The following is a 57671-nucleotide window of genomic DNA, read 5'->3' as shown; positions in this document are numbered from 1 at the left end:
TGCAGCAGATACGATTTCTAGTGCTCGTCCTGGTGCAAGAAGCGAGAGTTTGGAAAATTATATTAGACGTTTGACCGAATTGGAAAAGATTGCTAAGAGCTACCAAGGCGTTAAGCAGGCTTATGCAATTCAAGCGGGACGTGAAGTTCGTGTGATGGTTGAACCTGACGAAATTTCAGATGATCGGACAGTTATTTTGGCACGTGATATTCGTAATCAGGTTGAAAAAGAACTTGATTATCCAGGTAATATTAAGATTACCGTTATCCGTGAAAAAAGAGTTGTGGCGATCGCTAAATAAATTAAAAAGTTTGGAAGATAATTTTTCCAAACTTTTTTTGCTATTTGTGCAAAATACTGACTACTTGTATAATTAGAACAAGTAAATAAGGAAAGTAGCCAAATATGTTTAAAATTATTGTTGAATTATTCTTATTAGTAATTATTTCAGCGGCAATTACACCGTTTATTCGACGGCTTGCCTTTGTCTTAGGAGCTGTTGATAATCCTAATGCCCGGCGAGTTAATAAGAAACCAATGCCAACGATTGGTGGACTGGGGATTTTTGTTACTTTTAATATCGGTACTTTTGTTCTGTTGCGTGAGCAATTTCCGACTCATGAAATTTTTTCGATTTTACTCGCTTCAAGCGTAATTGTTTTGACGGGATTGATCGACGATATTTTGGAGTTAAAACCTAGACAAAAAATGTTTGGGATTTTTATCGCTTCATTGATTATCTACTTTTTAGCTGGAATCAGAATGAATGTGTTAAAGGTGCCATTCATTGCACATGAAGTAAATCTAGGTTGGTGGAGTTTCCCAATTACTATTTTTTGGATCTTAGCTTTAACTAATGCAGTTAACTTGATTGATGGACTTGATGGTCTAGCTGATGGGGTTTCAATGATCTCTCTGACTACCATGGGGATCGTAGGTTATTTCTTCTTGCACACTCATCAGCTATATGTCCCAATTGCTTGTTTTATGTTAGCTGCCTGTTTATTGGGCTTTTTACCATATAATTTCCATCCAGCAAAAATTTTCTTGGGTGATACGGGTGCACTTTATATTGGTTTTATGATCGCCGTTTTATCTCTGAAGGGGTTAAAGAATGTAACTTTTATTTCATTGTTGGTCCCAATTATCATTTTGGGAGTGCCTATTACTGACACCGTTTATGCAATGATTCGGAGAAAGCTAAACAAAAAGCCAATTTCAGAAGCAGACAAGCATCATTTACATCACCAGCTGATGCGAATGGGGTTAACGCACCGACAGACGGTATTGACTATTTATGCATTATCATTGGTTTTCTCATTTATTTCTTTATTATTCCTGCTTTCGCCAACTTGGGGCACTTGGCTTCTGATCTTAGGCTTGCTGATTGCCTTAGAGTATTTTGTGGAATCAATTGGTTTATTGGGTGAAAAATACCATCCTTTGATGCATGTAATTCAGAAAATTATTAATCAAAAGAGTAAGACTGATCCAACAATTGAAGTTTGGCACTTAGGAGACGAAAAACCAGATCAATTGAAGAGTAAAAAAAATAATAAGTAGCAAAAAAGCATTTGGAAATATCCAAATGCTCTTTTTATTGTTCATGATAATTATTAGCTTCAACAGGAATTTCATTATAGCGTTTTTCACCATTAGTAAAGGTAACCTGTCCGGCCAATAAATTAGTTAGGTCTTCCTTAGGTTTAGCTTGTTGGTCATCGTTAACAAAAATATGAATTTTAACATCTACACCGTATTCGGTGTTGGCAATAAAAATTTTTTGCTGTTTTAGGTAATGATCAACTTCATCGAAGCGGTTATAGGGTACGCTAAAAATTAATTCTTGTTGTAAAACGCGTTTAATGACGCCGACTTTTTCAACAACATTGGTGACACTATTGGAATAGGCACGAATTAAACCGCCTGCTCCTAATTTGATTCCACCAAAATAACGGGTTACTACGACTGTAACGTTTTTTAAATTCATTAATTGCAATGCTTTTAATTCAGGAACACCAGCCGTACCTGATGGCTCACCATTATCGCTTTCTTTGACCTGGTCGTCATTTAAGCCGATCGTGTAGGCAAAGGTATTGTGCGAAGCATCGCGATATTTTTTAGAGATTTTTTGAATAAAATCATTTGCCGCATCAGTAGTAGTGGTGCGGGCAATATTGGCAATGAATCTGCTCTTTTTGATAATTAATTCACCGGTGCCGTTTTCTTTAATAGTTAAAAAATTTTCCTTTTCTGACAAAATAATCGCCTCTTTTTGCGTAATAGATAATAGGGAGGTAAAAATATGGAAGATTTGACTCTATTATCAGGTCGTCAATGGATTGTTAGTCAAGAGGATTCTAGCACATTTGAGGGATGCCGCAAAATTCCAGTAATTGAAAAAGGTAAATGCAATCGCTGTGGCAGCCAAGTTAATAGTCGACTGCCTAATGGTAAATATTATTGTCGTGGTTGTATTGGCTTGGGACGTGCAAATGAGGGCGATTGGCTTATTAGAAAAGACAGTAATAATACTTTTTCTCATGTTAAAAACGGGGGATTAAGCTGGCAAGGTAAACTAACCCCATTGCAGCAGAATATTTCGGATAAATTAGTACAAAATTTTGAACAAAGAAAAAATACATTGGTTCATGCTGTAACTGGGGCGGGTAAAACTGAGATGTTGTTTCAGTTGATTGCTCGATGTATGAAAAAAGGAAAGCGCGCTTGTATTGCTACACCAAGAATTGATGTGGTAAATGAGCTGTTTCCAAGATTTTCGGCAGCATTTGCCCAAGTTGAGATCGGTAAGTATCATGGCCGTGAATTTAAGGAAATAGGGCTAGAGCAGTTGACAATTTGTACTACACACCAATTGATGAAGTTTTATCGTGCCTTTGATTTATTGGTAATTGATGAGGTAGACTCTTTTCCTTATGTAGGTAATCCGCAACTACATTTTGCGGCCAAAAATGCGGTTAAAACAACTGGGACTCGAATGTATTTAACCGCAACGCCAACGAACGATTTGCTTTTGGAAGCTAAAACAGGGAAGTTAGAAATTTTGCGCTTAAATCGGCGTTTTCATGGTGGATTATTGCCTGTACCAAGAGAAAGGTTTTTTATCAGGCCGTTTTTGCGGAAGGGACAAATTCATCCTAAATTAATGCAGGAGATTAAAAAAGTCATTCAAAGTGGTCATCCTTTGCTTTTGTTTGTACCACGGATTGAAGAAATTCCGCTTTATCAAGAAGCTTTGCGGAAAAAGTTGCAAAACAAAATTAAATTGGCCGGTGTTCATGCACAAGATCCGCAACGATTAGAAAAAGTACAGGCTTTTCGTGATCATAAATATGACTTATTGTTGACAACCACAATTTTAGAGCGTGGTGTAACTTTTAAAAATGTTTGGGTAATTATTATTGCAGCAGATGATGCAATTTATACTGCTGCTAGTTTGGTGCAAATTGCAGGTCGAGTTGGTCGGGCTCACGATGACCAAACGGGCTTAGTTTTGTATTGTTATCATCGTTATACCAAGAATATTCGACAGAGTATTAAGCAGATCAAGGGGATGAATAGATGAGAACTTGTTTATTATGTGAGCAGGAGTTTACTCCACCAGTACAATTTGCACAGCTTTTTTCTTTTAAACCAGCGCGAGAAAATAAGATTTGTTTACAGTGTTTAAAACAATTTGAAAAGCTAGCAGACAATCGCTGCTCTGGCTGTGATAAAGAACTAAGTCAAGGCTTTATGTGTAGCGATTGTCGAAACTGGCAAGCCATTTATGGCAAAAATATTCTGCATAATCATGCTTTATATCGTTATAATTCTGCTTTTCATGACTTGATGGTTGCTTATAAGCGGCGCGGAGATTATGTTTTGCGGGAAGTATTGCAAGATTTGTGTTATGACTATTTGTGTAAAACTAACTATGACTTTTATGTGCCCGTGCCCACTTCACCTGAACATCAATCAAGACGACAGTTTGATACAATTTTTGCTATTTATGCTGATATTTTGCCGCTGACACCGCTTCTGATTAAACAATCGGGTAGTCATGCCCAAGGTGAGAAAAACAAAGAGGAGCGGCTTAAAACGCCTCAAAGCTTTTTGATTGATAAAAATATTAAAATCAAGGAAAATATAGTTTCAGGAAAAGTATTAATTTTGGATGATATTTACACGACCGGGCGCACGCTATATCACGCGCGAGACTGTTTACAGCAGGGTTTTCCCGAAATGAAAATTGAAAGCTTTTCAATTTGTCATTAGATTTGTTATGAAACGCTTACATTTTTTGGTATAATAAATTTGTAAAGAAAAACCGCATAGCGGTGAAAGGAGAATCTTATATGTTAAAGTACAATGTTCGTGGAGAAAATATTGAAGTAACTGATGCTTTGAGAAGTTATGTAGAAAAGCGGTTAAACAAGTTAGAGAAGTACTTCGAATTGAATCAAGATGTGATTGCACACGTAAACTTGAGAGTATACCGTGACCGCTCTGCTAAAGTTGAAGTTACTATTCCTTTACCATACTTAGTTTTGAGAGCCGAAGAAACCACGGATGACATGTATCGTAGCATTGACTTCGTTTCTGAAAAACTCGAACGTCAAATTAGAAAGTACAAGACTCGTGTAAATAGAAAGAGTCGTGAAAAGGGATTACAAGATTTCTTTGTAGAACAACCTGAAGAAGAAAAGAAGCCTAGCGAATTTGATATTGTTCGTAACAAGCGTGTAAGCTTAAAGCCAATGGATCCAGAAGAAGCTATTTTACAAATGGACATGTTGGAACATGACTTCTTCGTTTTTGAAGATGCAGAAACTAACGGCACTAGCGTTGTTTACCGTAGAAACGATGGTCGTTACGGTTTGATTGAAACTAACGAATAATTGAGTTAAAATACTTTTACACATTGGAACCTCGCGTGAGTTTTGCGTGGGGTTTTTTGTGTGAGATATTTTTCTTTTGATAGCAATCATGTTAAAATTAATCTGTATTTTTAGACTTTACGACATATAAGGACCGATTTAATGGCAAATATTTTAAAGAAACTATATAACGATGATAAACGAGAACTTAAAAAGTTTGAAAAAATAGCAGATAAGGTGGAAGCTCATGCAGATGAGATGAGCAAATTATCTGATGAGCAATTGCAAGCAAAGACACCAGAATTTCGTGATCGTTTAAAGAAAGGTGAAAGTTTAGACGATATTTTACCAGAAGCTTTTGCGGTTGCCCGTGAAGGTGCTAAGCGTGTATTAGGACTTTACCCATTCCACGTACAAATTTTGGGTGGTATTGCACTTCACTACGGTAACATCGCCGAAATGATGACTGGTGAAGGTAAGACTTTGACAGCAACCATGCCAGTATACTTGAACGCACTTGAAGGCAAGGGTGTACACGTTGTTACTGTTAACGAATACCTTTCAAGTCGTGACGAAGAAGAAATGGGTCAACTTTACAAGTGGCTTGGCTTAACTGTTGGTTTGAACTTGAACTCAATGTCACCAGACGAAAAGCGTGCAGCTTACAACTGTGATGTTACTTACTCAACTAACTCAGAACTTGGCTTTGACTATTTGCGTGACAACATGGTTGTTTACAAGGAACAAATGGTACAACGTCCATTGAACTACGCTATCATCGACGAAGTTGACTCTATCTTAATCGATGAAGCTAGAACTCCTTTGATTATTTCTGGTGAAGCTGAACAAGCAAACAGTGATTACATCCGTGCTGACCGCTTTGTTAAGACTTTGACTGAAGACAAGAGCGATGATGATGCCGACGATGATGAAGATCACGGCGATTACAAGATTGACTGGCCAACTAAGACTATTTCACTTACCAGAACTGGTATTGAAAAGGCTTGTCAACACTTTGGCCTAAAGAACTTGTACGATGTTGAAAACCAAAAGTTGGTTCACCACATTGACCAAGCTCTTCGTGCCAACTACATCATGCTTAAGGATATCGACTACGTTGTTCAAGATGGCGAAGTTTTGATCGTTGACTCATTCACTGGTCGTGTAATGGAAGGCCGTCGTTACTCAGATGGCTTGCACCAAGCTATTGAAGCTAAGGAAGGCGTTAAGATTCAAGAAGAATCAAGAACGCAAGCTACTATTACCTACCAGAACTTCTTCAGAATGTACAAGAAGTTGTCAGGTATGACTGGTACTGCTAAGACTGAAGAGGAAGAATTCCGTGAAATTTACAACATGCAGGTAATCACGATTCCTACTAACCGTCCAATTGCCAGAAAAGACATGCCAGACATTTTGTATCCAACTTTGGACTCTAAGTTCCACGCTGTAGTTGAAGAAATTAAGAAGCGTCACGCTAATGGTCAACCTGTTTTGGTTGGTACTGTTGCCATTGAAAGTTCAGAAAGACTTAGTCATTTGCTTGATGAAGCTGGTATTCCGCACGCAGTTTTGAACGCGAAAAACCACGCTAAAGAAGCTCAAATTATTATGAATGCGGGTCAACGTGGTGCGGTAACTATCGCTACTAACATGGCTGGTCGTGGTACTGATATTAAGTTGGGGCCTGGTGTTAAGGAACTTGGTGGACTGGCAGTTATTGGTACTGAACGTCACGAATCACGTCGTATTGATAACCAGCTTCGTGGTCGTTCTGGTCGTCAGGGTGACCCAGGTTACACCAGATTCTACTTGTCGCTTGAAGATGATTTGATGAAGCGTTTTGGTGGTGATCGAGTTAAGGACTTCTTGGATCGTTTATCAGATAATGATGATGATAAGGTTATCGAAAGTCGCTTGATTACTCGCCAAGTTGAATCTGCTCAAAAACGTGTTGAAGGTAATAACTATGATACTCGTAAGCAAACTTTGCAATACGATGATGTTATGCGTATTCAACGTGAAATTATCTACGGCGAAAGAATGCAGGTCATTGAAGCTGATAAGTCATTGAAGAATGTTTTAATTCCAATGATTCACAGAACAATTGATCACCAAGTAGCAATGTTTACTCAAGGTGAACGCAAGGAATGGCGTCTTGACTCATTACGCGATTTCATTTCCTCAAGTTTGACTTCAGACAAGGTAACTGACTCAATTGACTTCAAGACTATTAGTGTTGAAGATTTGAAGAAGAAGCTTTATGACATTGTTGAGCAAAACTTCGAAGATAAGGAAAAGGCCTTAGGCGATCCTAGCCAAATGCTTGAATTTGAAAAGGTAGTTATCTTGCGTGTGGTTGATGATCGTTGGACTGATCATATTGATGCAATGGATCAGTTGCGTCAATCAATTGGTCTTCGTGGATACGGTCAATTGAACCCATTAGTTGAATATCAAGATTCTGGTTACAGAATGTTTGAAGAAATGATTTCAAATATTGAATTTGATGTAACTCGTTTGTTCATGAAGGCTGAAATTAGACAAAATCTTAGTCGTTAATAAAGAAAAAGGGGAGTTAAGAGCTTCCCTTTTTTTGCAATAAAATAAAAGATGGTAGGTAAAAATGGAAATTAGTGAAATTCAAAGTGTGTTAGATGAACTAAAAAAACGTCTAAATCACTTTAGGGGGTCTCTTTGACTTAGATGCGATTGATGAAAGCATCGAAATTAATGAAAACAAGATGGCGCAGCCTGATTTTTGGAATAACCAGGAAAAAGCGCAAAAATTAATTAGTGAAACCAACCGATTAAAGGAAAAACGTGATTCATTTTTAAAATTGCAAACTAGCTACGAAGACGAAACTACTGCGGTTGAACTTTTGCGTGAAGAACCAGATCCTGACTTGCAAAAAGAAGTTGAAGCGGATCTAGCTACGCTGCAAGAAGATTTTCATAATTATGAGTTAGACCTGCTCTTGTCGGGTAAGTATGATAGCCATAATGCTTTGATGGAAATTCACCCTGGTGCTGGCGGTACAGAAGCGATGGACTGGGGACAGATGCTTCTAAGAATGTATCAACGTTATTGTGATACAGCTGGTTTTAAATTTGAAATCAACGATTATGAGCCTGGTGAAGAAGCTGGGCTGAAGAGCGTTAGTGCGCGAATTGTAGGTAAAAATGCTTACGGAATGCTTAAATCAGAAAATGGTGTCCATCGTTTGGTTAGAATTTCGCCATTTGATGCGGCTAAAAGACGGCATACATCATTTGCTTCTGTAGAAGTGATTCCAGAAGTTGATGACAGTATTCAAATTGATATTGATCCTAAGGATTTACGGATTGATGTTTACCGCTCTAGTGGTGCTGGTGGGCAGCATATTAATAAAACTTCTAGTGCCGTTAGAATTACGCACTTACCAACAGGAATTGTGACTACGTCTCAGGCACAGCGTTCGCAATTGCAAAACCGTGAAACTGCGATGAATGAATTAAGAGCAAAGCTTTTTCACTTAGAAGAAGAAAAAAAGCGTAAGCAAAAGCAGGCTCTGAAAGGCGATCAAAAGGAGATTGGCTGGGGATCACAAATTAGGTCATATGTTTTCCATCCTTACAACCTAGTGAAAGATTTACGGACAGGTCATGAAACAGCTGACGCTCAAGGAGTAATGGACGGAAAATTGCAACCGTTTATTTATTCCTATTTACAGTGGTTGCTTAGTCAAGAGAATCCAGATTAGGTTAAAAAAATGAGTTTAATGGGAATTGTAACGCTTGTTTTAGTAGCGCTAATTATTTTAAGTTTATTGTTTGTTCTATTTAAGGCATTTATTTTACTTTTACCAGTAGCTGTAATTGCGATTTTAATCATTTGGCTTATTTATAGGTTTACTGGAAGGAAAAATCAAGATAATATGCCAAGTAGTGGAAGTTATCGTGAGTGGTTTAAGGCTACTAGTACTTCTGGTCCTAGACCAAGAAAAAAAGCTAGAAATGTCACCACTAAAGATATTGATAAATAGTTAGGAGGCCTAATATGGCTGATGAAGTTAGATTAAGCAAATTGATCCAGGACAATCAGAGTATCCTTGAAGTTTACCAAGGACAGGAATATATCAAAGATGAAGAAATTTATGTTTCTGATATTTATCGCCCTGGATTGGAGTTAACCGGTTATTTTGATTTTTATCCTGCACAGCGAATTCAGTTGCTGGGTCGCACAGAAATTTCATATGCGGCACGCTTAGACCATGATATTAGGATGCATGTCTTTAATAAGATGTGTACTGAAGCGACACCATGCTTTTTAATTTCACGCTCTTTACCAGTGCCGGAAGAATTGTCTGCAGCTGCAGAAGAACACAAAATTCCGATTTTACGTACAAGAGAATCTACCACGTATATTTCCAGTATTTTAACTGAATACTTACGTGCACGCTTAGCTAAAAGAACTAGCATTCATGGAGTTTTAGTTGAAATTAAAGGGATGGGTGTCTTGCTAACCGGTGCATCTGGTGTTGGTAAGTCTGAAACTGCTTTGGGTTTGGTTCAAAGAGGCCATCGCTTGATTGCAGATGATCGAGTAGATGCCTTCCAAAAAGACCATAATACAGTTGTAGGTGAAGCGCCTAAGATTTTAAAGCATCTAATGGAAATCAGAGGAATCGGCATTATCGATGTGATGAACTTATTTGGTGCTGGTGCTGTTAAAAATAGAACCGAGATTCAACTGGTAATTAATTTAGTTAATTGGGATCCTAAGGCTAACTATGATCGCTTAGGTTTTCAAGAAAATACACGTGAAATCTGTAATGTGCCAATTCCACAAGTAAATATTCCGGTTAAGGTTGGACGTAATATTGAAATTATTATTGAAGTAGCAGCGATGAACTTCAGAGCTAAGAAGATGGGCTATGATGCAACTCAAACTTTTGATAATAATTTGACTAGTCTGATTTCAGAGCACTCAAAAGAAGATACGAATAAGGTGCCGCATAATGACTAATTTAGTAATTAATCCGGTGGCCTTTCATTTAGGAAATTTAAGTGTCAAATGGTATGGCATCATTATGGCAGTAGCCATTGTGTTAGCTTGCTGGATGGCGATTAACGAAGGAAAAAAACGTCAAATTATTCCAGATGATTTTGTCGATTTGCTATTGTGGGCAGTACCGTTAGGGTATGTTGGCGCACGTATTTATTATGTGATTTTTGAATGGGGTTATTATTCACAGCATCCCGAGCAAATTATTGCGATTTGGAATGGTGGGATTGCGATTTATGGTGGTTTAATTGCCGGCTTAATTGTACTGTTGATTTTCTGTTATAAACGAATGCTACCTCCATTTTTAATGCTGGATATCATTGTGCCTGGAGTCATGGCAGCTCAGATTTTGGGGCGCTGGGGTAATTTTGTTAATCAAGAGGCGCACGGCGCACCAACTACTCTTCATTTTTTACAAAGCTTACACTTACCACAATTTATTATTGAGCAAATGAAAATAGGTGGGACGTATTATCAACCAACTTTTTTGTACGAATCATTTTTTAATTTGATTGGCTTAATCTTAATTCTATCCTTGCGTCATAAAAAACATCTCTTCAAGCAGGGAGAAGTTTTCATGACCTATCTTCTTTGGTATAGTGTAGTAAGGTTCTTCGTTGAAGGAATGAGGACAGATAGTCTGTATATTTTTGGTATAATACGAGTATCACAGGCATTAAGTTTAATCCTCTTTATTGCTACAATTATTTTATGGATTTATCGGCGGAAAGTCGTTAAGCCAAAATGGTATTTGGATGGTAGTGGATTAAAATACCCGTATTCAAGAGATTAGAATTAATAAAAGATTTTAATTAGAAAGTTTGAGAGAAAAAATGATAAAGATTGCAGTTTTAGGTAATGGTTCATGGGGTTCAGTATTGGGTTCAATGTTAGCCGATAATGGTAACGATGTAACTCTTTACGGTAACATTGATAGTGTTAATGAAGAAATTAACGCTCACCACACCAATAGCCATTATATGAAGGATTGGAAATTAAATGAGAATACCAAGGCTACTGGTGATTTGGAAGCAGCTCTTGATGGGGCAGAACTTGTTTTATTTGTTTTGCCAACTAAGGCAGTTAGAATCGTTGCTAAAAACGTACGCAAGGTTTTAGATAAGACGGGTGCTAAGCCACTGTTAGTTACTGCAACTAAAGGGATTGAACCAGGCAGTAAGAAGCTTATTTCTGAAATTTTAACTGAAGAAATTTATCCAGATGATGAAGATAAGATTGTTGCAATTTCAGGTCCTAGTCACGCAGAAAATGTTGCTCAAAAAGATTTAACCGCGATTGCATGTGCATCAACTAATGAAGAAAATGCTAAGCGGGTACAAGAATTGTTCTCCAATGACTACGTTCGTTTCTACACTAACGATGATTTAGTAGGTGTAGAAGTTGGTGGTGCCGTTAAGAACGTAATTGCGATTGCTGCAGGTATTTTAGTAGGCCAAGGATATGGTGATGACGCCAAAGCTGCCTTGATGACTAGAGGTTTAGCAGAAATCACTCGTTTGGGTGTGCAATACTTTGGTGCTAAGCCAATGACCTTCTCAGGCTTGTCAGGTATTGGTGACTTAATTGTAACTTGTACTTCAGTAAACTCACGTAATTGGCGTGCTGGTAAACAAATCGGCGAAGGCAAGACTTTAGATTACGTTTTGAAAAATATGGGACAAGTTGTCGAAGGCGCTACTACTGTTAAAGCTGTTCACGAATTATGTGAAGAAAAGGGCATTGATATGCCAATTTCAGAGGCAATCTACCGTGTTCTTTATGAAGATGCTGATGTTGATACAGAAATTAAGAAAATGATGGGTAGAGAACCAAAGCCTGAAATTCGTTTATAAAAGATAAGCAAAATAGTTGGCAAGAAGGTAAATCTATTGTATTATTTACTTATCAAAAGTAAGTAGAAAGAAGGATAGATTATGGCTGATAAATACGACGTAATTATTATTGGTGCAGGTCCTGGTGGAATGACTGCTGGCTTATATGCTGCGCGTGCTAACTTAAAGATTCTTGTTCTTGATCGCGGTCCCTATGGCGGTCAAATGAACAATACTGATGCTATCGACAATTATCCTGGTTTTTCTGAAATCAAAGGTCCAGAACTTAGTCAAAAGATGTACGACACAATGATGAAGTTTGAACCAGATTATAAGTATGGCAACGTACAAAGTGTTGAACTCGATGGCGAGGATAAGTTAGTTAAAACTGATGATGGCAATGAGTATCGTGCACCGATCGTAATTATTGCTACAGGTTCAGATCATAAGCATTTGAATGTGCCTGGAGAAGAAGAATATTCAGGCAAAGGTGTTTCATATTGTGCCGTCTGCGATGCCGCTTTCTTTAAAGATGAAGATGTAGCTGTCATCGGTGGTGGTGATTCAGCAATTGAAGAAGGAATTTATCTTTCACAATTAGCTAAGAGCGTTACAGTTATTCACCGCCGTGATCAATTGCGAGCACAACCAACTTTGCAAAAGCGTGCATTTGCCAACAAGAAGATGCATTTCATTTGGAATGCACAAACTGAAGAAATCTTAGGCGATGACATGAAAGTCACAGGGGTTAAGTACCGCGATAAGGAAACTGGTGCCGAAAAAGAAATTCCAGTTGCTGGTGTCTTTATTTACGTGGGTGTTTTACCACAAACTGAACCTTTTAAGGATCTTGGTATCTTGGATGACCATGGTTGGATTGTAACTGATGATCATATGGAAACTAAGGTGCCTGGTATCTTTGCTTTAGGTGATGTTCGTCAAAAAGATTTACGCCAAATTGCTAATGCAGTTGGTGAAGGTAGTGTAGCTGGTCAAGCTGCATATAATTACTACCAAGACTTGCAAGACAAGAAAAATTAAATTTATTCGTTTTTTCATTAAGACATGTTCGTATTGGACATGTCTTTTTTTGTCTAAAGCTTAAATTAATGACTAATAAGTTTTATAATTAATAGCAGATAATAGAAAATTGTTAACAGTTTGAAAGCGCTTTAGAAATCCAATTTTTAATGAATAGAGGACATTGATGGACGCTAAAGAAATTTATACAGAATGGCAAAAAGCTACTAATTTACCAGATTATTTAAAAGATCAATTAAATACTTTGGGCAAGGATGAAAAATGGATCGAAGATGCCTTTGGACAGGATATTAATTTTGGTACTGCGGGGATGCGTGGTCGTCTTGAACCCGGTACCAACCGGATTAACTTGTTTACTGTAGGTCGAGTAACTGAAGGCTTAGCTCGTTTAATTGAAGAAAATGGTGCTGATGCTAAAAAGCGTGGGGTAGCTATTTCCTTTGATTCAAGATATCACTCAAGAGAGTTTGCAGAACATGCTGCCAGAGTTTTAGGTGCACACGGAATTCATGTTTACTTATTTGATGATTTAAGACCGACACCAGAACTTTCATATGCAGTACGTCATTTGCATACTTTCGCTGGAATTAATATCACTGCTTCACACAATGCTAAGCAATACAATGGCTATAAAGTTTACGGTGAAGATGGTGCACAAATGGCACCAGATAATGCAGATCGACTTTTTGCTTATGCTCAAAAAGTAACTGATATTTTTGCTGTCAAGGCTGCACCAGTAAAAGAATTGCGTGCTAATGGCACTTTGCAGTTAATAGGTGAAGATGTTGATGAAGATTACTTGAATGAATTGAAGCAAGTAACTGTTGATCCAGAGATGGTTAAGGCCAACGCTGACAAGTTAAAGATCATTTATACTCCACTTCATGGTACAGGCAAGATGCTTTATGATCGTGCTTTCAGACAAGGCGGCTTTGATAATGTGATTCCTGTGCCAAGTCAATCAATCATTGATCCAGAATTTCCAACCACAATTAAGCCTAATCCAGAATACCGTGATGTTTTTGAACCTGGTTTTAAGTTGGCAAATGAGGTAAATGCTAATGTCATTATTGCTACTGACCCGGATGCTGATAGAATGGGTGCAGCAGTTAGAAAAACTGATGGTGATTTCCAAGTTTTGACTGGTAACCAAATTGCTACTTTGATGGCTTACTACCTATTGGCTCATATGAAGGAAAATGGTCAATTAACCCCTGATTATGAGATCGTTACTTCAGTTGTTTCTAGTGCTTTGCCATTTAAGATTGCAGAGGACTTTGGTATTAAGACTAAGCATGTTTTGACGGGCTTTAAGTACATTGGTGAAGAAGTTGACCGGATGAATAAAGCTGGTGATGCTAAGTTCTTGATGGGCTTTGAAGAAAGCTATGGCTATTTGTTTAAACCATTTGCTCGTGATAAGGATGCCATGCAGGGTGCATTGATGTTTGCCGAAGTTGCTTCATACTATGCTTCACGTGGGATGACTGTCTTTGATGGTTTGCAAGAAATTTGGCAAAAGTATGGCGTTGCTTATGAAATTACCCGTGCAATTGAAATGCCAGGTATTGGTGGTCAAAAGAAGATGGCCGAATTAATGAGCAAGTTGCGTAATGAGCACTTAACCGAAATCGGCGGTAGTAAAGTGCTTAAGATTCAAGATTTCTTGCAAAAAGAAACTATTGAAAATGGCAAGAAGACACCATTAGAAGGGTTCCCAGAATCTAATGTGTTGAAGTACTTTTTAGATGATGAAACCTGGGTAGCACTTCGCCCATCAGGTACTGAACCAGTAATTAAGGCCTATGTTGGTGTAAACAAAAAAGACATTGCCACTGCAGAAAAGGCAGCTGAAGATTATCAAAAGGCTTTAGCAGATTTACTTAAATAATTAAGCATTTTTCGTGCGAAAGCACGTTCGCGGTAGTAAAATATAGATACTAATTAAAAAGTTGGACTATGCTTGTCCAACTTTTTTCTTGAGGAGTTTTTTATGATTAAACGACAAAAAAATCGCAAATTTGAATTAGTATCAAAGTTTAAACCAGCCGGTGATCAAGAGCAAGCTATTGATAAACTGACTGCTGGATTTAAAAAAGGATATAAAGAACAGATTCTGGAAGGTGCAACTGGTACTGGGAAAACTTTCACCATGGCCAATATTATTGCTAAGCTGAATAAGCCTACACTAGTTATTACGCATAATAAGACCTTGGTAGGGCAACTATATGGTGAGTTTAAAAGTTTCTTTCCTAATAATGCAGTTGAATATTTTGTTTCATACTATGATTATTATCAGCCAGAAGCTTACGTTCCACAATCAGACACTTATATTGAAAAGGATTCGGCAATCAATGATGAAATTGATCAGTTGCGGCATGCTACTACCTCAGCTTTAATGGAGCGTAATGACGTAGTAGTTGTTGCTTCGGTTTCTTGTATCTATGGTTTGGGTGATCCTAAAGAGTATGCGCGCAGTGTCTTGATGATCCATGAAGGCGAAGAATATGACCGTAATACCTTGTTGCGTGATTTGGTAAATATTCAATATGATCGTAATGATATTGACTTTCAACGCGGTCGTTTTCGGGTCCGCGGGGATGTAGTTGAGGTCTTTCCAGCCGGCAATTCTAATCATGCTTATCGAATTGAATTCTTTGGTGATGAAATTGATCGCATTGTTGAAGTTGATTCGTTAACCGGTGAGGTGATCGGTGAGCGTGAGAGTATTTCGCTTTTCCCAGCTACGCACTTTATGACCAATGACGAGCAATTGCGGCGAGCTTTGGGAGCAATTTCTAAAGAGATGAAATTGCAGGTTAAAAAGTTCGAAGGCGAAGGCAAATTGCTTGAAGCTGAAAGAATCAAGCAACGTACTACCTATGATATGGAAATGATGGGTGAAGTTGGCTATACCAACGGAATTGAAAACTATTCAAGGCATATGGAAGGACGAAAAGCAGGAGAGCCACCGTATACTTTGTTGGACTTCTTCCCAGATGATTTCTTAATTTTAATTGACGAATCACATGCTACTATGCCTGAAATTAGAGCAATGTACAATGGTGACCGTAATCGTAAGCAAACCTTGATTGACTATGGTTTCCGTTTGCCATCTGCACTTGATAACCGTCCATTAAAGCTATCCGAATTTGAAAAGCATGTTAATCAAATTTTGTATGTCTCAGCTACCCCAGGTGATTATGAACTTGAACGAACAGATCATAAGGTTGAACAAATTATTCGACCAACCGGATTGCTTGATCCCAAGATTGAAGTAAGGCCAATTGAGGGGCAAATTGATGATTTAGTTGGCGAAATTAATAAACGGATTGACCGTCATGAACGAGTTTTTGTTACTACTTTGACCAAAAAAATGGCGGAAGACTTAACCGATTATTTGAAGGACTTAGAAATTAAAGTACGTTATTTGCACTCTGATATTAAGACGCTGGAAAGAATGCAAATTTTGCGTGACTTACGGTTAGGTAAGTTCGATGTCTTAATTGGAATTAACCTGTTGCGGGAAGGAATCGATGTACCGGAAGTTTCACTGGTAGCAATTCTGGATGCAGATAAGGAAGGCTTCTTGAGAGCATATCGGCCGCTGGTTCAGACTATGGGACGGGCCGCCCGTAATGCCAATGGTGAAGTAATCATGTATGCTGATACGATTACTGATTCCATGAGAGCAGCGATTAAAGCTACCAAGCGTCGGCGTAAAATTCAGATGGAATTTAACAAAGAGCATGGCATAACGCCTAAGACAATCATTAAGCCGATTCAAGACGTAATTTCGATTACTAAACCGTCGAGTGAAAAAGAAGAAAAATCTGATAGTTTTGCAGATCTTAATTTTGATGAATTGACGGCTAAGCAAAAGAAGACAATGATTAGCAACTTGCAAGAGCAAATGCAAGAAGCAGCTAAGAAGCTTGACTTTGAAGAAGCTGCTAACTTGCGGGATGCAATTATGGAATTGCAAAAATCATCAAGAAAACCGAAGACAAGAAAAGGAAAGAATTTTAATGGCAAATGATAAGATCGTTATTCGCGGAGCACGTGAACATAATTTAAAAGACATTAATTTAACTATTCCTAAGGATAAGTTAGTAGTTATTACTGGCTTATCTGGTTCAGGTAAAAGTTCTTTAGCCTTTGATACGCTTTATGCAGAAGGGCGTAGACGTTATGTGCAATCACTTTCTAGTTATGCTAGACAGTTTTTGGGGCAAATGGATAAACCAGATGTGGATTCAATTGATGGTTTAAATCCAGCAATTTCAATTGATCAAAAAACAACGTCACATAATCCACGGTCAACAGTTGGGACCGTCACTGAGATTAATGATTATTTACGTTTGCTTTGGGCCAGAGTAGGCCATCCAATTTGTCCTAATGATGGGACGCTGATTCAACGACAATCAGTTGATCAGATGGTTGACCGAGTGATGGCTTTACCAGAAAGAACGAAAATTCAAATTTTAGCGCCAGTTATTCGTGCTAAGCGTGGAGAACACAAGGAAGTATTTAAGCGAGTACAACGTGCAGGATATGTTCGTGTAATTGTTGATGGTGAGATGCACGAAATTGGTGAGGATTTTGAATTAGCTAAGAACAAGCGCCACTCAATCGATATTGTCGTTGACCGTTTGATTGTTAAGGATAGCATTAAGTCTCGCTTATTTGATTCTGTTGAAGCTGCACTTCGTTTGTCAGATGGCTACATGAATGTTGATGTAATTGGCGGTGAAATGCTTAACTTTTCTGAGTATTATGCTTGTCCAAAGTGTGGCTTTACTGTGGGTGAAATGGAACCAAGACTGTTCTCCTTTAATGCACCATTTGGTGCCTGCCCTGATTGTGATGGGTTAGGGATGAAGTTAGCAGTAGACGAAGATTTGGTTGTTCCGGACAAAACAAAATCTTTAGCTGAAGGTGCACTGGCTCCATGGAAGACTTCCAATTACTATACTGAAATGTTGGAACAAGCTTGCACGGCATTAAAAATTCCGATGGATAAGCCTTTTAATAAACTAACTAAACGTCAACGCGACATTATTCTGCATGGCTCAACTAAGCCGGTGAAATTCCATGTAACTGGTGACTTTGGCGTTAATGATACCGTTCAACCATTTGAAGGAGTAATGGCCAATGTTGAGCGGCGTTATAAACGACCAATGTCCAAGTTTATGCGTGATGTGATGGGCAAATATATGACTGAACTTACTTGTTCAACTTGTCACGGCAAGCGTTTGAATGAAAAAGCATTAGCAGTGAAAGTCATGGGCAAGGATATCGCGGAAGCTTCGGAGCTTTCTATTGATAAAGCACTTGATTTCTTTAAGGAAGTCAAATTAAGCGAGCAAGAGACTATGATTGCTAAGCCGATTTTAAAGGAAGTACGCGATCGTCTTTCATTCTTGGATAGTGTAGGATTAGATTATTTAACTCTTTCTCGATCAGCTAATACCTTGTCTGGTGGTGAAGCTCAGCGTATTCGGTTGGCAACTCAAATTGGCTCAAACTTATCGGGAGTTATGTATGTTTTGGATGAACCATCTATCGGTTTGCATCAACGCGATAATGATCGGCTGATTGCTTCTTTAAAGAGAATGCGTGATTTAGGCAATTCTTTAATTGTGGTAGAGCACGATGACGAAACAATGCGGCAAGCTGACTATTTGGTTGATATGGGACCTGGTGCCGGTGTTTACGGTGGTAAAGTTATGGCACAAGGAACTCCTAAAGAAATAGAGCAGAATCCTGATTCTTTAACGGGGCAATATTTGTCTGGTAAAAAATTTGTGCCGGTTCCATTGAAGCGTCGTAAAGGCAATGGTAAAAAGATTACAATTACTGGAGCTCAAGAAAATAATTTAAAGAATATTAATGTTGATTTTCCGTTGGGCAAATTTATTGTGGTCAGTGGTGTCTCAGGTTCTGGTAAATCTACTTTGGTTAATATGATCTTGAAACGCGCTTTAGCCCAAAAATTAAACAATAATTCAACTAAGCCAGGTAAGTATAAGTCAATCAAGGGTTACAAGAATATTGAAAAAATCATCGATATCGATCAAAGCCCTATTGGTAGAACACCACGTAGTAATCCTGCAACTTATACTAGTGTTTTTGATGATATCAGAACCTTATTTGCTCAAACTAATGAAGCAAAATTGCGTGGTTATACTAAAGCAAGATTTTCGTTCAACGTCAAAGGTGGACGTTGTGAAGCCTGTCATGGTGATGGAATTATCAAGATTGAAATGAACTTTTTGCCTGATGTATATGTACCATGTGAGGTTTGTCACGGCACTCGTTATAATTCTGAAACATTGGAAGTAACTTATCGGGGAAAGAATATTGCTAAAGTGCTTGATATGACGATTAATGAAGCAACTAAGTTTTTCGAAAATATTCCTAAGATTCAGCGTAAACTCCAGACTATCGTTGATGTAGGTTTGGGCTATGTGAAATTAGGTCAATCCGCTACAACTTTATCTGGTGGTGAAGCTCAAAGAATGAAATTAGCTGCTGAATTGCAAAAGCTTTCTACTGGTAAAAATTTCTATATTCTTGATGAACCAACTACCGGTTTGCATACCGATGATATCAAGCGTTTATTAGAAGTTTTGCAGCGGTTGGTAGATGAAGGCAATACGGTTTTAATTATTGAGCATAATCTTGATGTAATTAAAAATGCAGATTGGCTGATCGACTTAGGTCCTGAAGGAGGGGAACGTGGTGGTCAAATTGTGGCTACCGGTACGCCAGAAGAAGTAGCGAAAGTTAAAGAAAGCTATACTGGTCAGTATTTGAAACCAGTCTTAGAACGCGATACTAAACTAACAAAAGAAGCAAAAAAATAGGCTAGAAGACAATAGCCAATAGTTTTTATTAACCTTGAATAAGTGTAAAATAGTCTGCAAGGAGGAATAAAAATGGATATTTTTTCTAGTTCTAGAGATAATCGCGGCTTTGACTGGGGCGCATTTATTGCCGGTATCTTAATGGTCGTAGTTGCGTTCGTGTTATTACGTCACCCAGCTAAAGGGTTGCATGCATTTGTCTTGATTTTTGCTATTGTATCAATCGTTCAAGGTATTGTATGGTTGGCTGCTTACTCACGCTTTCGTGAATTTTTCTCACGTAGTTGGGTAGCAATTGTGTCAGGTGTATTAGATATCATTATCGGTATCTTGTTCATTTGCTCATATGATATTGGTGGTTTGACTATCGCTTACTTATTTGCAATCTGGTTCTTTGTTGATTCAATTGTAGGTATTGCTTGGTCATGGCACTTACGTGCATTTTCAACCGGATACTTTGTATTTAACTTGATTTTGAATATTTTAAGTTTGATTATTGCCTTCTTCTTAATTATTAATCCAGTAATCGCAGCCTTAAGCTTAGTATGGTTAGTTGCATTCTGGTTATTAGTCTTTGGCATTAATGAAATTGTGGTTGCATTTATGCACCGTTAATATTTGATAAAAATTTAAGCCGAAAGGCTTCTTTTTTTTGCACAATTATGACACACCCGGTATGATATAATTTGTAAAGAGGAGGATTTCAGTATGGCTGATGAGAAAAAACAATTATTAATAGTCACAGGCATGAGCGGAGCAGGTAAAACTGTGGTCGCTCATGACTTAGAAGATATGGGCTACTTTGTAGTCGATAATCTTCCTCCAACTTTATTAGGTAGTTTTTGGGATTTAATTAATAATTCCAATGACTTTCATAAGGTAGCCGTAGTAATTGATTTACGAGTTAAGACATTTTATCGCGATTTATTGGATGAAGTTAATTCACTTGAAGATAATGGCAATGTGCAAGCTACTATCCTATTTTTGGATGCTTCCGATGATGTCTTGGTTGCTCGTTATAAAGAAACAAGGCGTCTTCCGCCTTTAGCCAATAATGGCAAAGGTCGCTTGCTTGATGGCATTCAAGAAGAACGTCGTATTTTAATGCCAATTAAAAATAGATCAAATTATATTATCGATACGTCAAACTTGTCGACTAAGGAATTAAAGCAAAAATTAATCAATACATTTAGTGATCGCAAGCGGCAACCATTTTCAATTGAAGTGATGTCATTTGGCTTTAAGTATGGGATGCCAATTGATGCAGATATTGTAATGGATGTGCGTTTTTTGCCTAACCCATTTTATATTTCAGAATTAAGACCATTTACGGGACTGGACAAGCGTGTATTTGACTATGTGATGAACAAAGAAGAAACACAGGTCTTTTATAAAAAATTGCTTGATTTGCTTGAAACAGCTATCCCTGGATATATCAAAGAGGGGAAGGAAAAGTTGACCATTGCAATTGGTTGTACTGGGGGTCAACACCGGAGTGTTTCAATTGCCCAACAGTTGGCACGAGATTTAGCTAAAAAATATCCAGTCGATATTACTCACCGTGAAGTGAGTCGTTATATTAGAAAGTAGGTGCGCACCTATGCCATATGGAGAAACAAGGATTGTTCGCGTGATTAAAGGCAGACGTCCCCGTGTAGTCGTAATTGGTGGCGGTACGGGTTTACCAGTTATTTTGAATGCCTTAAAAGATCAAAACGCGGAAATTACTGCAATCGTAACGGTTTCAGATGACGGCGGTTCATCTGGTTCAATCCGTAACTTTATTAACGTAGTTCCACCTGGTGATATCCGTAATGTTTTGGTATCACTTAGTGACTTACCTCAGGAAGAAAAGAATATTTTTCAGTATCGATTTGATTCATCCGATTCCTTTTTTTCAGGACATGCAATCGGTAATTTAATTATTGCGGCATTGAATGAAATGCATGGCAATATCTTTGATGCAGTTCAATCTTTGTCAAAAATGATGAAAATTGATGGTCATGTTTTTCCAGCTTCCAATGAACCATTGACTTTAAACGCAGAATTCGTGGATGGAACTACGGAGTCTGGTGAAACTGAAATCACATCTAAAGATAAGCGGATTAAGCGTGTCTGGGTGACCGATACTGATTCGGATGAAGAGCCTAGAGCTGTTTTACCAGTACTGGCTTCGATTATGCAAGCTGATGCAGTCGTACTTGGGCCAGGTAGTTTATTTACTTCAATTTTACCTAACTTAATGATCTCTAATTTAGGTGAAGCAGTGCGTGAGACTGACGCCGAGGTTATTTATATTTGCAATATCATGACTCAGCGTGGTGAGACAGATCACTTTAGTGATGCGGAACACGTACAGGTAATTAACGATCACTTAGGTGGAAATTATATCAATACCGCTCTGGTTAATGGTGCCAAAATTGATATGAGCAAATTTCACCCAGAAGATTATGATGCTTATCTTGAGCCTGTTAAGAATGACTTTGAAGGCTTAAGAAAGCAAAACTGCCGTGTCATTACTGATGACTTTATCGATCAACGTCATGGATTGGTATTTCATGATGGTGAAAAGGTAGGAAAAGAAATTATTAATCTGGCATTTGAATCAATGTCACGTAAAAGAATGAAGGAAAATGATGGCTAGTTATGCTAGTGAAGTCAAAAAGGAGCTAACTTCGCTTGAGGTGCATCCAGAGCATGCCAAAGCAGAGTTAGCTGCTTTTTTGCGAATGAATGGTGTATTAAACTTGCACGATCATCAATTTAGCCTGGATATCACTACAGAAAATCCTGCGATTGCTCGACGAATTTTTAAGCTGATTAAGATTGCTTATGGTATTGAGCCATTGCTGATTGTCTCGCGCAAGATGAAATTGAAAAAAAATAATCAATATTTGGTACGATTGAATCAGAAGGTACAAGAAATCCTAGAAAACTTACAAATCTGGGATCCTGAAAAAGGTTTGGTAACGCGAATTCCTCAGAGAATTATGACTTCACGTGAAGGAGCAATGTCCTATTTACGCGGTGCATTTCTAGCCGGAGGTAGTGTCAATAATCCAGAAACGAGTCGTTATCACTTGGAGATTTATTCAACTTATGAGGACCATAATGAGGATTTATGTAAGTTGATGAATAATTATTTTTATTTAAATGCTAAAGCAACTAAACGTAGAAGAGGCTATATTGTTTATTTAAAAGAAGCCGCAAAAATTGGCGACTTTTTGCATATAGTGGGTGCACTTAATGCAATGCTTAACTTTGAAGATTTGCGTATTATGCGAGATATGCGAAATTCGGTTAATCGCTTGGTTAATTGTGATACCGCGAATATGAAAAAAACAGCCTCAGCTTCAGCTAAGCAGGTAGAAGACATCCAGCTGATTGAACAAGAAAACGGCTTAGATGATCTACCAGAGAAATTGCAAGTTTTAGCGCGTTTTAGATTGGCGCATCCAGAATTAACTTTAAAGGAAGTAGCTAATCAAATTCCGGATGGTCCGATTTCGAAGTCAGGAGTTAATCACCGATTTAAGAAACTACATGAGTTAGCTGAGAGTTTAAGAGAATAAGAAAAAGGAGCCTGCACAATGAGTGCAAGCTCCTTTTAGAGTGTGAATAATTTTTAATAATTAATTACTTCTTCTTATTAACCATGATTTCGTCAATCAAACCATATTCCTTGGCTTCTTCAGCAGTTAAGTAGTTGTCACGTTCAGTATCCTTTTGGATCTTTTCCAAAGGTTGACCGGTAGTTTCGTGCAAAATTTCGTTGATCTTCTTACGGCTCTTCAAAATTTCGTTAGCTGCAATTTGGATATCAGTTTGTTGACCTTGAGCACCACCTAATGGTTGGTGAATTAAAACAGTTGAGTTAGGAAGTGCAAAACGCTTACCCTTAGTACCACTAGTCAAGAGGATAGAAGCCATTGAAGCTGCCATACCAATTGCAATAGTTGATACGTCTGACTTAATAAAGTTCATGGTATCCATGATAGCTAAGCCGGAGGTGATTACACCACCTGGTGAGTTGATATAAAGTGAAATATCCTTGGTATTGTCTTGAGCATCAAGGAAGAGTAATTGAGCGATGATTGAGTTAGCCATTTGGTCATTAATTTCACCGCTAAGCATGATAATTCTGTCTTTTAATAAGCGTGAGTAAATGTCATAAGCACGTTCACCACGAGCAGTTTGTTCAATAACTGTAGGTACTAGCATAAATTTGCCTCCTAATTGATTTCGTATTAATTAGCACTCTTTCAAGTACAGTGCTAATTAAATCACTTCGTAATGAAAGTGTCAAATAAAGAAGCTCAATGGTAACAATGGTAATAAAAATGTATTTTAGCTAACAGTGTTTATATATTATAATATAAAAGTAAAATGCAAAATATAAGATACGGAGGATAGGTTTGAAGTATTCAAATAAAATTTTAACTGCTACTTCAGCTGTAGCACTGGGTGTTGGTTTGTTAATTGGTTCTACAAATGCAGTATTTGCAGATAATTCTAAAACTACTGATAGTAATACAGATACTGCTAAGACTGATTCCAGTGCGAAGAAGGGACCAGCTCAAACAAGTACTTCTTATGACTTAATGGTTAAAGTAGGTAGCAATAAGAATTATCCTGTTTATAAAAAGATTAGTAATGGTAAACCTAGCGGTAAGATTGCTGATGCTAGCGATTATCAATATGCTCATATTCAATCTGACCAGAGAATTAAGACAAAGGATGCAACTTATTGGCGTATTTATGTAAATGGTCGTAAAGTTGGTTATGTTAACCAAAACTACTTTACAAGAGATGCTATCGCTGTACCAAAGACTATCAGTTTAGTACAAAATAGTCACTACGATTTTGATCCAACTGATGCAGTAAGTTATGTAACCAATTATATGGGTACTGTAATTGATACAGCAGATATTAAGATTTCAGAAGATGCAATCGATTGCTCAACTCCAGGTACCTATAATGTTAAATATAGCTATGGTAAAGCAAAGGCAACTGTTAAGGTAACTGTCAGAAAGAGTACTAAGGAAGGAATTGCTGATGCTGATAGCGTCCAAGCTAAGCCATTTAACGGCGATTTGAAATCCTGGAAGACTTACTACGGAAGTTCTGCTAACTATGTAACTAAGACTGATTTTACTCCTGATAAGAATAAGCATGCTTATGATAGTGAAAGCGGAAAATTAGATTTCACTACTCGCTTCTTCCAACCAGTTTTATTAAGTGTTTACCGTGACATTAAAAATGATGACTATATTAACCGTGTAGGTCATATTCCTGAAGGAATTACCATGTCAAATGGCTGGTTGTACACTAGTTTATTAAGTAGTACCCTGATTAGCAATGGTCATATTGTAGGATATAATCTTAACCATTTAACCAATGCATTTAACGGACAATACTTACTTGATATGAGCCAAAAGAAGTTCAATTCTTACGTTAAGAACATTAAAGTTAGTCCATATATTCCAATTGGTCACGGTCAAGCAATGGGCTCAACTGATAAATACATTTACGTTCTAAATAACAATAATAAGGTTTCATACAAGAGCAATATGTCTGAAGAGTTAATCCAAATTCGGAAGAGCGATATGTACATTAACAAGATTTGGACTATTAAATGCTGGAACGGTAGTGATTCAGACGGTCGTTACTTCAATAATGGTGTTGTTGTAAATGATCACAAGCTTTACACAACTCTTTATAATAAAGAAAAAGACCAAACTGAATACTGGGAATTCAACCGCAAAGGCGATAACTGGTATCCAACTATGGTAGGTGCAACTAAGGGTGGCATTGTAGCAAACACATACACTCAAGGGTTTACTTATGATGCCAAGAACAATAACTTCTACCTTGCATTCAATGACGTAATTGCTAAGATTGCAACTGATGGTGAAGTTAAGGATACTTACCAATACCACACTGGTCGTGAAATTGAAGGTATCGCAACCTACAACAACAAGTTATACATGAACTTAGCTCAACGTGCTGAATTACTTGAAAGTAAACAAAAGTTGACTAAGTAATCATTATCGATATTAATTTAAATAAAGGAAATTCAATGAAAATATTGGATTTCCTTTATTTTTTTAGTTGTATAATTAGAAAAATGAGTTATTTAGTTAGGCAAAAGAATGAAAATATTAGAATTAAAACATATCCAATATAGTGCAGATAAAAAACAAATATTGCAAGATGTATCATTTAAGGTTAATAAAGGCGATTTTCTAACCTTAATTGGCCCATCAGGTGCAGGAAAAAGTACGATTTTACGATTGATTGCAAATTTAATTAGTGCTAATTCAGGCGATATTCTATATCAAGAAAAAAACATTAGCTCCTTAAATCCAGTTCAATATCGTAGAGAAGTTTCATATTGTTTTCAGCAGCCGTCTTTATTTGGGCAAACAGTAAGAGATAATTTGATTTTCCCGTATGAAATCAGAAAAGTAGATGTAAATGACAAGCAAATAGCTGATTTACTTAATCAAGTTGATCTCTCTGCTGATTTTTTAGATAAAAAGATTACTGCTTTATCAGGTGGTGAAAAGCAAAGAGTTGCGTTAATTCGAAACATAATATTTTTACCAAAGATATTGCTATTAGATGAAGTAACTACCGGGCTTGATAATCAAAGTAAAGATATTGTACATAATTTGATTAAGGATGTTTCTGAGAAAGGCGTGACAATTATTCAAGTTACACATGATCAAAGTGAAATTGATGAAGCAAGCAATATTTTAAGAGTAAAAAAAGGCGGAATAATCGAATGAAAAATGTTGTAGTTAGCAACTGGTCGTTAGTATTAGCTTTTGCACTGGTGTTAGTTTCCATTGGAATTTCTGCGAAAGAAAAGTTAGGACTAACCAAGGATATTTTAATTAGCGTGATTAGGGCGATAATTCAGTTAGTCGTAATCGGCTACGTTTTGAAGTTTATTTTTCATGTTAATACCTTGTGGCTAACTTTGGTTTCAACTATTGTGATAATTTTTAATGCATCTTGGAATGCTAATCAGCGTGATCCTAACCCGGGGCGGAATATTTGGAATTCGATAATAGCCGAAGCGGTAGGGACTTACGCGACATTAGGAATTCTGATTTTTTCTGGCGTAATTAAACCAGTCCCTATGCAGGTCATTCCCATTACGGGGATGATTGCTGGAAATGAAATGGTGGCAGTTGGCTTATGCTATAAAGCGTTGAATGATAGCTTTAATGATCTGCATCAACAAGTTTTAGAAAAGTTGGCTTTGGGTAGTGATATTAAAACTGCATCGATGCCAATTTTAAGAAGGAGCATTAAGACTGCGATGCAGCCTACGATAGATTCGGCTAAAACTGTAGGATTAGTAAATTTGCCAGGAATGATGTCCGGCTTAATTTTTGCTGGTGTAAATCCCATTTATGCAATTAAGTATCAGATTATGATTACATTTATGTTGCTTTCTGCCACTGGCCTTGGAGCCGTGATTAGTGGCTATTTGGCTTATAAAAATTACTTTAATGATAGGATGCAATTGAAATAGGCAGTGTGATAAAAATAATTTTCTACATTTAGATTTAGTTAAGTTATATTTCATAAGCGTTTGTAAAGGTGATTTAAGTTAACTTAAATCATATGGTAAAATTTGAGTTAAAACGAAGTTAATTTTTCTAGCTATTGTAAATATCAATTTTGTCATGTTTAGATAATTTAGCCATAAATAAAAACCCCGAAATTCATGTCCGAATTTCGGGGTTCATATCATGATCAAAGTTTGAGCTTCATTATTTTATTGGGCTGATTTTTGTTTTAAAAACTGCTGTTTTTTCATCATTTGTTTTTGCAACTGCTTGGCATTGTTAACTGACATTACTTTCCAGTTGGAGGGAATAGAAAAAATATATTCTCTGTGTTTTAACTCCTTGTCATGACCAAAGACGCCAAACATTATTTGATTAAAGGTATTGCTATAGGTGTAGCGAGTAGTCTTAATCGTTACTTTTGGTTGGCTGCTTCGTTTTACTTTTGTCGATACTTTATCTAATTTAATAGATTTTGGCTTCTTTTGAAGCTGACCAGTTTTATAAAGGTAAACTTTTTCAGTTCCATTACCTAAAGGCTGATAAAGCAAAATTGGCAGGCGAGGAGTAGCACTGGAAACTAGAGTGTTAGTGCTTGAGGTTGTTTTAGTTTTCATTCCCCAGTGATTATAATCATGTTCTACAATGCCGACAACACAAAGAATTGTTATGATTAATGATAGCCATGCAATAAAAGTATGCCTTTTTCCAGGGATGATATTAAAGTAAATAAACATAATTGCAGCTACGATTAGAATTAAAAGTATCATTTAACCATCCACCTTTTCTTGATGTTCACGTGCTCGATTGCCCTTCTTTAAGAAGAATGCAAGAACTAATGCGATTAATGAGAAGAGGATACTCATTGCAAATGAAGCATGAAAACCGTCTAAAGTTGCACTGATTGCTCTAGTCTTGTATTCAAGTGGCAGTGCATGAAGTAAACTTTTACCAGGCATATTATTATTGGTAGTTGTAGTTAAAACAGATACCAAAATTGCAGTACCAATTGAACTTAATACCTGTCTGAAAGTGTTGTTAACAGCAGTACCGTGAGAAATCTTGTTTAATGGTAAAGAATTCATACCAGATGTAGTAACATTCATCATTACCAAAGCTACACCGACCATTCTGATTGCATAAAGAATGATAATCATCGTGTACGAACTTTGCTCAGTTAAAAAGACAAATGGAATGGTTCCAATGGTCAACAAAGTCATACCAGTAATTGCCATTTTACGTGCACCATATTTGTCGAATAAACGGCCAGTAATTGGCGACATAATACCAATCATCAATGCACCAGGTAGTAACATTAAACCTGAATGGAAGGCAGAAACGCCACGCAAATTTTGAATATATAATGGTAAAACCATTTCAATGCCGACCATCGCTAAGTTGGTGATACCACTTAAGGCAGCTGCCAGTGAAAATTCAAAGTGTTTAAAAACGGTAATGTCCAAAAATGGGTCATCCATTTTCAATTGGCGGATACCGAATAGGATTACAAATATAATTCCAAATCCAATAAATCCTAAAATCTCGGGATTGGTCCAGCCTTTGTTACCAGCTTCTGAAAAACCATACAACAGACTTCCGAAGCCTAGAGTAGAGGTTGTTACTGACCAAACATCAATTTTTTCTTTCTTAGTTGGTAAAACATCTTTAATTAAAAAGAAAGCTAAGATAATTACTATTCCCGCAATTGGGGCAATGATGCTGAAGAGGTAACGCCAAGAAAGGTTATCAACAATCCAACCAGATAATGTTGGTCCAATTGCCGGTGCTAAGCCAATAACAATCCCAACAGTTCCCATTGCTGCACCACGCTTATTAGCTGGGAAGATAGAAAGCATAATTGTTTGTAAAAGTGGCATAGTAACACCAACGCCTAATCCCTGAATGATTCTCCCAGCAAGCAGGGTGCCAAAGTTGGGTGCAATTGCGGCGATCACTGTTCCAATAAAGAAGATTGACATGGCTGACAAATACATTTTTCTTGAACCGAAGCGATTGATTAGCCATGCAGAAATTGGGATCATAACACCATTAACTAACAGAAAGGCTGTTGAAAGCCATTCAGCAGTTGCGGTGCTGATGTTAAATGAACGCATAATTGAAGGAAGCGCTGTTGAAAGCAGTGTTCCGTTTAATACAGTACAGAAAGAACCTATAATTAAAACTAAAACTAGTAGGTTTCGATTATAAGCTTTTCCATGAATATCCGTTGGTTGCTTATTCATGTAATGTTCCTTTCTCTTATAAAAGTTAACTATAAAAACTATAGGCTTAAAATTCATTATTGTCAAATAATCTTACAAATAAGTTAGATAAATTAACACTTGTGTTGCAAAAGATAACAACAATATATAAAATATAACTATACTGTAAGGTGGTATCAGGATGAAATCTAAAAAAATTATGCATGACATTTTTAAAAATTTAGAAATTGGAATCGGTGAAGTTAGTAAATTGACTGGTGTTTCTCAAAGGCAATTGCGCTATTGGGAAACTAAGGGCTACATTAAGCCGATTTCAGATGATCAAAGTGGTGTGCGCCGCTATAATTTAGCGACCTTGTATCTAATTGTTTTTATCAAGGAACAATTAGATGAGGGCTTTACGTTGTCTGCAGCCTTTGAGCATTCAAAGGATATACGGTTGAAGAGTAGAATTGTTCATCAATTTTTCAGAGAAACTTTTGATGATGTTAAGGTTACTGATTCTACAAAGGGCTATGGGGAAATTGACTTAGGTGAATTTCAGGCTGAAGATGGCAGCATGCACCATTTCAAAGGTGTTGTAGATGAAAAAGGACAATACGTTAAGATGGATGAATAATGCAATTTTGATTTAGCTATTTTGCACTTTGTGTGTAAAAATGAACCACTTATTTGAGGTTTAAGTACAAAAGGGCTTCTTTTCTGTATTCTGATTATGAATTCAGAAAGGAAGTCTTTTTATGTTAATTGAAACTTTTAATCTAACTAAAAAATATGGTAAGAAGTTAGCTTTGAACAAGGTTAATTTGAAGATTAATCGTGGACAGTTGGTAGCTTATTTGGGCACGAATGGTGCAGGTAAATCTACTACTATTAACATCCTGATTGGCCTATTGAAACCAACTAGTGGCACTATCACGTATGCTAAGGATCTAAAAATCGGGGTAGTCTTTCAGAATAGTGTTTTAGATGATGTATTGACTGTCAAAGATAATCTATATTTAAGGGCAAGGATGTACAAAACTTTTTCTAAAGAGTGGTTAGAAAAATTGATTGGGTTGATTGGTATTAGAAGTTTCCTCAATCAAAAATACGGTACTTTGTCTGGTGGGCAAAAAAGAAGAGTGGATATTGCTAGAGCGTTAATTGATCATCCAGATATCTTATTTTTGGATGAACCAACAACAGGGTTAGATTTACAAACAAGAATTGTTATCTGGGATTTATTGCAAAAGCTTCAAAAAGAACAGGGGCTGACTATTTTCTTAACTACGCACTATTTAGAGGAAGCCGAAAATGCTGATCAGATGTATATTTTGGAAAATGGCAATGTCTTAGCAGAAGGCTCTGCAGAAGAAATTAAAGAGATGTATGCACCCAATCGGCTGCTAATTCGCCTAAAACAAGGGCAAACTTTTTCTACTAATTTTAAACAAATTTCTAAGTCAGATGATCAAATTGAAATCGATGGGCTTAATAGTAATCAGGTCATAGACCTTTTACATAAGTTTGAAGATAAGATTGATACATTTGAATATCGAAAAGGGTCAATTGATGATGCATTTATCAAGATTGCTGGAAAGGAGCTTCAATAATGTTCGCCTTAATGAAGAGAAATATCAAAATTTATTTTGCTAATAAACCAGGTGTAGTAATGTCATGTTTTGGTGCACTAATTTCATTTGTAATTTATATTGGATTTTTACAACAAAATCTTGTTGATTCTTGGCAAAATGTTAGTCATGCAAAACAATTATTGGACCTCTGGATGCTTGGCGGTATTGTTTCAATTGCAGGCATTACTACTTCGTTTCAAGCACTTGGTCAAATGGTGAAGGATAGGGAAAGCCGAGCAATTGATGATATGAAGTTAACGAATTTAACTCCAATTAGTGAAAGCATGGCCTACGTAGCTTCAGCATTAATAATAAGCTTCTTGATGCAGGTTATTACTTTTCTAGTGATGGCAATTTACTTTTCAGTGGTTGATAAGGTGAATATTCAATCAACTGTATATTGGTCAGCATTAGGTTTTATGTTATTAGGTGCAATTGGCGCAACTTTATTAAACTTAGTTATCGTTTTATTTATCAATTCTTCAACAACGTTTAGTCGTTTGTCGGCGGTAATTGGAGCAGCAGCTGGATTTATGGTTGCAACTTACATGCCTTATGGAACTTTATCAAAAACTGCGCAAAATATAGTAAAATTGTTTCCAAGTAGTTATGAAGCGGGAAGTTTTAGAAGCTTGCTCTTAAATAAATTAAGTCAGGAAGATGTTCCAGATGAAATGCGTCAAAAATTGATTGAATATTTAGGGATTCATTTTAAATTTGGGTCTCATCAATTAACTAACGGGGATAATGTATTGGTAATAATAGCTATGTCACTCTTATTGACAGTTATAGTAATATGTCTCGCAGTCATGCTTGATAGAAGGAAGAACTAACACGTGAATGTAGAATTTCAGTCAGATTCTAATTTGAAAAAAGATCAAATTAAGATCAAAGTAATTTCTTTAGAGGAAACAGCAGAAGTAAAAAATTTATTGGCTTATATTCAAGATTTTGGTAAAAAGGTAGATTCAATTCTGCCGGTAAAAACTGAAGATCGGATTTTAACTATTAAAATTGAAGAAATTATCAAAGTTGAGGTTGAAAAAACAGAATTAACTTTTTATACCAAAAGTGCTGTCATTAAAACTACAGGTCGCTTATATCAAGTTTTAGAGAAATTAAATAATGATTTTGTACAGGTATCAAAACATGGGATTATTAATTTGAATTATCTTGAAGCACTCGAGGCGGGATTTACGGGCAATATGATTGCAAAACTGGCTTTTAAACAGAAGACTGATGTTTCAAGAAGATATTTACCTGAATTAGAAAAGAAACTGGGATTATAAAATGAAAATTTGGCATAAAATTTTAGATTTTTTTGTAACTGGAATGGGATTTGGTGCAATTACTTGCTTGCTTATTTTAGGAATAGTATCAAATAGTGTAGGTGCAATTAATATCCCATTAATGAGCGTAATTGTTGTTTTCATTTGTAGTGGTTTGATTGGTGAATTGAGTTTTCTATTTGATACTAATCTGTCATATTTAATTGCGTTGTTGTTACATTTAATTGGTACATTTACGTTGTTTTCTATTATGATGCTTTTCAATCATTGGCTTATAGATTGGCAAACTTTATGTATCTTCATTTTTGTATATATCATAATTTGGATTGTGATTAGATTGACGCAAGAAAAAGATATTCAAAAAATTAATCGTCAGATTAAAAAGCGGAATGGTAAAGATGGATGAATAATGCAATTTAAAAGGAAAATCTTCCATTAGTGTATGTGCTACAATTAAATCGTAGTTCACATATATTAATATGGGAGAAAAAGAATGAAGAAACGATTTTTAATTGCAGGTGCTTCTGCTGTGATGGTGACCTTGTCATTAACTGTATTGAATTCCAAGCCAGTTAAGGCAGCCAAAAATGCCGTTGATTTTATGACATATCTATCTAAAAACAAATCTTTGACTAAAGGGCAAAGGAGTTCCGCTAGATCAGCAGTGAAATTATTGAAAACAGGTCGCTTAGGTAAAAAGCCTAAGGCAAGTTGGTACAATGAATACGTTGACTTGCATTCAAATGATGATGCAACTAGTGCTAAGAATATTAAAGCTGTATTGCCTTATTTGGATAGCGTCAATAGAGTACGCAGAAATGAGGGAGTTCGCTCACTTAAGGTATCACCACTTTTGACAGCAGCCTCAATGTTAAATGCTGACTATCAAAAACGTGGTAGCTTAAAGCATACTCATTATTTCAAGTCGATTGGTTTGGAAAACATCGCTACTCAAAGTGTGGGTTTAGATCCGGTTGATACTTGGTTCTCTGAAAAGAAAAGTTGGAATTATGATGTAAAAAAGAATCATTCGTTGAAGCCGGCGAAGTATAGTCCAACTTGGACGGCAACTTATGATGCGGCCGTAAAGGGCACGAACGGCTATAAAATGGCAGGACACTACTTGAATTTGATTAACAGAAATTATAGAGTAATGGGCTTTGCCAATGTAAGCAATACTGGTTATGGAAATGCTGATTCATATTTAGGAAGCAGTAAAGGTGCAGGAATTAGCGTTGCCAAGTACAAGGCATTGGTAAATGCTTGGGCTAATAAATAAAAATATACACTAAAAAGGAAGCAGTCTTTTGAAATTGCTTCCTTTTTAAAATTCTTTATTTAAATCTTATTTTGCCTTAGCTTCTTGATATTTCTTAATTCCTGGCAAGATTAAACCTAATGCAATCAAAATGATTGGCGTCAAGATATTAAGGAATAAGGTAAATGGATCTGGTGAGTAAATACCCAAGATACAACATGCAGCAGTAACTACAAAACACCAAATACCGGCAGTATAGGCTAAGCCTTGATGTTTAGTCATTTGATAAGTAGTGTTGAACTTTTGCTGCTGTTTTCTTAAAGCGACATATGCCGCAAATACCCAAAGGTAACGAAGTGGCATAGTAGTTGAATTTAATTTAACTAATTGTGCCATAACAGCTTGAGCATTTGGTACTAAAGCTTGAATAGCAATTAAGCCACCAGAGAGGACAACAACCATCCAGATACCGTTGATGTAAGCACCATGCTTGTTGAGTTTTAATAAGCCCTTTGGAATAAATTCTTTAGCTTCTTTACTACCCAAAAGCATTCTAAGTGGTGCATCGATACTGATTACTAATGTTGAGAATTGACCGATTACGTTACACCATGAATAGATGTACATGAACAAGCCGCCAACATGGTAATATTCGCCCAGCTTGTCAAATGCCATGTAGGCACCATTAGAGATGTATTCGTTAAGGTTGGCATTAACCACCTTAGGGTCAAACATTAATGCCATGGCAAAAGTACCTAAAATAGCAGATACCATAACCATGATTGCTAAAGCCATCATAGCCTTAGGGAAGTTTTTGGAAGGATCCTTAACCTTATTAACATAAGGGGAGATCTTTTCACAACCACCAACGGCAAATACTAGGATTGAAAGAGAAGTAAAGTATTTTACGTTGAAGGTTGGCATCAAATTCTTCCAGTTAAAGTCAATACTGTGGAAACCAGCAGAAGGATTAATAGCTGGTGCGGTAAACATCATAATGATGAATAAGATTGACATGATAAACATTGAAGAACCAGCAATTGTTGCTAGGCCTTTCAATACTGGAATACCACGACTTGCAACCCAACAGAAAAGCAAGAAGACTACTAATGTAGCAAATTGTGTCCAAGCGGTAGGTAAACCATCATACCATTTTGTATTTCCGAAGATACCCCAGGCCATCGCTCTTAAACCACCAGTACCTTTACTGGAAATATAAACAACGTGGCAAGCCCAGTAGGTCCAACCTGCGTAGTAGGCCCATTTTGCGCCCATAGTGGCATTTACCCAAGAGGAAACCCCACCTTCAGCATTCTTGAAGGTAGCTCCAAGTTCACCAACCATTAAGGCATAAGGAACAAAGTAGAGAAGGAACATGACGATCCAGCTAAAGACAACCTTTGTCCCGTCAAAGTAGACGTACCCATTAACAACGTTACCAAAGCCCCACACGGTAGAGAAGGCCATCATTGCTAGGGTGGTCCACATCATCTTTTTGGAATTATTTTGTGATTCGACCATAAAATTTCTCCCTATTACTATTTATATATTTATGTGAACTTTTTAATTATATAACAGAAGCGTTTTCAAAGCCTTGTTGTTCAGGAAATTTTTTAATAATTAGATGTTTCATTTGATAAATTTGTGCTAAAATGAACGTGATTTTTTCATATGGGAGGATTAATAAGGATGTTAAAAGGGAAAAAGATGTTATTAACTTTTGTGGCCAGTGCTGCATTAGTTGGTGGTGTTTTTGCCATTAGTCAAAGCAAGGTAGATGCCAAAAGCTACAGCAAGGCAGTTACTAAGATTGCTGGCAATGGTAATTACGCTATTTATCATAATGTATCTAAAAAAGGACCATCAGGTGCATTTTCAAATACCAAGTACTTTAAGCATGGTCAAATTCAATCTAAGAAGTATGTTTCTACCAAGAAAGGTAACTTCTGGTACATTATTGTCGATGGACGCAATGTAGGTTGGGTAAGTCAAAACTTTTTTGCTAGAAACCAAATTTCAGTAGCTCAAGATGTTAGCTTAGTTCACAACAGCAACTACAGTTTTCCAACTAGGGATGCAATTAACTATGCAACAGATGGACAAGGTACTGCAATTAATCCGGATAAGGTTAATGTTTCACATAGCTCTGTTAGTTCAAGCCGTGCCGGCACTACTAAGGTAGATTATTCATATGGCAGGGCAAAGGCAAGCGTTAATGTAACTGTTCGTTCAGATACAAATGAAGGAATTACTAGTGCAGGTGCTTCTGTTAAGAGTGGTCCTAAGGCAGTTCATACTTGGAATGGTGGCTCAAAGGGATCATCAAGAAATTGGAATCAGGCACACGGTTATCGTTCAGAAACTAGCTCAAATAGCTATTCAGGTAACGGCATGACTTTGCGCACTCGTTTGTTCCAACCACGTTTTGTCAGCTTAGGCTATGGTCAAGCTGCTGATGCAATGGGACAAGTTGGGGTAATTCCTGAAGGTATTACTGTTAATGATGGTATTTTTACAGCTTCTATGTACACTAGCAGTAGCGACTCAAGAGGACATCTTGTTTCTTACAACTTGAATGCAATTAAGAATAAATATGCTGCTCAAAACTTAACTACTATGGGATGGAGCACTTTTAGAAGCTACGCAAACAATATTAAAGTTTCACCATACATTAAGCTAGGTCATGGTCAATCACTTGGCTCTTCTTCAAGCTACATTTATGTTTTGGCTAATAACAATAAGACTGCTAATTCAACAGCTTCAGAAGAAATTATGCAAGTAAGAAAGAGTGATATGAAGATTAACAAAATCTGGACTGTTAAGACCTGGAACGGCAGCAGTGCATATCCTCGTTACTTCCATAATGCAACCTTTGTTGGCGACAATACTATGTATGCATTGTTCCACAATGGTGGTCGTCACCAATATGAATACTGGAAGTTAACTAGAAATGGTGACACTTGGACTCCAGAAGAAATCGGTGCTACTCAAAGTAATTTCGTAACTGGTTCACCAGTTCAAGGTTTTGCTTATGACAGCAACCACAATCAATTCTATATTGGTTTTAACGACTACATCTTCCGTGTAGCAGCAAATGGTACTTATAAGGGTGGCCATCATTTCAACACTCGCCGTGAAATTGAAGGCTTATCTGTTTCAGGCTCAACTTTGTACACTGAGTTAGCACAACGTGCTGAGTTGATGACTACAAGCACTAAATAATTGTGATATTGAAAAAGGCATTCCGTGAGGAATGCTTTTTTGGTATAAAAAAAGAAGAATACCGAGATGGCGGTATTCTTCAACATGTAGTTATATGGGCCCCCTGGGAGTCGAACCCAGATTCTAAGAACCGGAATCTTATGTGCGATCCATTACACTAAGGGCCCAGATGATCCACAAGTGGTAGTATATCAAAAAAAGTAATGAAATAAAAATGATTTTACTCGATTTACGACTTTTTTAAAATCGTGTATCTTTTTCTTGAATTACGAAAAATACATTGTTATACTAACAGTGTCGATTGGGAAATGTATGAATTGAATGAAAAGTACGTTTCTCTTATATTTTTAAGCATTCTGGGACACAAAACGACACGTAGGTGGTCGATAGATGTCCCATGGAAAGGAGGGAACGATGGATTCGGACTTTTCTTTGCTCGAAGCGCTCGTTCCCGACGTCTTAAAGATTCTTCGACAAAGGTATCTTGTCCTTGAGCAGATTTCGCTACATGCGCCAATTGGACGCCGGAGTGTTGCTCAGCATTTAGGGCTTTCAGAGAGAAACATCAGAACTGAGACTGAGTACTTAAGTCAATTAGGATTGATTGAAACAAAAAGTTTTGGGATGTTTTTAACTGAAAAGGGTGAGAAAACATTAAAAGATGCAGGACCATTGCTTGATCGCCTCTTTAATGCCGGTGAAACGGAAGTAGCATTAGCCAAAAAATTAGGGATTGAAAGAACATTGATCGTCCCTGGTAATGCGGATTTCCAAGACCGAGTATATGAGGAGATGGGAGAAAAATTAAGTTCAGCTTTGAATTTACTCTTGCCTTTAGGCCATTCAATAGTTACAATTCTAGGTGGAGCGGCGTTAGCTAGATCTGCTAAGTATTTATCACCAGATTTAGCTAACAATCGCCAGTTGGAATTTGTTCCAGGTCGAGGAGCTTTGGGCGAAAATGTAGAGACGCAAAGTAATACAATCGTCCAAGAAATGGCTGCTAAGACTTCAGGTACTTATAAGACATTATATTTACCTGAGCAGGTCTCAGATGATGCTTACAAATCTTTGATTCGTGAGTCCTCGATCGCAGATGTTCTGCAAGACATTTCTCAAAGTGATGCTGTGATTCATGGTATTGGGTTAGCTCAAGAGATGGCACAGCGCAGAGGCTATAATTCAATTAAGCTATCTGAACTTCGTGAGAAGAGAGCCGTCACCGAATGTTTCGGGTGTTTCTTCGATGAATATGGCAAGGTTGTTGACCGCATCACCCAGGTTGGATTGCAGTTCGAGAACTTATACAAAATACCCCACATATTTGCTTTTGCTTGTGGTGCCCGAAAGGCTCAAGCAATTAAAGCTTATATGCCTAATGCGCCTCATCAAACCTGGCTAATCACTGATGAGGGCGCCTCAAATATGATTTTAAAGGGGAAATGAAATCCCGTTTAAAATAAATGTTGTTTATAGTTCTTAAGGAGGACTTTAGGTTATGACAGTTAAAATTGGTATTAACGGTTTCGGCCGTATCGGTCGTTTAGCATTCCGTCGTATTATGGACCTTGGCGAAAAGTCAAAGGACATTGAAGTTGTTGCTATCAACGACTTGACTACTCCAGCAATGCTTGCTTACTTGCTTAAGTACGACACTACTCATGGTACTTTCAACCACGAAGTTTCATCAACTGAAGATTCAATCGTAGTTGACGGTAAGAGTTACCACGTATACGCAGAACCACAAGCACAAAACATTCCATGGGTTAAGAACGATGGTGTTGACTTCGTTCTTGAATGTACTGGTTTCTACACTAGCAAGGCTAAGTCACAAGCTCACATCGATGCAGGTGCTAAGCGTGTATTGATCTCAGCTCCAGCTGGTAACGACTTGAAGACTATCGTTTACTCAGTAAACGAAGACACTTTGACTGCTGATGACAAGATTGTTTCAGCTGCTTCATGTACTACTAACTCACTTGCACCAATGGCTAACGCTTTGGACAAGGAATTCGGTATCGAAGTTGCTACTATGACTACTATCCACGCATACACTGGTACTCAAATGACTTTGGATGGTCCTTCACGTAGTGGTAAGGAACAAGACGCTCGTGCTGCTGCTGAAAACATCATTCCTCATACTACTGGTTCAGCTAAGGCTATCGGCTTGGTATTGCCTAACTTGAACGGTAAGATGAACGGTCACGCACAACGTGTTCCAGTTCCAGATGGCTCAGAAACTGAATTAGTATCAATCTTGAGCAAGAAGGTTACTGCTGACGAAGTTAACGAAGCTATGAAGAAGTACGAAAGCCCATCATTTGCTTACAACGGTGACCACATTGTTTCTAGCGATGTTCTTAACATGACTGCTGGTTCAATCTTTGACCCAACTCAAACTATGGTAACCACTGCAGGTGACAAGCAATTAGTTAAGACTGTTGCTTGGTACGACAACGAATACTCATTCACTTGCCAAATGGTACGTACTTTATTACACTTTGCAACTCTTTAATCATTAATTTTAATTAACTGATTATATAGTTAAGTGGTAATTGAGAAGGCGGAGGGAGATTCTTCCTTCCGCCTTTTTTTGAAGAAAAAATATCAAAATAATCGGAGGATTATAATGGCTAAATTAATCGTTGACGATCTTGATGTTAAAGGCAAAAAGGTCTTAGTACGTGTGGACTTTAACGTTCCAATTAAGGATGGCGTTATTGGTGACGACAACCGTATCGTTGCTGCACTTCCAACTATTAAGTACATCATTGAACACGGTGGCAAGGCTATCTTACTTAGCCACTTAGGTCGTGTTAAGTCAGATGCTGACAAGAAGGAATTATCATTAAAGCCAGTTGCTGAACGTTTAAGTGAACTTCTTAAGAAGCCTGTAACTTTTGTACCATCAAACGAAGGTAAAGAAGTTGAAGACGCTATCAACAACATGAAGGATGGAGACGTTATCGTTCTTGAAAACACTAGATTCCAAGACATCGACAACGACTTTGGTAAGCGTGAATCAGGTAACGATCCTAAGCTTGGCGAATACTGGGCAAGTCTTGGCGACATGTTTGTAAATGATGCATTTGGTACTGCTCACAGAAGTCATGCTTCAAACGTTGGTATCGCAACTGCTATGAAGGAAGCTGGCAAGCCTGCAGCAGCTGGTTACTTGCTTGAAAAGGAAATCAAGTTCTTAGGTGATGCTGTTGAAAACCCAGTACACCCATTCGTAACTATTCTTGGTGGTGCTAAGGTTTCAGACAAGATTGGTGTTATCGAAAACTTAATTCCTAAGTCAGACCACATTTTAATCGGTGGTGGTATGGCTTACACATTCTTAGCAGCTCAAGGCCACAGCATTGGTAAATCATTATTTGAAGCTGACAAGGTAGACCTTGCTAAGGAATTACTTGCTAAGGCTGGCGACAAGATCGTTCTTCCTGTAGATAACGTAGCCGCAACTGAATTCTCAAATGATGCTTCACGTGAAGTTGTTGGTGATGATATTCCTGACAACATGATGGGTCTTGACATCGGTCCTAAGACTGTTGAAAAGTTCAAGGAAATCTTGAAGGATGCTAAGACTGTTGTTTGGAACGGCCCAATGGGTGCATTCGAAATGCCTAACTTCGCTGAAGGTACTTTGGAAGTTGGTCGTGCATTGGCAGACCTTAAGGATGCAACTACTATCATCGGTGGTGGTGACTCAACTGCTGCTGCTAAGCAATTAGGCATTGCTCCTAAGATTACCCACATTTCTACCGGTGGTGGTGCTTCACTTAACTACCTTGAAGGTAAGGAATTGCCAGGTATCGCTTGCGTTTCAGACAAGTAATAGTAAGGAAAGGACAATAGATTAATGAGTCGTACACCAATTATTGCTGGTAACTGGAAGTTACATATGAATCCAGAACAAACTACTGAATTCGTTAACGCTGTTAAGGATAAGTTACCAGACCCAAGTAAGGTTGAATCACTTATTTGTGCACCTGCAGTTGACCTTGACGCTTTGAGAAAAGCTGCTGAAGGCTCAAACTTACATATCGGTGCAGAAAACTGTTACTTTGAAGACGAAGGTGCTTACACTGGTGAAACTTCACCTAAGGTCTTGAAAGAAATGGGTATGGACTACGTAATTATTGGTCACTCAGAACGTCGTGGTTACTTCCACGAAACTGACGAAGACATTAACAAGAAGGCTAAGGCAATCTTTGCTAATGGCTTGAAGCCAATCATTTGCTGTGGTGAATCACTTGAAACTCGTGAAGCTAACAAGCAAGAAGACTGGGTAGTTGCTCAAATTAAGGCTGCTTTAGACGGCTTAACTGCTGAACAAGTATCTTCACTTGTTATTGCCTACGAACCAATCTGGGCTATCGGTACTGGTAAGACTGCTTCATCAGATCAAGCTGAAGAAATGTGCAAGACTATTCGTGAAACTGTTAAGGACTTGTACAACGAAGAAACTGCAGAAAACGTTCGTATTCAATACGGTGGTTCTGTAAAACCAGCTAACGTTAAGGAATTAATGGCTAAGCCTGATATTGACGGTGGCTTGGTTGGTGGTGCTTCATTAGTACCAGAATCATTCTTAGAATTGGTAAACTACCAAGACTAATTCATAAAAAATAATTTAGATTAATAATCTAGAATTTTTAGGGTCAAATCATTAGATTTGGCTCTTTTTTATATAGTTTGATAGTTAAAAACAAGTTCGTTGATAAAGTAAATAAAAATGATCAAGCCATTGATAAATCACTTGATCATTTCACTATATTTTTTAATAGAAATTAAAGTTGTCTTGTTTAGAAAAATAGATGTACTAAGTTAAATAACAAATTATTAAGCTATAAGCCAGCTCTAAAGACATTATTTAGCTGTCTTTAAAGTAAAATAATAACATCTAGCCCTTGTATTTTTGGCTGAACGAAGTATAATAAGCTATGGAGATTAAATCAAATTAGATTTAACCTTCATTATTCAGTCTCTGCCTAATAATTCCTTATTACTTAATAAATATAAACTTTATGGCAGAAGATACATCTATATCTATATCACTTTCTAGAAGAGCAGTTATGAAAATTTTCATGACTGCTTTTTTTGTTTAATTTGGATTTACCTCAAATCCAATTGGCGGAAAACTAGGCAGTTTCAAAGGCGTAACATGCCATTGTGTAAATAGAACGGATGTCAAAAGAATAAAGGGGACGTCTTCAGGCTTAGTAATATCACAAATTAAAACGCCTCCGCGATCTCCCATGATTGTTTGGACACTTGCTACACTCTTGATTCCAGAACGAAAAGTATAAGTACCACGTTTAATACTACCTGTAACAATATACTTTAATTGGGTCAAATAGAATATGTTTGCAGTAGGTGTGTTTAACTTTTTTACGCCTACTAAAGAGTGGTTGACGACATCAATTGTGAACGAAGCAATTAGGCCCGCACCATCAGAAAACAGACGTCCCACTTCCTGTTTACGGAAATTATTTAGATATAAAGTGTGGTTTGGATTATCAAGATTGCCTTGAATAAAAAATTCAGCTTTTCCATTTTGATTAAGCACAGGAATTTGACCGTAATCCTTTTCCTGATTAAGTTCTAGCCAAAATCGCATACTTACTCACCTCATAACTTTAAATATTGTTATTATCTGCAATAAATTTATTTAAAATATAAGCTACTCCATCTTCATTGTTTCTCTTGGTGACTACCTGAGCTATTTTCTTAATAGCTGGAATCGCATTGCCCATCGCAACGCCAGTACCTGCTGCTCGGATCATACTCTCATCATTTAAGTTATCACCGATTGCAGCGATTTCCTCAGGCTTGATACCTTTTAACTTGGCATAATCAAGTAAGGCAAGACCTTTTTGAGCATGTTGGTCATTGATTTCAATATTAGAAGATGAACTTGAAGTTACTACTAGATCGCCCATTGTAGCGATTTCTTTTTTGATATCGGTAAAAGCTTCATGTCCCCGAGAGTCAAAAGCAATGATTTTCATTACTTCTATTTTAGGATCTTGCAATAAATTATCGAAACTGTGGATTTGTTTCATATTCATAATAGTCTTATTACCAGCAGAAATTGCTACAGCTTGACGAAAATCAAGTAGAGGATTTAGATCTACCATTAAATGAGCTACATTTGAAATACGTTGATCTAGATTTTCACTATAAACCTGATTGGCAGTTAAAATTTCAAAGTAAAAGCCTGCTCGATGTAGTAAATGCACTAGCTGTTGTGCTTTTGCCTTGGGAATGCTGTGTTTGATCATTAATTGCTCATTTTCGTCAAAAACCAGGGCACCATTAAGATTGATAAAACCGGTATGCAAATCAGCATCTTTGAGAATTGAACGTGATTCGCGTGGGGCCCGGCCAGTCGCAATTAAAAATTCAATGCCGCTACTTTGTGCATTTTTCACAGCTTTTGCATTAGCAGCAGAAACAGCCATCTCTGAATTAAACAATGTGCCGTCAAGATCACAAGCAACTAATTTGATCATAATTTCTCTCCCATTTAGTATTAAATTAATGATACCATAAAGAGGAGAAGAAAAGAGGGTGTAAGACTTGGCTAAAGAATTAATTGGCAACGATTGGGATCAAGTATTGGATCCTGTTTTTGCAAGTGAGAAATATCACGAATTGCATAATTTTTTAAAAGAAGAATATTCTACTAAACAAATTTATCCTGATATGTATCATATTTTTACGGCTTTTAAATTAACGCCGTTTGCTAAAACTAAAGTGGTAATTTTGGGTCAAGATCCATATCATAATCCTGGTCAAGCTAATGGAATGAGTTTTTCCGTCATGCCAGGTACAACTTTGCCGCCATCACTTAAAAATATCTATAAGGAACTCTATGATGATGTCGGAGCTCGGCCTGTTAATCACGGTTACTTAAAAAAGTGGGCCGATCAAGGTGTGCTTTTGCTGAATGCGGTTTTGACGGTACCGTATGGGCATGCTAACGGTCACCAAGGCAAAGGTTGGGAAGATGTGACTGATACTGCAATTAAGGCTCTGAGTGAGCGTGGAAAAGTCGTCTTTATTTTGTGGGGTCGATTTGCTCAAAACAAGATTCCATTAATTGATCAAAGTAAGAATTTTATCATTAAATCATCACATCCAAGTCCATTTTCGGCTGATCGAGGGTTCTTTGGCTCGCGACCGTTTTCGCGGTGTAATATGGCATTGAAGAACTTTGATGAAACGCCGATTGACTGGCAATTGCCAGAAACGATAAGTAAGTCTGATTTAGCATAAGAGGTAAAAAATGAGCGTATTTTCATTATTCAAAAAACAAGTTGAAGCAGCAAAAGATAAGAAAAGAATTGTTTTTCCAGAAAGCGATGATTTAAGAATTCTTACTGCCATAGCTAATTTGAAACAAGATGGCATTATCGAACCAATTTTAATTGGAAATCCAGATGAGATTGCTAAGTTAGCTAAAGAAAATAATTTAGACTTAGCTGGTGTTAAGATTTATGACCTCAATCATTATGATGAACTTGATCAAATGGCAGCGGAATTTGTTAAAGCTAGACGAAAAGATACCAGTATTGCTGAAGCAAAGCTCAAGTTAGCCCAAGGTAATTACTTTGGTACCATGTTGGTGAAGATGGGAAAAGCAGACGGTATGGTTTCCGGTGCTGCTCACTCAACGGCTAACACTGTTTTGCCAGCTTTACAATTAATTCATGCAGCTAAGGGGATGCATCGAGTATCCGGCGCTTTCGTAATGGAAAAGGGCGATGAGCGTTACATTTTTGCCGACTGTGCCATCAACATTAATCCTGATGAAGAAACTTTAGCTGAAATTGGCTATCAATCTGCTCTGACTGCCAAGATGGCCGAAATTGATCCTAAGGTCGCATTTTTGAGCTTTTCAACTAAGGGTTCAGCCGAAGGACCAATGGTTGATAAGGTACATGATGCAGCAGCTATGTTCCAAAAGGATCATCCAGAAATTCCAGCTGATGGTGAATTGCAATTTGATGCCGCTTTTGTACCTGCAGTTAGTGAAAAGAAGGCACCAAACTCAAAGGTAGCTGGACATGCGAATGTCTTTGTTTTCCCAGAATTACAATCAGGCAATATCGGTTATAAGATGGTTCAAAGATTAGGTGGCTTCACTGCTGTTGGCCCAATTTTGCAAGGTTTAGCAGCTCCAGTGAATGACCTATCTCGAGGCTGCAGTGAACAAGATATTTATGATTTAGCAATTGTTACTGCCGCACAAGCTTTAGCAAAGGATGAAAAGTAATGACAAAGTTAGAAATTAATTCTGCTGATGGAATGCAGAAATTAGGTGCATCCCTAGCCAAAACGGCCCAGCCCCACGATTTATTACTATTAAATGGTGATTTGGGTGCAGGCAAGACAACCATGACTCAAGGATTAGGACGAGCATTAGGCATACATCGGCCTGTTAAGAGTCCTACATTCACCATTGTGCGTGAATATCGAGAAGCTAAGTTGCCGCTCTTTCATATGGACTTTTATCGTTTGGAAAATGATGATTTATCCTCGATTGATTTGGAGGGCTATTTAGCAGAACCAGGTTTAGTGGTAATTGAATGGCCACAACTAGTAATGAATGATTTGCCAGATGAGTATTTGCAACTCACGATTACCAGAGTGGACGATAGTTGGGATTCAACTAAACGGGTTGTTGAATTTACTCCTCATGGTAAGCGCAATGAAGAATGGGTCAAAGCTGCGTTAACTGAATTTAATAAGTAAAGCAAAAATCTCTAGGATCAAAATTCCTAGAGATTTTTCATATCTGATAAACCAAATTTTTGATTGCTTCATCACCAAATTGCTCTTCTTGCTTGATTAAAATCCCAGCACATGCTTCACTATCACTTAATGCGTTATGGTGGTGCCACAATTCAACGTTTAAGGCCTCAGAAACTGTGTCTAATTTGTGGTCAGGCAGTTCTGGTTCGAGTAATTTACTGCTAGCTAAAGTGTCAATGACCAAATAGTGGGGCTCCTCAATACCGTAACGTGCCAGGCTTTGCCGCATGACATTAGTATCAAAGCGAGCGTTATGTGCGGCTACAAGCATTCCTGGTTGATACAATTCTTTAATGTGGGGCCAGACCTCTGCCATTGTTGGAGCGTTTTTAACGTCCTCAGCTGTAATTTGATGTACTTGAATATTTCGCGCGTCAAATGGCATTTGAGGATTAATTACTGTATAAAAGCGATCAACAATTTTATTATTTCTCACCATTACCAAAGCAAGTGAACAGGCACTTTCTGGATAATGGTTGGCTGTTTCAAAGTCCATTGCAATAAAATTCATAAAGTTCTCCTTTTAAAAAAGTATATCATTAATATTAATGAAGCTAACGCCTTTATGCGGTAAAATAAAACAAGAAACTTTAAGGAGGCAACAGCGTGGAATTACTTGATTTGAAAGAAAAAGGGATTGATATTAAAGAGCAAATCCCATTAAGCAGATATACTTTTACTAAGACAGGTGGACCAGCTGAATATTTGGCCTTTCCTAAGACGACTGATGAAGTAGAACAATTAGTAAAAGTCACACGTGAAAATGAAATTCCATTAACAATTATTGGCAATGCCTCAAATCTAATCATCCGTGACGGCGGAATTGATGGGTTAGTAATTATTTTGACTGAATTAAAAGAGATTAAAGTAGAAGATAATCAAGTTACAGCTGATGCTGGTGCACGGATTATCGATACAGCTTTTGCGGCTGCTCATCATGGTTTGAGCGGAATGGAATTTGCTGCTGGAATTCCTGGTAGTATTGGCGGTGGTATTTTTATGAATGCTGGTGCCTATGGCGGTGAGATGCAAGAAGTAGTGCAAAGCGTTAATGTTTTAACCAGAGCAGGAGAATTTAAAACATATTCAAACGCAGAAATGAACTTTTCTTACCGGCATTCATTAGTTCAAGAAAATGGCGATATTGTATTAAGCGCCACTTTTGCACTCAAGTCAGGCGATAAGTTAGAGATCTTAGATCATATGCATTATTTAAATGCTTTACGTCGTTATAAGCAGCCACTTGAATATCCATCTTGTGGCAGTGTCTTTAAGCGGCCTACTGGGCACTTTGTTGGTCCGATGATTATTAAAGCTGGTTTACAAGGTAAACAAATCGGTGGCGCTCAAGATTCAATGAAACATGCAGGTTTTATCGTGAATAAAGGCGGTGCTACTGCAACAGATTATTTGAATTTAATTCATTTGATCCAAAAGGTAATTAAAGAAAAGTTTGACATTGACTTACACACAGAAGTTAGGATTATCGGCAAAGAAAAGTAAAATATTTTAGCAAAGACAAGCTACAGGCTGGAAGGCTTGCAGCTGTTTTTTATGTGAGGGATGGAAATGGATATTATCAAACTAAAACACATCACCAAAAAATATGATGATGGGTTTGTAGCATTAAAAGATATAAATTTAACTATTGAATCTGGTAAATTTTATTCACTACTTGGTCCTAGTGGCTCGGGAAAATCGACAATTTTGCGAATTATTGCTGGCTTTACTCAGCCATCTAGTGGTCAAGTCCTCTTTGATGGTAATGATATTACTGACCTTGATGCTTCAAAAAGACATATCAATACAGTTTTTCAAAATTATGCTTTGTTTCCACACCTGGATGTTTTTCAAAATGTGGCGTTTGGCTTGAAAATTAAGAAAAGACCAATGAGTGAAATCAAGCCAGCTGTTAAAGATGCTTTGCATATGGTTCGTCTAGACGGTTACGCTAACCGCGAAATTTCGGAACTTAGTGGAGGACAGCAGCAGCGTGTAGCTATTGCCCGGGCAATTGTTAATGAACCTAAGGTTTTACTATTAGATGAGTCGCTATCTGCTTTGGATAAACGTTTACGAAAAGACATGCAATTTGAATTACGGGCAATTCAGAAAAAGCTAGGCATTACCTTTATTTTTGTTACGCACGATCAAGAAGAAGCTCTATCAATGAGTGATAAAATTTTTGTTTTAAATGATGGGCAGATTCAACAAAGTGGTAATCCGGTAGCAATTTACGATGAGCCAGTGAATGACTTTGTAGCACGTTTTATTGGTGACTCCAATATTTTATCTGGTCGAATGATTCATGATTACGAAGTGGAATTTGCTAATAATAAATTTAAATGTGCCGATGGTGGGATGAAGCCTAATGAAAAGGTTGAAGTAGTTATTCGTCCCGAAGACTTGGATATTGTTAAACCAGAAGATGGGAAGATTGTGGTTACAGCACAGACGCAATTATTTTTAGGTGATCACTTTGAGATTAAGGCAATTGATGCCAATGAAAATGAATGGCTGATCCATTCTACTAATGGAGTTAAATTGGGACAACGTGTTGGGCTCTTTTTTGATCCAGAAGATATTCACGTCATGCGGTTAAATGAAAGCCAACACGATTTTGATGCTCGACTAGAAAAGTATGAGGCGGATGAAAATGAAAAATAAAAAGATGTTTTTTATGATTCCATATCTGCTGTGGATTATTCTCTTTGTCATTTTGCCGATTTTATTGATTCTCTGGTATTCGTTTACTGATAGTAATAACGCATTCACGCTCAGAAATTACGTTGAATTTTTTAAAAATGGTACCTTTTTAAAAATGATGCTTAACTCATTTTGGTATGCATTTTTGATCACCTTGTTGACGTTGGTAATTTCGTATCCGGCAGCGTATTTTTTAATTAAAATGAAAAACCAGCAGCTGTGGCTGTTATTGATCATTTTGCCAACATGGATTAATTTGCTGCTTAAAGCATATGCATTTATTGGCATTTTAGGTAATGACGGTTTAGTAAATAAATTTTTACATTTATTTGGTATTGGTCCCGTAAATATTTTGTTTACTGATTTTGCTTTTATTTTTGTGGCGACTTACATTGAAATTCCGTTTATGATTTTGCCAATTTTTAATGCGATTAAAGAGATTAATCCTGCAGTCATTCAGGCATCTGAGGATTTGGGTGCTAGTAAATGGCAAACTTTTTGCTATGTTTTATGGCCGCTTTCTCGTCCAGGAGTTGAAAGCGGCGTTCAGGCCATCTTTATCCCATCATTGTCATTATTTATGTTAACAAGGCTGATCGGCGGCAATCGGGTAATCACATTAGGGACTGCTATCGAAGAGTATTTTATGACCACAATGAACTGGAATATGGGGGCCACAATTGGAGTAATTTTAATCGTGCTGATGGTGGTAGTCATGTTGATTACTAGCAAAAAGGCTAGAAGAAAGAAGGTAGATTTATGAGAAACAGACATTTAATCGCTAAGATCTATCTTGTTTTTACTTTGATCCTATTATATGTACCCATTTTTTATTTGATTTACTTTTCATTTTCTAGTGGTAAAAACATGAATAAATTTGAGCACTTTACATGGGCTCATTATCAGACTTTATTTCAAGATAATCGCTTATTAGCGATATTTTTGGAAACTATCCTACTAGCGCTGTTGTCCAGTTTAATAGCAACAATTATTGGGACATTTGGTGCAATTGCAATTGCTGCGATGAAAAAAGAATCTAATAAGAAAACAACCTTAGCATTAAACAATGTCTTAATGGTGTCACCTGATGTAATTATTGGTGCTAGTTTTTTGATCTTTTTTACAGCATTGGGAATTGGCTTAAATTTTGGTTCTGTATTGTTAAGTCATATTGCCTTTTCTATTCCGATTGTGGTTTTGATGGTCTTGCCGCGACTTAATGAAATGGATATGTCGCTTATTGATGCAGCACGTGATTTAGGGGCGAATTCATGGCAGGTTTTTAGTGATGTTTTAATTCCAGTTATTATGCCAGGCATCTTTTCCGGTTTATTTATGGCGTTGACCTATTCACTAGATGATTTTGCCGTAACTTTTTTCGTTACTGGGAATGGTTTTTCAACTCTTTCAGTTGAAATTTATTCTCGGGCACGACAAGGAATCGATCTTGAGATTAATGCTTTAAGTACCGTAATGTTCATTTTTGTCTTGTTGCTTGTAGGAATCTATTATTTTATTACTACTAAAAAGGGCAGAAAGAAAAATCATCGTGTGATGGGAGGCCTAGTTAAATGAAAAAGATTATGATGGCAATTGCAGCTATTTTAATTGCCTGTGCAGGCCTTTGGGGTTTATCCCATCATTTGGAGAAATCGTCTACCGGGAAAAATAAACAAAACTTGATTATCTATAACTGGGGCGACTATCTAGATCCAAAGTTAATAAAAAAGTTTGAAAAGCAGACAGGTTATCATGTTGTCTATGAGACCTTTGATTCTAATGAAGCGATGTATACCAAAATCAAACAAGGCGGAACGGCATATGATTTGACCATTCCTTCTGAGTATATGGTAACTAAAATGCGCAAGGCTCATTTGCTTGATCAGTTGGATCAAAAGCAAATTCCTAATTTGAAATATATTGGCAAGAGTTTTTTACATAAGTCATTTGATCAAAATAATGATTATTCTGTGCCATATTTCTGGGGGACACTAGGAATTGTTTATAATGATAAATTCGTCAAGCCAGGGGCAATTAAGACTTGGAATGACCTGTGGAGTAAAAAGTATCGCAGGCAAATTTTACTAGTTGATTCAGCTAGGGATGCAATGGGGATGGCATTGGTTTCTTTAGGATATTCAATGAATACCACATCTAGTATTAAACTACATTTGGCACAAACTAAGCTTAATAGTCTGGGACCCAATATTAAGGCGATTATTTCAGATGAAATGAAGATGTACCTAGTGCAAAATGAGGCAGCAATTGGCGTTACCTGGTCTGGTGAGGCTTATGAAATGATGGAACAAAATCCTCACTTGCATTATGTTGTGCCTAAGCAAGGATCAAATTTGTGGTTTGATAATTTTGTTATTCCAAAAACTGTACAAAATAAAAAAGCTGCACTTAAGTTTATTAATTTTATGCTTGAACCTAAAAATGCAGCGCAAAATGCGGAATATGTTGGATATGCAACCCCAAATACCGCAGCCCAAAAATTATTGCCGAAAAAAGTTAGAGATGACCGGCAGTTTTATCCTACTCAAAGTACGTTGAAGAATCTACAGGTCTTTAGAGATTTAGGTCCTAAGAAGACCCAAGAATATAATGACCTATTTTTAGAATTTAAAATGTATGCACGGTAAATTGGGGCGGTTATAATTAAAGAAGAAAGGAGCAATCAATGCATTTTAATATTTCTAATCTGTTTACTTGGAATAATTTCTCCATTGCTTTAGATATTTTAATCATTTGGTATTTAGTTTACCGTTTGATCATGATGATTCGTGGTACCAAAGCAGTACAACTGGCAAAAGGGATCGTCTTTATCTTTATTGTTAGAATTATTGCCGGCTTACTGCAACTGCATGCGGTAACTTATATTGTGGACCAAATTGTTTCTTGGGCAGTAATCGGAATTATCGTTATTTTCCAGCCGGAAATTCGTCGTGGACTAGAGCGGCTAGGACGCACGCCGATTTTTAATGGCCGAGGTGAGAGTGCTCATACACAGTCGGTTAAGATGGTGCAGGAGCTCGATAAAGCGATTCAATACATGTCTAAAAGAAGAATTGGTGCCTTAATCACGATTCAACAAGATACGGGGCTAGATGATTATATTGAAACTGGAATCAAGCTGGATGCGGATATTTCTGGTGAATTGTTAATTAATATTTTTATCCCTAATACGCCGTTGCACGATGGTGCGGTAATTATTAATAATAATCGAATTGCTGTTGCGGCAGCATATTTACCACTGTCAGATAACAGCATGATTCCTAAGCGTTTAGGCACGCGTCACAGAGCTGCCGTTGGTATTTCTGAAGTTACCGATGCGGTAACGATCGTCGTCTCAGAGGAAACTGGTGGCGTAACTATTACTAGAAACGGGCGCTTTTTAGTAGATTTGTCTCGTGAAGAATATTTGAAGTATTTGAATGCTCAACTTGTTCCTAAGGAAGAGAAGAAGGTTCCATGGATTCGTCGTGTGATTAATAAAGTCTGGAAATGGGGTGCAGATCGATGAAAGACTTTTGGGATAAACGCTGGGTAATCATAATAATCTCATTGCTGTTTGCGATCTTATTAGTGGTTTACATTGACTCTACTCAAACAGGTTTTGTTACACAGGGTGAATCTAAGAAGACACGGCAAACTGCTAATGAAACGCAGACAATTAGTGTTCCTCTCCAAGTTTCGGTTAATACAGATAAATACTATGTTGTTGGTTATCCTGAAAAGGTTAAGATAACTTTGGAGGGTTCGAATGCGTTAGTTACTTCGACTGTTAATACTCAAAGCTTCCGTGCTTATATTGATCTAACTCATAAGAAAATAGGTAAGCAAACCGTAAAGGTAGAAGTTACGGGACTAAATAGTCAATTATCTTACACGATTAACCCGGCAACAGTTAATGTTGATATTGAACGACGAAAATCTCGTACCATGCCCGTTCAAATAGAGTATAATAAAAATGCTGTTGCTAATGGATATAATATTGGTACGGCTAGTGTTGATCCGCAGCAAGTTGAGGTTACTGGTGCTAGAAGCGAAGTAAATCAGATTGATCAGATCGTTGCCAAGTTGCCTTTACCTAATGGCATTAATCATGATTATGAGCGTCAAGTTATTTTGATAGCTGAAGATAAAAAAGGGCGTCAATTAAATGCAGTGATTAATCCATCTACAGTAAAAGCTAGTTTGCCAATATCGCTTTTCAAAAAGAAAGTTAAGCTAAATTTAAAGCCTAAAAATGAAAAAAATAATAAAGTCTATTCGGTTACTGCCAAGAATGATGAGGTAACACTGTATGGACAAAAGGAAACATTAGCAAAGATTAAGCAGTTGGATGTTGATGTAGATCTGAAGGGGATCTCATATTCAACTGTAAAGAATTACCCTTTAGTTTTACCTAAGGGAGTTGCTCGCGTTGATCCTGAAAATGTACAGATATCAATTAAAGTAAAGAATGCAAATAATTAATTTGAGAAAGGTTGTTTATTAAATGTTAAAATATTTCGGAACTGATGGTGTTCGTGGCGTAGCTAATCAAGGCTTAACTCCAGAAATGGCTTTTAAATTAGGTCGTGATGGTGGTTATGTTTTAACTAAGAACAAAAAAGACGGCGAACAAGCTAAGGTCTTAGTATCTCGTGATACTCGTATTTCAGGCCAAATGCTTGAATATGCCTTGATTTCAGGCCTTCTTTCAGTTGGGATTGAAGTGCTTGAGGTTGGCGTAATTACTACTCCAGGTCTTTCATACTTAGTACGAGCACAAGGCGCCGATGCAGGGGTGCAAATTTCAGCTTCACACAACCCTGTAGAAGATAATGGGATTAAGTTCTTTGGTAGCGATGGTTTGAAGCTTTCAGATGAAATGGAAGGCGAAATTGAAAAATTAATTGACGCTAAGGAAGATAAATTACCTCGTCCATCTGCTAAGGGATTAGGTACTGTAACTGACTTCCACGAAGGTTCAGCTAAATACTTGCAATTTATTGAAAATACTATTCCAGAAGACTTGGGTGGAATTAAGGTAGTTATTGATGGAGCTAACGGTGCTTCAAGCGCATTGATCTCAAGACTGTTTGCTGATTGTGGCGTTGACTTTACTACTATTGCAACTCACCCAGATGGTTTGAACATTAACGATCATGTTGGTGCAACGCATACTGAAAAGTTACAAGAAGAAGTTGTTAAGCAAGGTGCTCAACTTGGTTTAGCCTTTGATGGGGATGCTGACCGTTGCATTGCTGTTGATGAAAATGGTAATGAAGTTGATGGTGACCATATCATGTACGTACTCGGCTCATACTTGGCAGAACATGGTCGTTTGAAGAAAGATACCATTGTTACTACTGTAATGAGTAATCTTGGTTTTACTAAGGCTCTTGAAAAAGAAGGCTTGAAGAATGTTCGTACCCAAGTTGGTGACCGTTACGTTTCTGAAGAAATGCGTGCTCACGGCTACAATCTAGGTGGCGAACAATCAGGTCACGTTATTATGAGTGATTATCATAATACTGGTGATGGTATGTTAACCGGTTTGCATTTAATGCTCGTAATGAAGAAGACTGGTAAGTCATTAAGTGAACTTTTGAAAGACTTTAAAGATTACCCACAATGCCTAGTTAATGTTCCGGTTGCTGACAAGAAGAGCTGGAAAGAACACCAACCAATTCTTGATGAAATTGCTGCAGTGGAAAAGGATATGGCTGGAAATGGTCGTGTACTTGTTCGTCCATCAGGTACTCAAGACTTGCTTAGAGTAATGGCTGAAGGACCAACTCAAGAAGAAACTGATGCCTATGTAGACCGTATCGTTAAAGTGGTCGAAAAGGAAATGGGTAAGTAAAATCCTAATTGAATAATCGATAAGTAAAAAGTCGTGAGTTAAATCACGGCTTTTTGTATAATTAATGCTAGATGTAATTTTTAAGATCCGAGGGGTTAAAATGGCTATTAAATTGATCGCGGTTGATTTAGATGGAACTTTATTATCAAGCAATAATACTATTTTGCCAGAAACGCAAAGAATGTTGCGTGTCGCAGTACAAAATGGGATTAAGGTTGTTTTAGCTACTGGACGACCATTATCAGGAGTATTGAACTTTGCTAAGCAATTAGGACTTGAAGGTGATGATCAATACGCAATCGTCTTTAATGGTGCAGTAATTCAAACAATTTCTGGTCGTGTTTTAATGAGTCAGGAATTGAATTATCAAGACTTCAATAATATGTTGCGTTTTCAGCGTTTAAGTCATGTAAATGTACATTTTGAGACGACTAAGTATTTCATTACAACTGATCGGGATTTATCTGTGCAAATGCAAATTAATGCGGCTTTGACCGATAATATTATGAAAGTTAGAGACCGAAAAGAAATTCCAAAAGATTTTACTTTTAACAAAGTCGGTTTTACTTCAACTGAAGGAGCTGACCAGGTAGAAAAACTGTGGAATAGTTTCCCCGACTGGGCTTTTCAGACTTATGACATTGTTCGCAGTTTTGACAGTATTATTGAATTAAATGCCTTGGGAGCTTCAAAAGGTAATGCTTTAATGGATTTGGCTTCACGGCTAAAAATTGCCCAAAAAGACGTGATGATTTTTGGTGATCAAGGCAATGATCTTTCGATGTTTTCTAATCCCGACTTCATGAAAGTAGCGATGGGTAACGCCATTAGTGAGATCAAAGATAAGGCTGATTATGTTACTGATGATAATGATCACAACGGGATTGCAAAGGCTTTGAAAAAATTTGTTCTTTAGTAAAAAATTTGGATTTAGAAGTTATGTTTTATGGCAGAAACTAAAGACGATCGTAATTCCATTACCCAATCAGAATGGGAAGTTATGCGTATTATTTGGACCTTAGGAGAAGTTCGTACTGGCCAAGTAATCAAAGAACTACAAGGTAAAAAGGATTGGTCCGATTCCACAATTAAAACGCTAATGCGGCGTTTAGTGCAAAAGGGCTTGCTAAAGACGCGTAAAGAAGGCCGGTGTTTTGTTTATAAGCCGACTATTAGTCAGCGCAAAATGATGTCTGAAGTTACTTTACATATGATGCAAAACATGTGTGATATGCACAAGGGTGAGGTATTAATTCAGTTGCTAAAAGAAGCACCGCTTTCTAAGGGCGATATTAAGGCGATGCAGCAAGAACTTAAATTGAAAGAAAAGGATGCTCCTGACATGGTGCCTTGCAATTGTTTGCCATCTGAAAAAAGTAGATGTTAGGGGAAGATTTTTAGATGAAGAACATCGTCAAAATAATACTACGTTTGATAATGGTCGGCCTAGCCGCAGTATCTTTTTGGTTATTAATGACTAGCAATGTGAGTTTAAAAATAAACGATACACAGGCGATGGGCAAAGAAGTAATCAATCGAGTAGTGGATGACTCAGATAATCCTAATTTGAAGGCAGGGGTTGAGTTACTCGAAGCATCTGGTTTGGAAAAGACATTGTTAGAACAATTGCCGCCGAAATATCAAGTTAACTTATCGTATGCTGATCTATATAGATTGTGTGAAAAATATAATGATCAGGGAAAATTGACCACTAAAGATTTAGGCTTAACTAGTAAAAGTAAGTTGGAAGAAATTATCAATGAATATTTAGTCAAGCAAATTAATCATAAATTGAAGGAAGATTCAGAAGATGTGAACCATATTATTACAATTTATGAGTATTCAATTTTTGCAGTGGCTTTGTTATTTTTGTTAGCCGCAATTTTGATTTTATTTGGTCGCTCTTCGGCGTCAATTCCACTAGCACTAGCTACTATTGCTTCATTTGTGGCATTGTGGCTTGCCTCAAATGAGGCGATGACCGCATTGCAAAGTCGAGTTTATAGTGGCATTCTTGTAACTTTGTCGCAGGAGATTTGGGTTGGCTTAACAGTTGGAATTATTACGGCAATTATTTGGCCGGTTATAAATAGACTAACTAAGAGGAAGAAAAAGTAATGAAAAAAATTCTGTTTGTTTGTCATGGCAATATTTGCCGCTCACCAATGGCAGAGGCCGTGATGCAATATTTGTTAAAAGAAAATAACCTAGCAGATCAATATACTGCTGAATCTAAAGCAACTACGCAGGATGCTTTAGGTCATGGGATTGATGCTCGTGCACAACGGGAATTAGTTGCAAAACATATTCCATATGATCGTGGTCATCGTGCTAGTCAAATGACTCGCTCAGACTATGATAATTATGAATATTTAATCTGCATGGATGAAGAAAATTTCGCAGATATGAATCGCATTACTGGTGGAGACCCAGAGCATAAAGAACATAAAATTTTAGAGTTTGCTGGCTCTTATGCTGATGTCGATGATCCTTGGTATACAAATGATTTTGAAACAGCATATAATGAAATTTATCGTGGCTGTGAAGGCTTAATTAAGAAATTAACGAAATAAAATAAGATGGGCATCGAGCTCATCTTATTTTTGTACAATTAAACGGACAACATTTTCAGTTGTGCGGGTTACGTTTGTTGGTCCATCTTTTAGGGCTTGCTCAATATCTTCTGCTTTAGCAAGAATCCCGAAAATAGCGGTAAAACCCTCATCGTAGAGTTGATCAATACCTTGACCTAAATAGCCTGCTAAAGAAATAACTGGTACGTGATATTTCTGGGCTATTTTGGCAACTCCGAAAGGGGTTTTACCAAACTTAGTTTGAAAATCAGTTCCGCCTTCGCCGGTAAAAACATAGTCAGCGTCTTTGATCTTTGCTTCAAGCTTAGTTTCTTGGGCAATTAATTGCACGCCTGAATGAATACTGGCGTTAGTAAAGGCGATCAGGCCAGCGCCTAGGCCGCCAGCGGCACCACTACCAGAAATTTGGGCGACGTTTTTATCAATAGTCTGTTCAATTACTTGTGCATAGTGAGATAAATTTTGATCTAGAATTTTAACAGTTGTATCATCTGCGCCTTTTTGTGGGCCGAAGACGCTACTTGCACCATTAGGTCCAGTTAGAGGATTGGTTACGTCACTGGCTAATAAAAATTTGGTATCTTTAATACGAGGATTAATTGAAGAAAGATCAATATTAGCAATTTGATCTAAAGCACCGCCTGCTAACTTTTGGGTGATTTCATGATGATTTTGATCAAAAAATTTAACACCAAGTGCTTGTGCCATACCAGCACCGCCATCATTAGTACTGCTGCCACCAAGGCCGATAATAATCTTTTTGACGTTGTGCTTCAAAGCTGCGTTAATTAATTCGCCGGTTCCATAAGTTGTAGTCTTTAAAATTGTT

The 57671-nt window shown here is 37.3% G+C and carries 57 protein-coding genes and 1 tRNA gene (2 of these 58 cut by a window edge); 48 read left to right on the top strand and 10 right to left on the bottom strand.

Annotated features, from left to right (window positions below; all coding sequences use genetic code 11):
* Together rny and CP366_RS00600 are read left to right on the top strand one after the other, a co-directional pair.
* Positions 1 to 301, top strand: the 3' end of a protein-coding gene (gene rny, locus CP366_RS00605; RefSeq protein ID WP_013086051.1) for a ribonuclease Y. Its footprint begins 1337 nt before the window's first position; 301 of the gene's 1638 nt are visible here — the last part of the coding sequence; the start codon falls outside the window, past its left edge; its stop codon occupies positions 299 to 301.
* A gap of 104 nt (positions 302 to 405) precedes the next feature.
* Positions 406 to 1563, top strand: a complete 1158-nt coding sequence (locus CP366_RS00600) for a glycosyltransferase family 4 protein (RefSeq protein ID WP_005718634.1) — start codon at positions 406 to 408, stop codon at positions 1561 to 1563.
* A gap of 34 nt (positions 1564 to 1597) precedes the next feature.
* On the opposite strand, the gene CP366_RS00595 is transcribed toward CP366_RS00600, so the two are convergent.
* Positions 1598 to 2260 carry a YigZ family protein gene (locus tag CP366_RS00595; protein WP_005718635.1) on the bottom strand — a complete coding sequence of 221 codons (663 nt, stop codon included), beginning with the start codon at positions 2258 to 2260 and terminating at the stop codon, positions 1598 to 1600.
* A 45-nt stretch (positions 2261 to 2305) separates the two neighbouring features.
* Between CP366_RS00595 and CP366_RS00590 the strand changes: the two genes are divergently transcribed.
* The 17 genes from CP366_RS00590 (at position 2306) to whiA (ending at position 23241) form a co-directional block, all read left to right on the top strand.
* Positions 2306 to 3586 (top strand): DEAD/DEAH box helicase, encoded by a 1281-nt coding sequence (locus CP366_RS00590; RefSeq protein WP_089147774.1) that lies wholly within the window; start codon positions 2306 to 2308, stop codon positions 3584 to 3586.
* On the top strand, positions 3583 to 4278 hold the full coding sequence (locus tag CP366_RS00585) for a ComF family protein (protein ID WP_089145504.1): 696 nt from the start codon (positions 3583 to 3585) through the stop codon (positions 4276 to 4278). The genes CP366_RS00590 and CP366_RS00585 overlap by 4 nt, the downstream gene beginning before the upstream one ends.
* Before the next feature lie 80 nt (positions 4279 to 4358).
* The gene (hpf, locus tag CP366_RS00580; protein ID WP_089145503.1) at positions 4359 to 4901 is read left to right on the top strand and encodes a ribosome hibernation-promoting factor, HPF/YfiA family; all 543 of its coding nucleotides are present in this window, start codon (positions 4359 to 4361) and stop codon (positions 4899 to 4901) included.
* A 141-nt stretch (positions 4902 to 5042) separates the two neighbouring features.
* The gene (gene secA / locus CP366_RS00575) at positions 5043 to 7442 is read left to right on the top strand and encodes a preprotein translocase subunit SecA (protein WP_013086055.1); all 2400 of its coding nucleotides are present in this window, start codon (positions 5043 to 5045) and stop codon (positions 7440 to 7442) included.
* Positions 7443 to 7506: 64 nt separating this feature from the next.
* Positions 7507 to 8623, top strand: a protein-coding gene (gene prfB / locus CP366_RS00570) for a peptide chain release factor 2 (RefSeq protein WP_098034847.1) whose coding sequence is annotated in 2 segments (ribosomal slippage) — positions 7507 to 7578 and positions 7580 to 8623 — 1116 coding nt in all. Because the reading frame shifts where the segments join, the coding sequence is not laid out codon by codon here.
* 9 nt (positions 8624 to 8632) lie between these two features.
* Positions 8633 to 8905 (top strand): hypothetical protein, encoded by a 273-nt coding sequence (locus CP366_RS00565; protein WP_013086056.1) that lies wholly within the window; start codon positions 8633 to 8635, stop codon positions 8903 to 8905.
* 14 nt (positions 8906 to 8919) lie between these two features.
* A complete protein-coding gene (gene hprK, locus CP366_RS00560; protein ID WP_089147775.1) occupies positions 8920 to 9888 on the top strand; it encodes an HPr(Ser) kinase/phosphatase in 969 nt (322 codons plus the stop codon).
* Positions 9881 to 10720 carry a prolipoprotein diacylglyceryl transferase gene (lgt, locus tag CP366_RS00555; RefSeq protein ID WP_089147776.1) on the top strand — a complete coding sequence of 280 codons (840 nt, stop codon included), beginning with the start codon at positions 9881 to 9883 and terminating at the stop codon, positions 10718 to 10720. The genes hprK and lgt overlap by 8 nt, the downstream gene beginning before the upstream one ends.
* A gap of 40 nt (positions 10721 to 10760) precedes the next feature.
* Positions 10761 to 11780, top strand: coding sequence for an NAD(P)H-dependent glycerol-3-phosphate dehydrogenase (locus CP366_RS00550; protein ID WP_013086058.1), 1020 nt, complete (start codon positions 10761 to 10763; stop codon positions 11778 to 11780).
* A gap of 81 nt (positions 11781 to 11861) precedes the next feature.
* Positions 11862 to 12800, top strand: coding sequence for a thioredoxin-disulfide reductase (trxB, locus tag CP366_RS00545; protein WP_005718646.1), 939 nt, complete (start codon positions 11862 to 11864; stop codon positions 12798 to 12800).
* Positions 12801 to 12966: 166 nt separating this feature from the next.
* Positions 12967 to 14691: a phospho-sugar mutase gene (locus tag CP366_RS00540; RefSeq protein ID WP_005718648.1), complete on the top strand. Its 1725-nt coding sequence runs from the start codon at positions 12967 to 12969 to the stop codon at positions 14689 to 14691.
* Between the two features lie 102 nt (positions 14692 to 14793).
* Entirely contained in the window at positions 14794 to 16839 is a 2046-nt protein-coding gene (gene uvrB / locus CP366_RS00535) for an excinuclease ABC subunit UvrB (protein ID WP_089147777.1), read from the top strand.
* A complete protein-coding gene (uvrA, locus tag CP366_RS00530) occupies positions 16829 to 19669 on the top strand; it encodes an excinuclease ABC subunit UvrA (RefSeq protein WP_089147801.1) in 2841 nt (946 codons plus the stop codon). Before uvrB ends, uvrA begins: the two co-directional genes overlap by 11 nt.
* 72 nt (positions 19670 to 19741) lie before the next feature.
* Positions 19742 to 20284, top strand: a complete 543-nt coding sequence (locus CP366_RS00525; RefSeq protein WP_061204547.1) for an HdeD family acid-resistance protein — start codon at positions 19742 to 19744, stop codon at positions 20282 to 20284.
* 93 nt (positions 20285 to 20377) lie between these two features.
* Positions 20378 to 21259, top strand: a complete 882-nt coding sequence (gene rapZ / locus CP366_RS00520) for an RNase adapter RapZ (RefSeq protein WP_005718656.1) — start codon at positions 20378 to 20380, stop codon at positions 21257 to 21259.
* Between the two features lie 10 nt (positions 21260 to 21269).
* Positions 21270 to 22313 (top strand): gluconeogenesis factor YvcK family protein, encoded by a 1044-nt coding sequence (gene yvcK, locus CP366_RS00515; RefSeq protein ID WP_005718658.1) that lies wholly within the window; start codon positions 21270 to 21272, stop codon positions 22311 to 22313.
* Positions 22306 to 23241: a DNA-binding protein WhiA gene (whiA, locus tag CP366_RS00510; protein ID WP_005722729.1), complete on the top strand. Its 936-nt coding sequence runs from the start codon at positions 22306 to 22308 to the stop codon at positions 23239 to 23241. Before yvcK ends, whiA begins: the two co-directional genes overlap by 8 nt.
* Before the next feature lie 64 nt (positions 23242 to 23305).
* On the opposite strand, the gene clpP is transcribed toward whiA, so the two are convergent.
* Complete coding sequence (clpP, locus tag CP366_RS00505; protein ID WP_005718663.1) at positions 23306 to 23890, bottom strand: ATP-dependent Clp endopeptidase proteolytic subunit ClpP; 585 nt, start codon at positions 23888 to 23890, stop codon at positions 23306 to 23308.
* Between the two features lie 194 nt (positions 23891 to 24084).
* Here clpP and CP366_RS00500 point away from each other — a divergent pair, with 194 nt between their 5' ends.
* The 3 genes from CP366_RS00500 (at position 24085) to fetB (ending at position 27215) form a co-directional block, all read left to right on the top strand.
* The gene (locus CP366_RS00500; protein WP_065990286.1) at positions 24085 to 25713 is read left to right on the top strand and encodes an SH3-like domain-containing protein; all 1629 of its coding nucleotides are present in this window, start codon (positions 24085 to 24087) and stop codon (positions 25711 to 25713) included.
* A gap of 108 nt (positions 25714 to 25821) precedes the next feature.
* A complete protein-coding gene (locus CP366_RS00495; RefSeq protein ID WP_005718667.1) occupies positions 25822 to 26460 on the top strand; it encodes an ATP-binding cassette domain-containing protein in 639 nt (212 codons plus the stop codon).
* Positions 26457 to 27215, top strand: a complete 759-nt coding sequence (fetB, locus tag CP366_RS00490; RefSeq protein WP_061204549.1) for an iron export ABC transporter permease subunit FetB — start codon at positions 26457 to 26459, stop codon at positions 27213 to 27215. Before CP366_RS00495 ends, fetB begins: the two co-directional genes overlap by 4 nt.
* Positions 27216 to 27461: 246 nt before the next feature.
* On the opposite strand, the gene CP366_RS00485 is transcribed toward fetB, so the two are convergent.
* The gene (locus CP366_RS00485; protein ID WP_068813657.1) at positions 27462 to 28022 is read right to left on the bottom strand and encodes a DUF4811 domain-containing protein; all 561 of its coding nucleotides are present in this window, start codon (positions 28020 to 28022) and stop codon (positions 27462 to 27464) included.
* Complete coding sequence (locus tag CP366_RS00480) at positions 28023 to 29495, bottom strand: MDR family MFS transporter (protein ID WP_013086066.1); 1473 nt, start codon at positions 29493 to 29495, stop codon at positions 28023 to 28025.
* Between the two features lie 160 nt (positions 29496 to 29655).
* Here CP366_RS00480 and CP366_RS00475 point away from each other — a divergent pair, with 160 nt between their 5' ends.
* The 6 genes from CP366_RS00475 to CP366_RS00450 all read left to right on the top strand — a co-directional run bounded on the left by CP366_RS00475 (position 29656) and on the right by CP366_RS00450 (position 33658).
* Positions 29656 to 30093: a MerR family transcriptional regulator gene (locus tag CP366_RS00475; protein WP_057726449.1), complete on the top strand. Its 438-nt coding sequence runs from the start codon at positions 29656 to 29658 to the stop codon at positions 30091 to 30093.
* A 121-nt stretch (positions 30094 to 30214) separates the two neighbouring features.
* The gene (locus tag CP366_RS00470; protein WP_089142986.1) at positions 30215 to 31069 is read left to right on the top strand and encodes an ABC transporter ATP-binding protein; all 855 of its coding nucleotides are present in this window, start codon (positions 30215 to 30217) and stop codon (positions 31067 to 31069) included.
* Positions 31069 to 31923 (top strand): ABC transporter permease, encoded by an 855-nt coding sequence (locus CP366_RS00465; RefSeq protein ID WP_089142987.1) that lies wholly within the window; start codon positions 31069 to 31071, stop codon positions 31921 to 31923. Before CP366_RS00470 ends, CP366_RS00465 begins: the two co-directional genes overlap by 1 nt.
* Positions 31924 to 31926: 3 nt before the next feature.
* Positions 31927 to 32379 carry a LytTR family DNA-binding domain-containing protein gene (locus CP366_RS00460; RefSeq protein WP_089142988.1) on the top strand — a complete coding sequence of 151 codons (453 nt, stop codon included), beginning with the start codon at positions 31927 to 31929 and terminating at the stop codon, positions 32377 to 32379.
* A 1-nt stretch (position 32380) separates the two neighbouring features.
* Positions 32381 to 32785 carry a DUF3021 family protein gene (locus tag CP366_RS00455; RefSeq protein WP_089142989.1) on the top strand — a complete coding sequence of 135 codons (405 nt, stop codon included), beginning with the start codon at positions 32381 to 32383 and terminating at the stop codon, positions 32783 to 32785.
* Between the two features lie 87 nt (positions 32786 to 32872).
* Entirely contained in the window at positions 32873 to 33658 is a 786-nt protein-coding gene (locus CP366_RS00450) for a CAP domain-containing protein (RefSeq protein ID WP_089147778.1), read from the top strand.
* Between the two features lie 66 nt (positions 33659 to 33724).
* On the opposite strand, the gene CP366_RS00445 is transcribed toward CP366_RS00450, so the two are convergent.
* A complete protein-coding gene (locus CP366_RS00445; RefSeq protein WP_089147779.1) occupies positions 33725 to 35158 on the bottom strand; it encodes an APC family permease in 1434 nt (477 codons plus the stop codon).
* Positions 35159 to 35326: 168 nt separating this feature from the next.
* On the opposite strand from CP366_RS00445, the gene CP366_RS00440 reads away from it, so the two are divergent.
* Positions 35327 to 36859, top strand: coding sequence for an SH3-like domain-containing protein (locus CP366_RS00440; protein WP_089142991.1), 1533 nt, complete (start codon positions 35327 to 35329; stop codon positions 36857 to 36859).
* A 95-nt stretch (positions 36860 to 36954) separates the two neighbouring features.
* Here CP366_RS00440 and CP366_RS00435 read toward each other — a convergent pair.
* Positions 36955 to 37026 (bottom strand) — tRNA-Arg (locus CP366_RS00435).
* Between the two features lie 247 nt (positions 37027 to 37273).
* Between CP366_RS00435 and CP366_RS00430 the strand changes: the two genes are divergently transcribed.
* The 4 genes from CP366_RS00430 to tpiA all read left to right on the top strand — a co-directional run bounded on the left by CP366_RS00430 (position 37274) and on the right by tpiA (position 41483).
* Positions 37274 to 38305, top strand: a complete 1032-nt coding sequence (locus CP366_RS00430) for a sugar-binding transcriptional regulator (protein ID WP_089142992.1) — start codon at positions 37274 to 37276, stop codon at positions 38303 to 38305.
* Between the two features lie 52 nt (positions 38306 to 38357).
* Positions 38358 to 39374, top strand: coding sequence for a type I glyceraldehyde-3-phosphate dehydrogenase (gap, locus tag CP366_RS00425; RefSeq protein ID WP_005718691.1), 1017 nt, complete (start codon positions 38358 to 38360; stop codon positions 39372 to 39374).
* 114 nt (positions 39375 to 39488) lie between these two features.
* A complete protein-coding gene (gene pgk / locus CP366_RS00420) occupies positions 39489 to 40700 on the top strand; it encodes a phosphoglycerate kinase (RefSeq protein WP_005721494.1) in 1212 nt (403 codons plus the stop codon).
* 24 nt (positions 40701 to 40724) lie between these two features.
* Entirely contained in the window at positions 40725 to 41483 is a 759-nt protein-coding gene (tpiA, locus tag CP366_RS00415) for a triose-phosphate isomerase (protein ID WP_005718695.1), read from the top strand.
* 486 nt (positions 41484 to 41969) lie between these two features.
* Here tpiA and CP366_RS00410 read toward each other — a convergent pair whose 3' ends face one another.
* Both CP366_RS00410 and CP366_RS00405 read right to left on the bottom strand, forming a co-directional pair.
* A complete protein-coding gene (locus CP366_RS00410; RefSeq protein WP_005721490.1) occupies positions 41970 to 42485 on the bottom strand; it encodes a hypothetical protein in 516 nt (171 codons plus the stop codon).
* 19 nt (positions 42486 to 42504) lie between these two features.
* Positions 42505 to 43380, bottom strand: a complete 876-nt coding sequence (locus CP366_RS00405; RefSeq protein WP_023488014.1) for a Cof-type HAD-IIB family hydrolase — start codon at positions 43378 to 43380, stop codon at positions 42505 to 42507.
* Between the two features lie 67 nt (positions 43381 to 43447).
* On the opposite strand from CP366_RS00405, the gene CP366_RS00400 reads away from it, so the two are divergent.
* The 3 genes from CP366_RS00400 to tsaE are packed head-to-tail and all read left to right on the top strand — an operon-like array spanning position 43448 to position 45625.
* A complete protein-coding gene (locus CP366_RS00400) occupies positions 43448 to 44146 on the top strand; it encodes a uracil-DNA glycosylase (protein WP_005718702.1) in 699 nt (232 codons plus the stop codon).
* A gap of 10 nt (positions 44147 to 44156) precedes the next feature.
* Positions 44157 to 45146 (top strand): phosphate acetyltransferase, encoded by a 990-nt coding sequence (pta, locus tag CP366_RS00395; RefSeq protein ID WP_089142993.1) that lies wholly within the window; start codon positions 44157 to 44159, stop codon positions 45144 to 45146.
* Positions 45146 to 45625, top strand: coding sequence for a tRNA (adenosine(37)-N6)-threonylcarbamoyltransferase complex ATPase subunit type 1 TsaE (gene tsaE / locus CP366_RS00390; RefSeq protein ID WP_013086076.1), 480 nt, complete (start codon positions 45146 to 45148; stop codon positions 45623 to 45625). The genes pta and tsaE overlap by 1 nt, the downstream gene beginning before the upstream one ends.
* A 37-nt stretch (positions 45626 to 45662) precedes the next feature.
* On the opposite strand, the gene CP366_RS00385 is transcribed toward tsaE, so the two are convergent.
* Positions 45663 to 46196 (bottom strand): 3'-5' exonuclease, encoded by a 534-nt coding sequence (locus tag CP366_RS00385; RefSeq protein ID WP_005718706.1) that lies wholly within the window; start codon positions 46194 to 46196, stop codon positions 45663 to 45665.
* Between the two features lie 95 nt (positions 46197 to 46291).
* Here CP366_RS00385 and murB point away from each other — a divergent pair, with 95 nt between their 5' ends.
* The 12 genes from murB to CP366_RS00325 all read left to right on the top strand — a co-directional run bounded on the left by murB (position 46292) and on the right by CP366_RS00325 (position 56821).
* Entirely contained in the window at positions 46292 to 47188 is an 897-nt protein-coding gene (gene murB / locus CP366_RS00380; RefSeq protein WP_013086078.1) for a UDP-N-acetylmuramate dehydrogenase, read from the top strand.
* Between the two features lie 66 nt (positions 47189 to 47254).
* The gene (locus CP366_RS00375; protein ID WP_080668506.1) at positions 47255 to 48352 is read left to right on the top strand and encodes an ABC transporter ATP-binding protein; all 1098 of its coding nucleotides are present in this window, start codon (positions 47255 to 47257) and stop codon (positions 48350 to 48352) included.
* Positions 48342 to 49154, top strand: coding sequence for an ABC transporter permease (locus CP366_RS00370; protein ID WP_089146326.1), 813 nt, complete (start codon positions 48342 to 48344; stop codon positions 49152 to 49154). The genes CP366_RS00375 and CP366_RS00370 overlap by 11 nt, the downstream gene beginning before the upstream one ends.
* On the top strand, positions 49151 to 49966 hold the full coding sequence (locus tag CP366_RS00365; RefSeq protein ID WP_013086080.1) for an ABC transporter permease: 816 nt from the start codon (positions 49151 to 49153) through the stop codon (positions 49964 to 49966). Before CP366_RS00370 ends, CP366_RS00365 begins: the two co-directional genes overlap by 4 nt.
* Positions 49963 to 51036 carry an ABC transporter substrate-binding protein gene (locus CP366_RS00360; RefSeq protein ID WP_005718711.1) on the top strand — a complete coding sequence of 358 codons (1074 nt, stop codon included), beginning with the start codon at positions 49963 to 49965 and terminating at the stop codon, positions 51034 to 51036. The genes CP366_RS00365 and CP366_RS00360 overlap by 4 nt, the downstream gene beginning before the upstream one ends.
* Before the next feature lie 38 nt (positions 51037 to 51074).
* A complete protein-coding gene (gene cdaA / locus CP366_RS00355; protein WP_005718712.1) occupies positions 51075 to 51917 on the top strand; it encodes a diadenylate cyclase CdaA in 843 nt (280 codons plus the stop codon).
* Positions 51914 to 52873: a YbbR-like domain-containing protein gene (locus CP366_RS00350; RefSeq protein WP_089147780.1), complete on the top strand. Its 960-nt coding sequence runs from the start codon at positions 51914 to 51916 to the stop codon at positions 52871 to 52873. Before cdaA ends, CP366_RS00350 begins: the two co-directional genes overlap by 4 nt.
* A gap of 22 nt (positions 52874 to 52895) precedes the next feature.
* Positions 52896 to 54248, top strand: coding sequence for a phosphoglucosamine mutase (gene glmM, locus CP366_RS00345; RefSeq protein ID WP_005718714.1), 1353 nt, complete (start codon positions 52896 to 52898; stop codon positions 54246 to 54248).
* Between the two features lie 100 nt (positions 54249 to 54348).
* Positions 54349 to 55164 carry a Cof-type HAD-IIB family hydrolase gene (locus tag CP366_RS00340; RefSeq protein WP_089146325.1) on the top strand — a complete coding sequence of 272 codons (816 nt, stop codon included), beginning with the start codon at positions 54349 to 54351 and terminating at the stop codon, positions 55162 to 55164.
* A 30-nt stretch (positions 55165 to 55194) separates the two neighbouring features.
* Positions 55195 to 55635 carry a CopY/TcrY family copper transport repressor gene (locus tag CP366_RS00335; RefSeq protein ID WP_089146324.1) on the top strand — a complete coding sequence of 147 codons (441 nt, stop codon included), beginning with the start codon at positions 55195 to 55197 and terminating at the stop codon, positions 55633 to 55635.
* A 14-nt stretch (positions 55636 to 55649) separates the two neighbouring features.
* Positions 55650 to 56366, top strand: coding sequence for a hypothetical protein (locus CP366_RS00330; RefSeq protein WP_065990272.1), 717 nt, complete (start codon positions 55650 to 55652; stop codon positions 56364 to 56366).
* Positions 56366 to 56821, top strand: coding sequence for a low molecular weight protein-tyrosine-phosphatase (locus CP366_RS00325; protein ID WP_005718721.1), 456 nt, complete (start codon positions 56366 to 56368; stop codon positions 56819 to 56821). The genes CP366_RS00330 and CP366_RS00325 overlap by 1 nt, the downstream gene beginning before the upstream one ends.
* A gap of 24 nt (positions 56822 to 56845) precedes the next feature.
* On the opposite strand, the gene CP366_RS00320 is transcribed toward CP366_RS00325, so the two are convergent.
* Positions 56846 to 57671, bottom strand: partial view of a glycerate kinase gene (locus tag CP366_RS00320; protein ID WP_089147781.1) — the 3' portion only. It continues 320 nt past the right edge of the window; 826 of the gene's 1146 nt are visible here — the last part of the coding sequence; the start codon falls outside the window, past its right edge — the gene reads right to left on this strand; it ends in the stop codon at positions 56846 to 56848.

The organism is Lactobacillus sp. UMNPBX15 (assembly GCF_002553785.1).
In the GTDB taxonomy this organism is placed as follows: Bacteria; Bacillota; Bacilli; order Lactobacillales; family Lactobacillaceae; genus Lactobacillus; species Lactobacillus crispatus.
The sequence above is the reverse complement of the archived record's forward strand: the minus strand, read 5'-3'. Positions and strand labels throughout refer to the sequence as shown.

What these genes read in the sequence shown, in the direction of transcription:
- CP366_RS00600 (WP_005718634.1), top strand. Translation starts at nt 406, where the DNA reads ATGTTTAAAATTATTGTTGAATTATTCTTATTAGTAATTATTTCAGCG.
- CP366_RS00590 (WP_089147774.1), top strand. Translation starts at nt 2,306, where the DNA reads ATGGAAGATTTGACTCTATTATCAGGTCGTCAATGGATTGTTAGTCAA.
- CP366_RS00585 (WP_089145504.1), top strand. Translation starts at nt 3,583, where the DNA reads ATGAGAACTTGTTTATTATGTGAGCAGGAGTTTACTCCACCAGTACAA.
- hpf (WP_089145503.1), top strand. Translation starts at nt 4,359, where the DNA reads ATGTTAAAGTACAATGTTCGTGGAGAAAATATTGAAGTAACTGATGCT.
- secA (WP_013086055.1), top strand. Translation starts at nt 5,043, where the DNA reads ATGGCAAATATTTTAAAGAAACTATATAACGATGATAAACGAGAACTT.
- CP366_RS00565 (WP_013086056.1), top strand. Translation starts at nt 8,633, where the DNA reads ATGAGTTTAATGGGAATTGTAACGCTTGTTTTAGTAGCGCTAATTATT.
- hprK (WP_089147775.1), top strand. Translation starts at nt 8,920, where the DNA reads ATGGCTGATGAAGTTAGATTAAGCAAATTGATCCAGGACAATCAGAGT.
- lgt (WP_089147776.1), top strand. Translation starts at nt 9,881, where the DNA reads ATGACTAATTTAGTAATTAATCCGGTGGCCTTTCATTTAGGAAATTTA.
- CP366_RS00550 (WP_013086058.1), top strand. Translation starts at nt 10,761, where the DNA reads ATGATAAAGATTGCAGTTTTAGGTAATGGTTCATGGGGTTCAGTATTG.
- trxB (WP_005718646.1), top strand. Translation starts at nt 11,862, where the DNA reads ATGGCTGATAAATACGACGTAATTATTATTGGTGCAGGTCCTGGTGGA.
- CP366_RS00540 (WP_005718648.1), top strand. Translation starts at nt 12,967, where the DNA reads ATGGACGCTAAAGAAATTTATACAGAATGGCAAAAAGCTACTAATTTA.
- uvrB (WP_089147777.1), top strand. Translation starts at nt 14,794, where the DNA reads ATGATTAAACGACAAAAAAATCGCAAATTTGAATTAGTATCAAAGTTT.
- uvrA (WP_089147801.1), top strand. Translation starts at nt 16,829, where the DNA reads ATGGCAAATGATAAGATCGTTATTCGCGGAGCACGTGAACATAATTTA.
- CP366_RS00525 (WP_061204547.1), top strand. Translation starts at nt 19,742, where the DNA reads ATGGATATTTTTTCTAGTTCTAGAGATAATCGCGGCTTTGACTGGGGC.
- rapZ (WP_005718656.1), top strand. Translation starts at nt 20,378, where the DNA reads ATGGCTGATGAGAAAAAACAATTATTAATAGTCACAGGCATGAGCGGA.
- yvcK (WP_005718658.1), top strand. Translation starts at nt 21,270, where the DNA reads ATGCCATATGGAGAAACAAGGATTGTTCGCGTGATTAAAGGCAGACGT.
- whiA (WP_005722729.1), top strand. Translation starts at nt 22,306, where the DNA reads ATGGCTAGTTATGCTAGTGAAGTCAAAAAGGAGCTAACTTCGCTTGAG.
- clpP (WP_005718663.1), bottom strand. Translation starts at nt 23,890, where the DNA reads ATGCTAGTACCTACAGTTATTGAACAAACTGCTCGTGGTGAACGTGCT.
- CP366_RS00495 (WP_005718667.1), top strand. Translation starts at nt 25,822, where the DNA reads ATGAAAATATTAGAATTAAAACATATCCAATATAGTGCAGATAAAAAA.
- fetB (WP_061204549.1), top strand. Translation starts at nt 26,457, where the DNA reads ATGAAAAATGTTGTAGTTAGCAACTGGTCGTTAGTATTAGCTTTTGCA.
- CP366_RS00485 (WP_068813657.1), bottom strand. Translation starts at nt 28,022, where the DNA reads ATGATACTTTTAATTCTAATCGTAGCTGCAATTATGTTTATTTACTTT.
- CP366_RS00480 (WP_013086066.1), bottom strand. Translation starts at nt 29,495, where the DNA reads ATGAATAAGCAACCAACGGATATTCATGGAAAAGCTTATAATCGAAAC.
- CP366_RS00475 (WP_057726449.1), top strand. Translation starts at nt 29,656, where the DNA reads ATGAAATCTAAAAAAATTATGCATGACATTTTTAAAAATTTAGAAATT.
- CP366_RS00470 (WP_089142986.1), top strand. Translation starts at nt 30,215, where the DNA reads ATGTTAATTGAAACTTTTAATCTAACTAAAAAATATGGTAAGAAGTTA.
- CP366_RS00465 (WP_089142987.1), top strand. Translation starts at nt 31,069, where the DNA reads ATGTTCGCCTTAATGAAGAGAAATATCAAAATTTATTTTGCTAATAAA.
- CP366_RS00455 (WP_089142989.1), top strand. Translation starts at nt 32,381, where the DNA reads ATGAAAATTTGGCATAAAATTTTAGATTTTTTTGTAACTGGAATGGGA.
- CP366_RS00450 (WP_089147778.1), top strand. Translation starts at nt 32,873, where the DNA reads ATGAAGAAACGATTTTTAATTGCAGGTGCTTCTGCTGTGATGGTGACC.
- CP366_RS00445 (WP_089147779.1), bottom strand. Translation starts at nt 35,158, where the DNA reads ATGGTCGAATCACAAAATAATTCCAAAAAGATGATGTGGACCACCCTA.
- CP366_RS00440 (WP_089142991.1), top strand. Translation starts at nt 35,327, where the DNA reads ATGTTAAAAGGGAAAAAGATGTTATTAACTTTTGTGGCCAGTGCTGCA.
- CP366_RS00430 (WP_089142992.1), top strand. Translation starts at nt 37,274, where the DNA reads ATGGATTCGGACTTTTCTTTGCTCGAAGCGCTCGTTCCCGACGTCTTA.
- gap (WP_005718691.1), top strand. Translation starts at nt 38,358, where the DNA reads ATGACAGTTAAAATTGGTATTAACGGTTTCGGCCGTATCGGTCGTTTA.
- pgk (WP_005721494.1), top strand. Translation starts at nt 39,489, where the DNA reads ATGGCTAAATTAATCGTTGACGATCTTGATGTTAAAGGCAAAAAGGTC.
- tpiA (WP_005718695.1), top strand. Translation starts at nt 40,725, where the DNA reads ATGAGTCGTACACCAATTATTGCTGGTAACTGGAAGTTACATATGAAT.
- CP366_RS00410 (WP_005721490.1), bottom strand. Translation starts at nt 42,485, where the DNA reads ATGCGATTTTGGCTAGAACTTAATCAGGAAAAGGATTACGGTCAAATT.
- CP366_RS00405 (WP_023488014.1), bottom strand. Translation starts at nt 43,380, where the DNA reads ATGATCAAATTAGTTGCTTGTGATCTTGACGGCACATTGTTTAATTCA.
- pta (WP_089142993.1), top strand. Translation starts at nt 44,157, where the DNA reads ATGAGCGTATTTTCATTATTCAAAAAACAAGTTGAAGCAGCAAAAGAT.
- tsaE (WP_013086076.1), top strand. Translation starts at nt 45,146, where the DNA reads ATGACAAAGTTAGAAATTAATTCTGCTGATGGAATGCAGAAATTAGGT.
- CP366_RS00385 (WP_005718706.1), bottom strand. Translation starts at nt 46,196, where the DNA reads ATGAATTTTATTGCAATGGACTTTGAAACAGCCAACCATTATCCAGAA.
- CP366_RS00375 (WP_080668506.1), top strand. Translation starts at nt 47,255, where the DNA reads ATGGATATTATCAAACTAAAACACATCACCAAAAAATATGATGATGGG.
- CP366_RS00370 (WP_089146326.1), top strand. Translation starts at nt 48,342, where the DNA reads ATGAAAAATAAAAAGATGTTTTTTATGATTCCATATCTGCTGTGGATT.
- CP366_RS00365 (WP_013086080.1), top strand. Translation starts at nt 49,151, where the DNA reads ATGAGAAACAGACATTTAATCGCTAAGATCTATCTTGTTTTTACTTTG.
- CP366_RS00360 (WP_005718711.1), top strand. Translation starts at nt 49,963, where the DNA reads ATGAAAAAGATTATGATGGCAATTGCAGCTATTTTAATTGCCTGTGCA.
- cdaA (WP_005718712.1), top strand. Translation starts at nt 51,075, where the DNA reads ATGCATTTTAATATTTCTAATCTGTTTACTTGGAATAATTTCTCCATT.
- CP366_RS00350 (WP_089147780.1), top strand. Translation starts at nt 51,914, where the DNA reads ATGAAAGACTTTTGGGATAAACGCTGGGTAATCATAATAATCTCATTG.
- glmM (WP_005718714.1), top strand. Translation starts at nt 52,896, where the DNA reads ATGTTAAAATATTTCGGAACTGATGGTGTTCGTGGCGTAGCTAATCAA.
- CP366_RS00340 (WP_089146325.1), top strand. Translation starts at nt 54,349, where the DNA reads ATGGCTATTAAATTGATCGCGGTTGATTTAGATGGAACTTTATTATCA.
- CP366_RS00335 (WP_089146324.1), top strand. Translation starts at nt 55,195, where the DNA reads ATGGCAGAAACTAAAGACGATCGTAATTCCATTACCCAATCAGAATGG.
- CP366_RS00330 (WP_065990272.1), top strand. Translation starts at nt 55,650, where the DNA reads ATGAAGAACATCGTCAAAATAATACTACGTTTGATAATGGTCGGCCTA.
- CP366_RS00325 (WP_005718721.1), top strand. Translation starts at nt 56,366, where the DNA reads ATGAAAAAAATTCTGTTTGTTTGTCATGGCAATATTTGCCGCTCACCA.